Origin of the sequence: Actinomadura pelletieri DSM 43383, from assembly GCF_003634705.1 — a bacterium.
Classification (GTDB): domain Bacteria; phylum Actinomycetota; class Actinomycetes; order Streptosporangiales; family Streptosporangiaceae; genus Spirillospora; species Spirillospora pelletieri.
Genome location: NZ_RBWU01000004.1, coordinates 733589 through 791259, shown reverse-complemented (window position 1 = coordinate 791259; position 57671 = coordinate 733589). Strand labels below are relative to the sequence as shown.

51 protein-coding genes and 1 tRNA gene (1 of these 52 cut by a window edge) are annotated in these 57671 nt (G+C 71.7%); 29 read left to right on the top strand and 23 right to left on the bottom strand.

Going from position 1 to position 57671, the window contains the following annotated elements:
• Both BZB76_RS21690 and BZB76_RS21685 read left to right on the top strand, forming a co-directional pair.
• A protein-coding gene (locus BZB76_RS21690; protein WP_121436159.1) for a wax ester/triacylglycerol synthase domain-containing protein crosses the window boundary here: on the top strand, nt 1-159 show its 3' portion. 1266 nt of this gene lie to the left of the window's left edge; 159 of the gene's 1425 nt are visible here — the last part of the coding sequence; its start codon lies beyond the left edge, outside the window; the stop codon is at nt 157-159.
• Nucleotides 159-1049 carry a DMT family transporter gene (locus tag BZB76_RS21685; RefSeq protein ID WP_121436158.1) on the top strand — a complete coding sequence of 297 codons (891 nt, stop codon included), beginning with the start codon at nt 159-161 and terminating at the stop codon, nt 1047-1049. Before BZB76_RS21690 ends, BZB76_RS21685 begins: the two co-directional genes overlap by 1 nt.
• Here BZB76_RS21685 and BZB76_RS21680 read toward each other — a convergent pair.
• From BZB76_RS21680 to BZB76_RS21670, 3 genes are all read right to left on the bottom strand, one after another.
• Complete coding sequence (locus tag BZB76_RS21680; RefSeq protein ID WP_121436157.1) at nt 967-2289, bottom strand: acyltransferase family protein; 1323 nt, start codon at nt 2287-2289, stop codon at nt 967-969. The genes BZB76_RS21685 and BZB76_RS21680 overlap by 83 nt on opposite strands.
• 77 nt (nt 2290-2366) lie before the next feature.
• A complete protein-coding gene (locus tag BZB76_RS21675; RefSeq protein ID WP_121436293.1) occupies nt 2367-3002 on the bottom strand; it encodes a GNAT family N-acetyltransferase in 636 nt (211 codons plus the stop codon).
• Between the two features lie 764 nt (nt 3003-3766).
• Nucleotides 3767-4222 carry a hypothetical protein gene (locus BZB76_RS21670; protein ID WP_121436156.1) on the bottom strand — a complete coding sequence of 152 codons (456 nt, stop codon included), beginning with the start codon at nt 4220-4222 and terminating at the stop codon, nt 3767-3769.
• A 63-nt stretch (nt 4223-4285) separates the two neighbouring features.
• On the opposite strand from BZB76_RS21670, the gene BZB76_RS21665 reads away from it, so the two are divergent.
• The gene (locus BZB76_RS21665; protein WP_121436155.1) at nt 4286-5230 is read left to right on the top strand and encodes a phosphotransferase; all 945 of its coding nucleotides are present in this window, start codon (nt 4286-4288) and stop codon (nt 5228-5230) included.
• 16 nt (nt 5231-5246) lie between these two features.
• On the opposite strand, the gene BZB76_RS21660 is transcribed toward BZB76_RS21665, so the two are convergent.
• The 3 genes from BZB76_RS21660 to BZB76_RS21650 form a co-directional block, all read right to left on the bottom strand.
• Entirely contained in the window at nt 5247-6209 is a 963-nt protein-coding gene (locus BZB76_RS21660; RefSeq protein WP_246007098.1) for a sensor histidine kinase, read from the bottom strand.
• Between the two features lie 254 nt (nt 6210-6463).
• Nucleotides 6464-7552 carry a carboxylate-amine ligase gene (locus BZB76_RS21655; protein WP_121436154.1) on the bottom strand — a complete coding sequence of 363 codons (1089 nt, stop codon included), beginning with the start codon at nt 7550-7552 and terminating at the stop codon, nt 6464-6466.
• A gap of 69 nt (nt 7553-7621) precedes the next feature.
• On the bottom strand, nt 7622-7831 hold the full coding sequence (locus BZB76_RS21650; protein WP_121436153.1) for an HGxxPAAW family protein: 210 nt from the start codon (nt 7829-7831) through the stop codon (nt 7622-7624).
• 154 nt (nt 7832-7985) lie between these two features.
• On the opposite strand from BZB76_RS21650, the gene BZB76_RS21645 reads away from it, so the two are divergent.
• The 8 genes from BZB76_RS21645 to BZB76_RS21610 all read left to right on the top strand — a co-directional run bounded on the left by BZB76_RS21645 (nt 7986) and on the right by BZB76_RS21610 (nt 16542).
• Entirely contained in the window at nt 7986-9815 is a 1830-nt protein-coding gene (locus BZB76_RS21645) for a methylmalonyl-CoA mutase family protein (RefSeq protein WP_121436152.1), read from the top strand.
• A complete protein-coding gene (gene scpA, locus BZB76_RS21640) occupies nt 9812-12028 on the top strand; it encodes a methylmalonyl-CoA mutase (protein ID WP_121436151.1) in 2217 nt (738 codons plus the stop codon). The genes BZB76_RS21645 and scpA overlap by 4 nt, the downstream gene beginning before the upstream one ends.
• On the top strand, nt 12025-13008 hold the full coding sequence (gene meaB, locus BZB76_RS21635; RefSeq protein WP_121436150.1) for a methylmalonyl Co-A mutase-associated GTPase MeaB: 984 nt from the start codon (nt 12025-12027) through the stop codon (nt 13006-13008). Before scpA ends, meaB begins: the two co-directional genes overlap by 4 nt.
• A gap of 79 nt (nt 13009-13087) precedes the next feature.
• Entirely contained in the window at nt 13088-14068 is a 981-nt protein-coding gene (locus tag BZB76_RS21630; RefSeq protein ID WP_121436149.1) for a GNAT family N-acetyltransferase, read from the top strand.
• Between the two features lie 125 nt (nt 14069-14193).
• Nucleotides 14194-14264: transfer RNA gene (locus BZB76_RS21625), tRNA-Asn, on the top strand.
• A gap of 27 nt (nt 14265-14291) precedes the next feature.
• Complete coding sequence (locus tag BZB76_RS21620; protein ID WP_121436148.1) at nt 14292-14732, top strand: HNH endonuclease; 441 nt, start codon at nt 14292-14294, stop codon at nt 14730-14732.
• A 246-nt stretch (nt 14733-14978) separates the two neighbouring features.
• Nucleotides 14979-15941 carry a coiled-coil domain-containing protein gene (locus tag BZB76_RS21615; RefSeq protein ID WP_121436147.1) on the top strand — a complete coding sequence of 321 codons (963 nt, stop codon included), beginning with the start codon at nt 14979-14981 and terminating at the stop codon, nt 15939-15941.
• A 4-nt stretch (nt 15942-15945) separates the two neighbouring features.
• Nucleotides 15946-16542, top strand: a complete 597-nt coding sequence (locus BZB76_RS21610; protein ID WP_170180698.1) for an HD domain-containing protein — start codon at nt 15946-15948, stop codon at nt 16540-16542.
• Nucleotides 16543-16573: 31 nt separating this feature from the next.
• Here BZB76_RS21610 and BZB76_RS21605 read toward each other — a convergent pair whose 3' ends face one another.
• Both BZB76_RS21605 and BZB76_RS21600 read right to left on the bottom strand, forming a co-directional pair.
• Entirely contained in the window at nt 16574-17629 is a 1056-nt protein-coding gene (locus BZB76_RS21605; protein WP_121436146.1) for a Gfo/Idh/MocA family oxidoreductase, read from the bottom strand.
• A 58-nt stretch (nt 17630-17687) separates the two neighbouring features.
• Complete coding sequence (locus BZB76_RS21600; protein ID WP_121436145.1) at nt 17688-18482, bottom strand: class II aldolase/adducin family protein; 795 nt, start codon at nt 18480-18482, stop codon at nt 17688-17690.
• Between the two features lie 156 nt (nt 18483-18638).
• Here BZB76_RS21600 and BZB76_RS21595 point away from each other — a divergent pair, with 156 nt between their 5' ends.
• Nucleotides 18639-19517, top strand: a complete 879-nt coding sequence (locus tag BZB76_RS21595; RefSeq protein WP_211343110.1) for an LLM class flavin-dependent oxidoreductase — start codon at nt 18639-18641, stop codon at nt 19515-19517.
• Entirely contained in the window at nt 19517-19846 is a 330-nt protein-coding gene (locus BZB76_RS21590; protein ID WP_121436143.1) for a DMT family transporter, read from the top strand. The genes BZB76_RS21595 and BZB76_RS21590 overlap by 1 nt, the downstream gene beginning before the upstream one ends.
• Nucleotides 19847-19854: 8 nt before the next feature.
• Here BZB76_RS21590 and BZB76_RS21585 read toward each other — a convergent pair whose 3' ends face one another.
• Nucleotides 19855-20682 (bottom strand): helix-turn-helix domain-containing protein, encoded by an 828-nt coding sequence (locus BZB76_RS21585; RefSeq protein WP_121436142.1) that lies wholly within the window; start codon nt 20680-20682, stop codon nt 19855-19857.
• Between the two features lie 61 nt (nt 20683-20743).
• On the bottom strand, nt 20744-21025 hold the full coding sequence (locus BZB76_RS21580) for a hypothetical protein (protein WP_147449489.1): 282 nt from the start codon (nt 21023-21025) through the stop codon (nt 20744-20746).
• A 39-nt stretch (nt 21026-21064) separates the two neighbouring features.
• Between BZB76_RS21580 and BZB76_RS34880 the strand changes: the two genes are divergently transcribed.
• Complete coding sequence (locus BZB76_RS34880) at nt 21065-21223, top strand: hypothetical protein (RefSeq protein WP_170180697.1); 159 nt, start codon at nt 21065-21067, stop codon at nt 21221-21223.
• Nucleotides 21224-21685: 462 nt separating this feature from the next.
• Here BZB76_RS34880 and BZB76_RS21570 read toward each other — a convergent pair whose 3' ends face one another.
• Both BZB76_RS21570 and BZB76_RS21565 read right to left on the bottom strand, forming a co-directional pair.
• On the bottom strand, nt 21686-22273 hold the full coding sequence (locus BZB76_RS21570; protein WP_211343109.1) for a hypothetical protein: 588 nt from the start codon (nt 22271-22273) through the stop codon (nt 21686-21688).
• A gap of 92 nt (nt 22274-22365) precedes the next feature.
• Nucleotides 22366-24408 (bottom strand): DUF6077 domain-containing protein, encoded by a 2043-nt coding sequence (locus BZB76_RS21565; RefSeq protein WP_147449488.1) that lies wholly within the window; start codon nt 24406-24408, stop codon nt 22366-22368.
• A 224-nt stretch (nt 24409-24632) separates the two neighbouring features.
• On the opposite strand from BZB76_RS21565, the gene BZB76_RS21560 reads away from it, so the two are divergent.
• On the top strand, nt 24633-25103 hold the full coding sequence (locus tag BZB76_RS21560; protein WP_121436138.1) for a hypothetical protein: 471 nt from the start codon (nt 24633-24635) through the stop codon (nt 25101-25103).
• A 31-nt stretch (nt 25104-25134) separates the two neighbouring features.
• On the opposite strand, the gene BZB76_RS21555 is transcribed toward BZB76_RS21560, so the two are convergent.
• From BZB76_RS21555 to aceA, 5 genes are all read right to left on the bottom strand, one after another.
• Entirely contained in the window at nt 25135-26115 is a 981-nt protein-coding gene (locus BZB76_RS21555) for an ABC transporter ATP-binding protein (RefSeq protein ID WP_121436290.1), read from the bottom strand.
• Between the two features lie 11 nt (nt 26116-26126).
• On the bottom strand, nt 26127-26912 hold the full coding sequence (locus BZB76_RS21550) for an ABC transporter permease (protein ID WP_121436137.1): 786 nt from the start codon (nt 26910-26912) through the stop codon (nt 26127-26129).
• Nucleotides 26913-27007: 95 nt separating this feature from the next.
• Entirely contained in the window at nt 27008-27796 is a 789-nt protein-coding gene (locus BZB76_RS21540) for an ABC transporter permease (protein ID WP_121436136.1), read from the bottom strand.
• 115 nt (nt 27797-27911) lie between these two features.
• Nucleotides 27912-29435, bottom strand: a complete 1524-nt coding sequence (locus BZB76_RS21535; protein WP_121436135.1) for a M1 family metallopeptidase — start codon at nt 29433-29435, stop codon at nt 27912-27914.
• Between the two features lie 201 nt (nt 29436-29636).
• On the bottom strand, nt 29637-30935 hold the full coding sequence (gene aceA, locus BZB76_RS21530; protein WP_121436134.1) for an isocitrate lyase: 1299 nt from the start codon (nt 30933-30935) through the stop codon (nt 29637-29639).
• 149 nt (nt 30936-31084) lie between these two features.
• Between aceA and BZB76_RS21525 the strand changes: the two genes are divergently transcribed.
• From BZB76_RS21525 to BZB76_RS21515, 3 genes are all read left to right on the top strand, one after another.
• The gene (locus BZB76_RS21525; RefSeq protein WP_121436289.1) at nt 31085-32521 is read left to right on the top strand and encodes a helix-turn-helix domain-containing protein; all 1437 of its coding nucleotides are present in this window, start codon (nt 31085-31087) and stop codon (nt 32519-32521) included.
• A gap of 117 nt (nt 32522-32638) precedes the next feature.
• Entirely contained in the window at nt 32639-33622 is a 984-nt protein-coding gene (locus BZB76_RS21520; protein WP_211343108.1) for a glucosyl-3-phosphoglycerate synthase, read from the top strand.
• A gap of 52 nt (nt 33623-33674) precedes the next feature.
• Entirely contained in the window at nt 33675-34904 is a 1230-nt protein-coding gene (locus BZB76_RS21515) for an acyl-CoA dehydrogenase family protein (protein ID WP_121436132.1), read from the top strand.
• A gap of 177 nt (nt 34905-35081) precedes the next feature.
• On the opposite strand, the gene BZB76_RS21510 is transcribed toward BZB76_RS21515, so the two are convergent.
• Nucleotides 35082-38234, bottom strand: coding sequence for an AfsR/SARP family transcriptional regulator (locus BZB76_RS21510; RefSeq protein WP_170180696.1), 3153 nt, complete (start codon nt 38232-38234; stop codon nt 35082-35084).
• A gap of 291 nt (nt 38235-38525) precedes the next feature.
• Between BZB76_RS21510 and BZB76_RS21505 the strand changes: the two genes are divergently transcribed.
• From BZB76_RS21505 to BZB76_RS21480, 6 genes are all read left to right on the top strand, one after another.
• The gene (locus BZB76_RS21505) at nt 38526-39956 is read left to right on the top strand and encodes an FAD-binding protein (protein ID WP_121436130.1); all 1431 of its coding nucleotides are present in this window, start codon (nt 38526-38528) and stop codon (nt 39954-39956) included.
• Nucleotides 39953-40987, top strand: coding sequence for a Gfo/Idh/MocA family oxidoreductase (locus BZB76_RS21500; RefSeq protein ID WP_121436129.1), 1035 nt, complete (start codon nt 39953-39955; stop codon nt 40985-40987). The genes BZB76_RS21505 and BZB76_RS21500 overlap by 4 nt, the downstream gene beginning before the upstream one ends.
• 70 nt (nt 40988-41057) lie before the next feature.
• Nucleotides 41058-42251, top strand: a complete 1194-nt coding sequence (locus BZB76_RS21495; protein ID WP_121436128.1) for a hypothetical protein — start codon at nt 41058-41060, stop codon at nt 42249-42251.
• A 123-nt stretch (nt 42252-42374) separates the two neighbouring features.
• On the top strand, nt 42375-43739 hold the full coding sequence (locus BZB76_RS21490) for a UDP-glucose dehydrogenase family protein (protein ID WP_121436127.1): 1365 nt from the start codon (nt 42375-42377) through the stop codon (nt 43737-43739).
• A 22-nt stretch (nt 43740-43761) separates the two neighbouring features.
• Complete coding sequence (locus BZB76_RS21485) at nt 43762-44481, top strand: TetR family transcriptional regulator (protein ID WP_121436288.1); 720 nt, start codon at nt 43762-43764, stop codon at nt 44479-44481.
• 12 nt (nt 44482-44493) lie between these two features.
• Entirely contained in the window at nt 44494-44877 is a 384-nt protein-coding gene (locus BZB76_RS21480; protein WP_121436126.1) for a phosphomannose isomerase type II C-terminal cupin domain, read from the top strand.
• Between the two features lie 162 nt (nt 44878-45039).
• On the opposite strand, the gene BZB76_RS21475 is transcribed toward BZB76_RS21480, so the two are convergent.
• The 3 genes from BZB76_RS21475 to BZB76_RS21465 form a co-directional block, all read right to left on the bottom strand.
• A complete protein-coding gene (locus tag BZB76_RS21475; RefSeq protein ID WP_121436125.1) occupies nt 45040-47835 on the bottom strand; it encodes a family 20 glycosylhydrolase in 2796 nt (931 codons plus the stop codon).
• Between the two features lie 246 nt (nt 47836-48081).
• The gene (gene mctP / locus BZB76_RS21470) at nt 48082-49692 is read right to left on the bottom strand and encodes a monocarboxylate uptake permease MctP (RefSeq protein WP_121436124.1); all 1611 of its coding nucleotides are present in this window, start codon (nt 49690-49692) and stop codon (nt 48082-48084) included.
• 4 nt (nt 49693-49696) lie between these two features.
• A complete protein-coding gene (locus BZB76_RS21465) occupies nt 49697-49957 on the bottom strand; it encodes a DUF3311 domain-containing protein (RefSeq protein ID WP_121436287.1) in 261 nt (86 codons plus the stop codon).
• A 279-nt stretch (nt 49958-50236) separates the two neighbouring features.
• Between BZB76_RS21465 and BZB76_RS21460 the strand changes: the two genes are divergently transcribed.
• The 4 genes from BZB76_RS21460 (at nt 50237) to BZB76_RS21450 (ending at nt 54234) form a co-directional block, all read left to right on the top strand.
• Nucleotides 50237-52396, top strand: a complete 2160-nt coding sequence (locus tag BZB76_RS21460) for an anthranilate synthase component I (RefSeq protein ID WP_121436123.1) — start codon at nt 50237-50239, stop codon at nt 52394-52396.
• A gap of 236 nt (nt 52397-52632) precedes the next feature.
• The gene (locus BZB76_RS34875; RefSeq protein WP_170180695.1) at nt 52633-52779 is read left to right on the top strand and encodes a GPGG-motif small membrane protein; all 147 of its coding nucleotides are present in this window, start codon (nt 52633-52635) and stop codon (nt 52777-52779) included.
• Nucleotides 52780-52854: 75 nt separating this feature from the next.
• On the top strand, nt 52855-53772 hold the full coding sequence (locus tag BZB76_RS21455; protein ID WP_121436122.1) for an SDR family oxidoreductase: 918 nt from the start codon (nt 52855-52857) through the stop codon (nt 53770-53772).
• A 57-nt stretch (nt 53773-53829) separates the two neighbouring features.
• Nucleotides 53830-54234, top strand: a complete 405-nt coding sequence (locus BZB76_RS21450) for a ChaB family protein (protein WP_121436121.1) — start codon at nt 53830-53832, stop codon at nt 54232-54234.
• 40 nt (nt 54235-54274) lie between these two features.
• On the opposite strand, the gene BZB76_RS21445 is transcribed toward BZB76_RS21450, so the two are convergent.
• Nucleotides 54275-55246, bottom strand: a complete 972-nt coding sequence (locus BZB76_RS21445) for a helix-turn-helix transcriptional regulator (RefSeq protein WP_121436120.1) — start codon at nt 55244-55246, stop codon at nt 54275-54277.
• A gap of 108 nt (nt 55247-55354) precedes the next feature.
• Between BZB76_RS21445 and add the strand changes: the two genes are divergently transcribed.
• Nucleotides 55355-56380: an adenosine deaminase gene (add, locus tag BZB76_RS21440; protein WP_121436119.1), complete on the top strand. Its 1026-nt coding sequence runs from the start codon at nt 55355-55357 to the stop codon at nt 56378-56380.
• 38 nt (nt 56381-56418) lie between these two features.
• Here add and BZB76_RS21435 read toward each other — a convergent pair whose 3' ends face one another.
• On the bottom strand, nt 56419-57660 hold the full coding sequence (locus tag BZB76_RS21435) for a DUF1266 domain-containing protein (protein WP_121436118.1): 1242 nt from the start codon (nt 57658-57660) through the stop codon (nt 56419-56421).
• Nucleotides 57661-57671 lie beyond the last annotated feature (11 nt).

Sequence of the window (57671 nt, the reverse complement as noted above, 5' to 3'; positions counted from 1 at the left end):
GGCGCGCTGAGCTGGAACGGGGCGCTGCACATCTCCGTGACCGCCGAGCCCGCGCTGCTTCCCGAGGCGGACACGTTCACCGGCGGGATGGCGCGGGCGTTCGACGAACTGACCGCCGGTCTCGGCGCGGACGGCGACACCCGGGCCGGGACATCCTGATGGCCTGGTCCGCCGCGTTCGGCCTGCTCGCCGCGTTCCTGTTCGCCGGGGCGGCGGCGTTGCAGTACCGCGCGGCCCGGCGTGCCGTGCGCGGCGGACTGGACGCCACGGCGGCGCAGGGCCTGATCCGGCGGCTGGTCCGCGATCCGGTGTGGCTGACCGGATGGGCGGTGAACCTCGCCGGGTTCTTCACCCAGGCCGTCGCGTTGCACTTCGGGTCGACCGCGATCGTCCAGCCGCTCCTGGTCACCCAGCTCGTGTTCACCATCCTGCTCGGCACGGTCGGCACCGGACGGCGCCCCGCGCGGATGGACCTGCTCGGCGGGGTCGCCGTGTCGGCGGGTCTCGCCGTCCTGTTCACCGTGCCGGGCGCGATCCCGCCCGCGGGGGAGCCGTCCCGGCCGCGACTGCTGCTCGCCGGGCTGATCGCCCTGCCGCTGGTGATCGTGCTGTCCCGGGCGGCATGGCTGCGCCGGGGTCCGATCAGGGCGGCGCTCCTCGGCGTCTGCGCCGGCCTGTTCTTCGCCGCGACCGCCGTGCTGATCAAGCTCACCACCGCCGGCCTCCTCGACGACGGTGTGGCGGCCACCGCCGTCGACTGGCCCGGGTACGCCCTCGCCGGGAGCACGCTGCTCGGGCTCGTCCTGGAGCAGCGGGCGTTCGCCGCCGGGTCGCTGCCCGCCGCGATGACCGCGATGACCATGACGAACCCCATCGCGTCCTACCTGGTGGCGGTGCTCGCCTTCGAGACCCTTCCGCCGCGTACGGCGTCCGCGTTCGTCGCCGTGTCGGTCACCGCCGTGCTCCTCACCGCCGGGGTGGCGATGCTGTCGCGGTCCGCGGCCGCCACCCGGCGGCACGAAGAGACCCCCGACGGGGCCGCGCCGTGAGGCGACGTCCGGCGCGCTGCGCGGGAAGTTCCACATAGCGGTATGTAAAAGCCGCGCACCCGAGGACGACCGTGACCAGCAGCACGCCCCAGGCGAGCCGGACGAAACCGGGAAGTGTGCCGGGCTCGCGTCCGGCCGCGTGCCACACCACCTGGATCACCAGGGGATGCAGCAGATACAGCGAGTAGCTCACCAGCCCCGACCAGACCAGGGCCCGGGGCATCGGACGGTCGCGTAGCAGCAGGGCGGCGAGGAACGTCAGCCACGCGGCGCCCACGGCCACGGACCAGTCGACGCCGAGCGGGTTCGGATTGGCGTGCAGGGCCCACGAGGTCGGCGCGCGCAGCCCCGCGACCAGCGTGAACACGGCGACGACGGCGATGGTCGCGACGGCGGGCCGGACGCGCAGCCGCCCGTCGTGGACGCCGCGTATGGCGGTCCCGGCGAACATCGTGGCGATGACGCACAGGCTCTCGATGGCGCCGATGCGGCTGTTGAGAACGAGCAGGCCCAGCGCCAGCGCGGCCACGACCGCGACCCCCGAGCGGCGCACGCCCCGCCGCGGAGAGGCCATCGCCGCGAGCCCGCCGACGAGCGACAACGCGGCGACGAGGATCGTCCCGCCCGGCCACCGGGACGCCAGCAGCCCGGACGGCAGCGCCACGCCCAGGATCGCCGCGCCGACACCGAACCCCAGCGCCACCCGCGCGCCGGAACGATGCACACCGGCGACGAACATCGCCGTGACCAGCAGGTAGAACACCATCTCGTAGGACAGCGTCCAGTAGACGTTGAGCGCGTTCGGGACGCCCAGAAGGTCCTGCATCATCGTCAGGTGCGCGAGGGTCGACGCCCACGGACGCTCGCCGAGCGCGGCGGGCAGCCCGTATGACAGGCCCGCCATGCCGAGCAGCAGCGCGAGCACCGCCGACACCGCCCAGGCGGGATAGAGCCGGAAGGCGCGACCCACCCAGAATCGTTCGACGCTGCCGTGCCGTTCCAGCGAGGACGGTACGACGTACCCACTGACGAGGAAGAACACGAACACCCCGTACCGGCCGAAGTCGAACCACGGGCTCGCCGTCTCGCGGACCTCGGGCAGCAGCACGTCCAGGGTGTGCTCGAACACCACGACCAGCGCGGCGAGACCGCGCAGGGCGTCCAGCCAGTCCATGCGGGACGCCCTGTCCGGGCGGGTGCCGATCCGTGTTTCCGGGGGAGTCAGGGTGTTCGTCGGCATTCGGGCCACCTTAGGGGCCGCGATCCGGTGAGGGAGCCCCAACGCTGTGTGACGAGCCCCACACGTCCGTGAACGGATCAGCCGCCCTGGCCGGGATCCCGCCACATGAGCCAGATCGGCGGCGCGCCCTTACCCGACAGCGCCAGCTCCCGCGTCACCCGGAACCCGAACCGCTCGTAATACGGCACGTTGCGTTCCTTCGAACTCTCCAGATAGGCGGGGATCCCCTCGGCGTCGCAACGGTCGAGCCGCGACCGCAGCAGCGCAGTGCCCAGCCCGTCGCCCTGCGCCGGCGGATCGGTGCCGATGACCGCCAGGTACCAGTGCGGCTCCCGGGGATGGTGCTTCTCGACCTCGCCGAGCGTGCGCAGTGAGGCGGGCGTCCGCAAGCCGAAGGCGCGGATCAGCGGCACGGCCTGGGCCACCTGCACGCGGACGGGCACGCGCCAGCGGTCGGGCGGGGCCCACAGCGCCGCCGCCTCCGTCCGCGCGCCGCGCCCAACGGACTCGGTGCCACCGGTCGGGAGATGCACCCGGCGCAGCATCACCTCGAACAGCCCGGTCAGCCGCCGTACGCGGGTGGCGTCGTCCGGCACCAGCCAGCTCCAGAGCGGATCGTCATAGAAGGCGCGGCCGAGGACGGCCGCGATCGCCGCGGCGTCGCCCGCACCCGCCGACCGGACGACCAAAGACGTTCTGGGCTCGTCTGTCATGATGCGCGGCCTCCCGGGGGACGCGCTGATCTTCACCGTCACGCGCCCACACGTCAAGAGCACACGAAACCGACGTCCGGACAAGGGACCTCAAACGGGTGCTCGCCGCCGCCCGACCGCTTCCTATAGCACGGGTGGGCTGGATGAGTTGGTGTTTGCCATGGGTCACGCGGTGCACCCGACGACCGGCGGTTGGTCCGCGCGATCGTCGCGTTCGGCCTGGTCGAGCCGCTACGGCGAACGGACGCGGCCGTGCTTCGGACGGGTGCTCGTCGCCGTCCGACCGCCTCTACGGCCTAGGTGGGCTGGATGAGTTGGTGTTTGCCAAGTGTCACGAGGTGCACCCGACGTCCGGCGGTTGGTCCGCGCGATCGTCGCGTTCGGCCTGGTCGAGCCGCTACGGCGAACGGACGCGGCCGTGCTTCGGACGGGTGCTCGCCGCCGTCCGACCGCCTCTACGGCCTAGGTGGGCTGGATGAGTTGGTGTTTGCCAAGTGTCACGAGGTGCACCCGACGTCCGGCGGTTGGTCCGCGCGATCGTCGCGTTCGGCCTGGTCGAGCCGCTACGGCGAACGAGCGCGGCCGTGCTTCGGACGGGTGCTCGCCGCTGCGCGACCGCCTCTTTGGCCTGGGTGGGCTGGATGAGTTGGCGTTCTCCAGGGGTCACGTGGTGGGCGCCGACGTCCGGCGGTTGGTCCGCGCGATCGTCGCGTTCGCTTCAATCGAGTTGCTACGGCGAACGGAATGCGGCCGTGTCCGGGTGCTCAGGACCTTGGACGACGCCGGGGGCGGCGGTCGGCGCGGGCCCGGCTAAGTTCCTCTAGGACGAGGGTGGAGCCGATGCCGAGCAGCCAGGAGTCCTTGGCCAGCGGGACGCCCTGGGCGGTGGGCCGCACACCGCCGGGCTCCCGCATGCCGGGCAGCCGCAGGTACAGGCCCGCCAGTCCGCCCGCGAACGCGGTGAGCGCCGCGCCCGCGACCAGCGACGGGACCAGCGGGAGCAGCAGCGTGGCGCCGAGCGTGACCTCGGCCGTGCCGAGCCTGCGGGTGAACTCGCGAGGGTCCTGCGACGCCAGGAACGGATAGGCGGTCTTGGCCATGCCGTGGGTCTGCTCGGCCTGCTCGTCTCCGCCCTTGAGCTTCGACAGCCCCGAGTTCAAGACGAACGCCCCGACGATGAGCCGGGCGGGCATCTGGTGAGTGCGAGCTAGAAGACGCATCGTCGGTTCATTCCCGGCGTCCGTGCTCTACACCTGCCGCCAGGTCAAGTACCGTTGACGGACGTGACGGCTCGACCGGACGGACCACCGCCCGCACCCGAATGGGCCCCCGAACGCGAGGTCACCCCGGAACTCGCCGCCGCGCTGGTCGGACGGAGCTTCCCCGGACTGCGCGGCGCCTCCGTGGAACGGCTCGCCACAGGCTGGGACAACACCGTCCTCCTCGTCGGCGGGCGATGGGCGTTCCGGTTTCCACGCCGCCGGATCGCCGTCGCCGGGGTCGAGCGCGAGATCGCGACACTGCCCGTCCTGGCGTCGCGGCTTCCATTGCCGGTGCCGGTGCCGCGCTTCGTCGGTGAGCCGTCCGGCGACTTCCCGTGGCCGTTCTGGGGCGCGCGGATGATTCCGGGCCGCGAGTTCGCCGAGGCCCGCCCGCCGATGGGGCGGCGGACCGCCCTCGCCGCCGAGACCGGCGCCTTCCTGAGGGCCCTGCACGATCCGGCGCTCGCCCGCGAGGCCGGTGCCGGGCTGCCCGTCGACCCGCTCGGGCGGGCCGACCCGGCGCGGCGTGCGGAACAGACGGTGGACCGGCTCGACGCCCTCGCCGACCTCGGCGTGTGGGAGCGTGACCGGGCCGTGGACGACTTCGTCTCCGCCGCCCTCGACCTGGAGCCGCCCGGTGGCGAGCCGGTGCTCGTGCATGGGGACCTGCACGTCCGGCATCTGCTGCTCACCCCGGACGGGCGGGCCGCCGGAGTGATCGACTGGGGTGACGTGTGCCTGGCGGACCCGGCCCTCGACCTGTCCCTCGCCTACGCGGGGTTCGACGGGCCCGCCCGCGCCGCGTTCCTGGACGCGTACGGGGCGGTGCCCCCGGATCGGGAGGTCGCGGCGAGGACGTTGGCGGTGAATCTCAGCGCGGCGCTCGCCCAGTACGCCGCCGCCACCGGGCGCGCGGCGTTGCTCGCGGAGGCGCTCGCCGGGATCGGCCGCGCGGTCGCCGAGTGACGCGTGGGCGTGGAGGTCAGTGACGCATGTAGACGCGGACGACGGTGCCGTCCGGGCCGGTGTGCATCCGGACGAGGTCGGCGAGATGGTTGACCATCAGGATGCCGCGCCCGCCGTCGGGGCTCATGTGGACGGGCCGCCGCCCGGCGAGCGGGTCGGTGATCGTCCCGGCGTCGCGGATCTCGCAGACGACCTGGCCGTCCTCCGACCACAGCCGCGCGGTGCCCGCTCCGCCGCCGTGCAGGCACGAGTTCGCGGCCAGCTCGTTCGCGGCCAGCTCCAGGTCGCCCACCGCCCGTGGTCCGAGGCCGAGCCGCGTCGCCCAGCGGGTGACGAAGTCGCGGACGAGGGGCAGCGCGTCGAGGTCGAAGCGCATCGTCACCGCGCCGGTCGGCTCCGGCAGCGGCCTGTTGTAGGCGCGGATCACGCGGTCGGGCGCGTAGTCGGCGCTCACCTTCTCGCCGTCCCCGTCGATGAGGACCGGGTGGGTGGCGCGGGCGTCGGCGATCGCGACGTCGTCCAGACCGGACGTGTCGTAGGGGCACAGGATCGACACGCCGCGTCCCTCGAACGCCAGGTTGATCAGCGCCTCGTGCTGGGCGCAGGCCGGATACTCGGTGGCCGACCGGCCGGGCCATATCGGCTCGCCGATGATCCGCACCCGTCCGGTAGTGTGCCGGTCGGCGAAGTCGCGCAGGACGCCCGGAATGATCCGGCCGGGGTTGCGTCCCGCCTCGGACATGTCCAGCCAGGACACCTCGGCGGCCAGGTCGCCCACGGCGTTCCGCAGCACGGTCAGCCGGTCGCCCGGCACCGCGACGGCGACCGGCTCGCCGGCCGCACGGCCGTTCCTGATGAACGGGACGGTTCCCGCGAGGTATTCCTCGTCGCCCCGGTAGAACAGGGCGGGGTGGTAGAAGGCAGCAGGGACGACTGGACCGCGCGGCAGCGTCCCCGGCCCCCCGGGACCGGGACTCACGCGGTCGCTCCATTCAAGGCGAAGGTCATCTGCACGTGCATCGGGTCGAGCGTACGCGCCGGAGAACGCTGAGGCGAGGCGACCCGTGGACCGTGTCCCCCGCGCCGGGCGTCACTCCGACTGAACAATGGTCACGGCGACGATTACCCGCCGATGACCGATAAAAACGGGCGAAGACCACAAAATTATAGACGCGGCCGCTGACGTGCGGCCATGGGCCCCCGAAACCGTTCCGCCGGGTGCCGCCGGGGGGCTCAGCGGTCGCGCAGAAGCGCGGCGTCGACCACGTCGGTCAGCCGTCCGCGCCTCCGGTAGGCGTCGCGTTGGCGCTCCGCGCCGGTCCCGCCCGCCAGGAGGCGCCGGACGCCGTGCGAGACCGCGCCGAGATCCCCGGAGTCGCGCAGCGCGGGCAGCACATGCGCCAGCAGGTCGGCGGTCAGCTCCCGGAACCCGGCGGGACGTCCCGTGCGCAGGTCCAGGCCCGTCCCGGCCAGGCCGTCCCGCGCGGCCAGCCAGTACGCCGCGCGCAACAGTTCCTGCGGCGGGTCGGGCGCCTGTTCTCCGGCCTCCACCGCCGTGGACGAGACCTGCACCAGCGCCCGGATCAACGCGGCGAACACGGCGGCGTCCGCGGCGGTCGGGGCGACGTCGCCGAGCCGGATCTCCACGGTCGGCAGCCGTGCCGACGGTCGCACGTCCCAGAAGATCGTGCCGGTGTCCATCAGCGCGCCGCAGCGCAGCAACGTCGCGACCAGGTCCTCGTAGTGGGCGGTCGACGTGAAGAACGGCGGTGGTCCCGCGACCGGCCACCGCGCCCATGTCATCGCCCGCCAGCAGGCGTGGCCGGTGTCGCGGCCGGCCCAGTACGGCGAGTTCGCCGCCAACGCCAGCAGCGTCGGCAGCCAGGGACGCAGGTGGTTGCTGACCTGCACGGCCCGCTCACGGTCGGGCATCTCGACGTGGACGTGGCACGAGCAGATGCTCTGTTCGTCGTCCAGACCCCGGTAGGTCGCGCGGCTCTCCGCGTAGCGGGCCCCGGCGCCGATCGGCGCGGGGATCAGCTCTCCCAGCACCGGCGTTCCGGTCGCGGCGAGCCGGACGCCCTCGGCCGCCGCGCACGCCGCCATCGCGGCCCGCATCGCGCGGACCTGCTCCTCCAGCTTGCCGAGATCGTCGCACGGCGGCGTCTTGGCCTCGGCGAGGAAGTCGACCAGCTCGGTGGAGGCGCGCTCGCCCAGTGCCGCGGTGGCCCGCCGCACGACGGCGGCGGCCCGGGGGACCACCTCCCGGGACACGGGATCGACGACGAAGTACTCTTCCTCGATGCCGAATCGCGGGGCCATCCCACCACCTCGGAGTTGGGAGCGACGCAGGCGGCCTTCTTCGAAGGTACGTCGCCGTGGCTCCGAGGGCTACTGCCGGGGCTCGTCCACGACGACGTCGGTCATGATGTCGACGGCGAGCGCGACGATCCCGCCGAGGACGGCCAGCGCGGCGCCCGCCCCGAAGATCGCCCAGTTCGGGCCCAGGGTGATACCGACCCCGCCGATGATGAATCCGACGAAGATGATGGTCACCGCGACCCAGGACTTGGGGCGCCCGGCGTGGCTGCCAGTCGACATGCGTTCGTCTTCCCTCTACGAGGTTCCGGTGGGGGCTACGACGCCGAACTCTAGCAACGCGACCCCGCGCGGTGATCGGCGGTCCCCTACTTGACGACGGATCGTCGGGCCCCGCTTTAGAGTCGCATTCGGTCCCTCGCCTACGATCCGGGACATGACGGTGCCGCCTGAGCGACTCGAACTGGCCGCCGCCTTCCCCCCGGCCGAACGTGACCGGTGGCGGGAGATGGTCAAAGGGGTGCTGCGCAAGTCCGGCGCGGCGACGGAGGACACGCCGCTCGACGAGATCGAGGGCCTGCTGACCCGCGACTCCTACGACGGGGTTCCGATCGCCCCGCTCTACACCCGGGAGGACGCGCCGCCGGGCCGTCCCGGGCTGGATCCATACGTCCGGGAGGTCCGCCCGGACGGGGAAGGGATCGCCGGATGGGACGTCCGGCAGCTCCACGCCCACCCCGACCCCGCCGTCACCCGGGACGCGATCCTCGCCGACCTGGAGAACGGCGCCACGTCGGTCTGGCTGCGGCTCGGCGGCGCCGCGGGCGGGCTGCCCGTCACCGCCCTGCCGGAGGCGCTGCGCGGCGTCCGGCTCGACCTCGCGCCCGTCGTGCTGGACGCGGGCGCGCGGACGACCGAGGCCGCGGACGCGTTCCTCGCCCTCGCCGCCGAGCGCGGGAACGCGGCGGACGTGTCCGGCAACCTCGGCGCCGACCCGCTCGGCCTGGCCGCCCGCACCGGAACGCCCGGGTCCCTCGACGAGGCCGCCGCGCTGGCCGCGCGGTGCGTCCGGGAGTTCCCGCGGCTGCGCGCGGTCGTCGCCGACGGAACCCCGTACCACGACGCGGGTGGCGCCGACGCCGAGGAACTCGGCGCGGCGGTCGCCGCCGGAGTCGCCTACCTGCGCGCCCTCACCGGCGCCGGGCTGGGCGTGGACGAGGCGTTCGCCCAGATCGAGTTCCGTCTCGCCGTGCACGCCGACCAGTTCGCCTCGATCGCCAAGCTCCGCGCCGCCCGGCGGCTGTGGGCGCGGGTCGCCGAGGTCAGCGGCGCCGCCGCCGGGACGTCGGCGCGGATCCACGCCGTGACGTCGTCGGCGATGATGACGCGCCGCGACCCGTGGGTGAACATGCTGCGCACCACCCTCGCCGCGTTCGCCGCCGGGGTCGGGGGAGCGGACGCCGTCACCGTGCAGCCGTTCGACGCCCGCCTCGGCCTGCCGGACGACTTCGCCCGCCGCATCGCCCGCAACACCCAGACCCTGCTGCTGGAGGAGTCCAGCCTCGCCCGCGTCGTCGACCCGGCGGGCGGGTCCTGGTACGTCGAGAGCCTCACCGAGGGACTCGCGAAGGCCGCCTGGGCATGGTTCACCGAGATCGAGAAGGCCGGTGGACTCGCCGCCGCACTCGCCTCCGGCCTGGTAGCTGACCGGCTCGCCGCGACCTGGGCGCGGCGCCGCGCCGACATCGCGCGGCGCAAAGCCCCGCTCACCGGCGTCAGCGAGTATCCCCATCTCGCCGAGACGCTCCCCGAACGCGTCCCGGCGCCGCCGGCGCCCGGCGGCGGACTGCCCGTCGTCGCCTACGCGCAGGACTTCGAGGCCCTCCGCGACCGGTCCGACGCCCACACCGAGGCGTCCGGCACCCGGCCCAGGGTCTTCCTCGCGACGCTCGGACCCATCGCCGTCCACACGGCACGCGCGTCGTTCGCGGCGAACCTGTTCCAGGCGGGCGGCGTGGAGACGGTCACCGGCGCCCCCGAGGAGTTCGGCGCGTCCGGGACGACCGTCGCCTGCATCTGTTCCAGCGACGGACTGTACGAGGAACGGGCCGCGGAGACGGCGCGGGTCCTGCGGGAAGCGGGCGCGGTGAAGGTCTGGCTCGCGGGTAAGGGAACCTACGAGGGGGTCGACCGCACGTTGCACGCGGGCTGCGACGCGATCGACGTGCTGGAGACCACCCTCCGTGACCTGGGAGTGAACGAATGATCCCCGACTTCAGCGAGATCGACCTCGGGGCGCCTCCCCCCGCCGACGAGGTCGCCGGACGGTGGCGCGCCGCGGCGGCCGGCGGCGCCTCCTCGACGCGGGACGCCGTCGAGGACTGGGACACGCCCGAGGGCATCGCCGTCAAACCGCTTTACACCGGGGACGACCTGGCCGAACTCGACTTCCTCGACACCTACCCGGGCATCGCGCCGTTCCTGCGCGGCCCGTACCCGGCGATGTACGCGACCCAGCCGTGGACGATCCGGCAGTACGCCGGGTTCTCCACCGCCGAGGAGTCCAACGCCTTCTACCGGCGCAACCTCGCCGCCGGGCAGAAGGGCCTGTCGGTCGCGTTCGACCTGGCCACCCACCGCGGCTACGACTCCGACCATCCGCGCGTCTCCGGCGACGTCGGCATGGCGGGCGTCGCGATCGACTCCATCTACGACATGCGGCAGCTCTTCGACGGCATCCCGCTGGACCGGATGAGCGTGTCGATGACCATGAACGGCGCCGTCCTGCCCGTGCTCGCGCTCTACATCGCCGCGGCCGAGGAACAGGGGGTGGCTCCCGAGGCGCTCGCGGGGACGATCCAGAACGACATCCTCAAGGAGTTCATGGTCCGCAACACCTACATCTACCCGCCGCGGCCGTCCATGCGGATCATCTCCGACATCTTCGCGTTCACGTCGCGGCGGATGCCGAAGTACAACTCCATCTCCATCTCCGGCTACCACATCCAGGAGGCCGGGGCGACCGCCGACCTGGAGCTGGCCTACACCCTCGCCGACGGCGTCGAGTACATCCGCGCCGGGCGCGAGGCGGGCCTGGACATCGACGCGTTCGCGCCCCGACTGTCGTTCTTCTGGGCGATCGGGATGAACTTCTTCATGGAGGTCGCCAAGCTCCGTGCCGCGCGGCTGCTGTGGGCGAAGCTCGTGAAGACGTTCGAACCGAGCAACCCCAAGTCGCTGTCGCTGCGGACGCACTGTCAGACGTCCGGCTGGTCGCTGACCGCGCAGGACGCCTACAACAACGTCGCCCGCACCTGTATCGAGGCGATGGCCGCCACGCAGGGCCACACCCAGTCGCTGCACACCAACGCCCTGGACGAGGCCCTCGCGCTGCCGACCGACTTCTCCGCCCGGATCGCCCGGAACACACAGCTCGTCCTGCAACAGGAGTCGGGGACGACCCGCACCATCGACCCGTGGGGCGGCAGCGCCTACGTCGAACGGCTCACCTACGACCTCGCCCGCCGCGCCTGGGGCCACATCACCGAGGTCGAGGACGCCGGGGGCATGGCGCGGGCCATCGACGAGGGCCTGCCCAAGCTGCGCATCGAGGAGGCCGCCGCCCGCACCCAGGCCCGGATCGACTCCGGTCGCCAGCCCGTCGTCGGCGTCAACAAGTACCGTCCGGACACCGAGCAGCCGATCGACGTCCTCAAGGTCGACAACGCCGCCGTCCGCGCCCGGCAGATCGAGAAGCTGCGGCGGCTGCGGGAGGAACGCGACGAGACCGCGACCCGGGCCGCGCTGGACGCGCTGACCCGCGCCGCCGCCGCGGCCGAGGACGGCGCCCGCCCGCCCGGCCTGGAGCACAACCTGCTGGCCCTCGCGATCGACGCGGCCCGCGCCAAGGCCACCGTCGGGGAGATCTCCGGCGCGCTGGAGAAGGCGTACGGGCGGCACGCCGCGCAGATCCGTACGATCTCCGGTGTGTACCGGGAGGAGGCGGGGCGGGTGACCGCCATCGAGAAGGCCCGCGCGGCGACCGGCGCGTTCGAGGACGCCGAGGGCCGCCGCCCCCGCATCCTCGTCGCGAAGATGGGGCAGGACGGCCACGACCGCGGCCAGAAGGTCATCGCGACCGGGTTCGCCGACCTCGGCTTCGACGTCGACGTCGGCCCGCTGTTCCAGACCCCCGCCGAGGTCGCCCGGCAGGCCGTCGAGGCCGATGTGCACATCGTCGGCGTCAACTCCCTCGCCGCCGGGCACCTGACGCTGGTGCCCGCGCTGCGCGAGGAGCTCGCCGCCCTCGGCCGTCCCGACATCATGATCGTCGTCGGCGGCGTCATCCCGCCGGGGGACTTCGCCGAGCTGCGCGCCGCGGGCGCCGCCGCGATCTTCCCGCCGGGCACCGTGCTGGCGGACGCCGCGCTCGGACTGCTGGACGAGCTGACCGCCCGGCTGGGGCACTCGGCGCGGTGAAGCCCGCTCTGGACGACTACGCCGCGGGCGTGCGGGACGGCTCACGGGCCTGGATCGCGCGGGCGATCACGCTCGTGGAGTCGACGCGTCCCGACCACCGGGAGCTGGCACAGAAGCTGCTGGTCGAGCTGACCCCGTACGCCGGGGACGCCCGCCGCGTCGGTATCACCGGCGTGCCCGGGGTCGGGAAGTCCACGTTCATCGACGCGCTCGGCACCCGCCTCACCGGCGCGGGGCACCGGGTCGCCGTCCTCGCCGTGGACCCGTCCTCCACCCGGACGGGCGGCAGCATCCTCGGCGACAAGACCAGGATGCAGCGCCTCGCCGCCGACCCGAACGCGTTCATCCGCCCTTCGCCCACCGCCGGGACGCTGGGCGGCGTCGCCAGGGCCACCCGCGAGGCGATGGTCGTCATGGAGGCCGCCGGGTACGACGTCGTCCTCGTCGAGACGGTCGGCGTCGGCCAGTCCGAGACGACCGTCGCCGAGATGGTCGACTCGTTCCTGTTCCTCACCCTCGCCCGCACCGGCGACCAGCTCCAGGGCATCAAGAAGGGCGTCCTGGAACTGGCCGACGTCATCGCCGTCAACAAGGCCGACGGCGAGCACCAGCTGGAGGCCAAACGCGCCGCCCGCGAACTGTCGGGGGCGCTGCGGCTGCTGCGCAGCGACGAACGCGTCCGGGACACGCCCGTCCTGACGTGCAGCGCCAAGGAGGGCACCGGCCTGGACGCGGTGTGGGCCCGGCTCGTCGAGCACCAGGACGGGCTCCGCGAGTCCGGGGAGCTGGCGGAGCGGCGCCGCCGCCAGCAGGTCGGCTGGACCTGGGCGATGGTCCGCGAACGGCTGCTCGGCGACCTGTACTCGCACCCCGAGGTCCGCAGGGTGACACCGGGGCTGGAGCGCGACGTCGCCGACGGCGTCCTCACTCCCGCGCTCGCCGCCGAACGGATCCTGAAGGCGTTCTCGCGGGACCGCTGACCCGTGTTCCCGGACGACCGAAACAGCGGGTTGCCGGGGGGCCGGGTCACGGCGGACGGCGATCAGGTACAACAGTCGGATGGACGTCATCGCGATCGATGATCCGACGGACGCGCAGCTCCGGGAGTGGCACGACGTGCTCACCGTCGCCCACGCCGCGGGCCCCGCCGTGGACCCGGCCCCCGATCCCGGGCTCACCGCGCGGCACCTGCTAGGCGGCGAGGACGGATCGCGGCGGCGGCTGTGGGCGGTGGTCGACGGCGACCGCCTCGCCGGGGTGGCCGCGGTCCGGCTGCCCGGCGAGCCCGGCGCGGGGCGTCCGGGCGAGGTCGACATCCAGGTCAGGCCCGCGCTGCGCCGCCGCGGTCTCGGCGGGCGGCTGCTGGCCGCCGCCGCGGAGGGGCTGCGCGCCGACGGCCGCACCAGCGTGATCTCCCAGGTCCTCGCGGGCACCCCGGCCGTCCCGTTCCTGGAGTCGCACGGCTTCGAATGCGTCCTGACCCTGCGCGGCATGGTGCTGCGGATGGACGACGTCCCGGCGGAACGGCTGGCGCGGCTGCTCGCCGACGGGCCCGCCGGGTACCGGCTCGTCCGCTGGCGCGGCGTGGTGCCCGACGAACACGCCGTGGCCCTCGCCCGTGCCAAGCACGCCATGGCCGACTTCGCCGAGTACGAGGGCAAACCCTGGGACGCCCACCTCGTCCGCGAGACCGAGGAGGTCGTCGCCGAACGCGGCGACGACCTGTACACCGTCGCCGCGCTGTGCGGGGACGTCGTCGCCGGGTTCACCGAGGTCGTCGTGCCGTACGGCGCCGCCGGACGCGCCGCCCAGTACGACACCGCCGTCGTGCCCGAGCACCGCGGCCGGCGCATCGGGATCTGGGTGAAGGCGGCCATGCTGCGGTGGCTGGCCGACGCCCGACCCGAGATCCGCGAGATCGAGACGGACAACTCTGGCGACAACGCCCATATGCTCGCCGTCAACGAGGAGCTCGGCTTCCGCGTCGAGCGCGAGTCCCGCGAATACCTGGCGGACGTCGCCGCTCTCCCCACCTGCTGACCGCACCGCCCCGCGCCGCGGGCCCCGCGTGGGGGGCCGAAAATGCGTTGCCCCGAACCCGGCCGTATCGGCACTCTTATGGAGGTTTCCGGGAAATGCCCGGAAGTCGATAATTGCCGAAGCATTTCCTCGTGGTTCAACGGAAGAACGCCGCACCGTTAATGCGGATGTCCAGGTTCGAATCCTGGTGGGGAAGCGGCACGCGGGCTAGGGAGGTGACCCGGTGAACGTGCTCGTCCTGAACGCGTCGTACGAGCCACTGCAGAAGGTGGACCTGCGGCACGCCATTCGCATGCTGGTGCGCGAGGTGGCGGTCGTGGAGGAGGCGGAGGAAGGCCGTACCTTCGGCCGTTTCCCCGTTCCCCGCGTCCTGCGGCTCGTCCGGTACGTCGCGATGCGGTGGCGGCACGGTCGCCGCCCGCCCTGGAGCAAACGTGGCGTGTACCTGCGCGACCAGGGCCGCTGCTGCTACTGCGGCGGACGCGGCAACACGATCGACCACGTCCACCCGCAGTCGCGCGGTGGTGGCGACACGTGGGAGAACACCGTCCTGGCCTGCGGGAAGTGCAACAACCGCAAGGGCGACCGCACGGTCGCCGAGGCGGGGCTGCGGCTGCTGCGCGAGCCGCGGATCCCGCGCTGGGACGAACTCGTCGGATCCTGACCGGGGGCCCGGATCCGGGGGCCGGGATCGGGGGTCGGACCGCCACGCGGCGGCCCGGCCCCCGACTTCGCGACCCCCGAACCTTCCGTAGTATTAGTATCGCTCTGTGTGATTTCGTGAAGCTTGTGAGGCTTAATTGGTGATTGTGGTAGCGTGCGGCCAATCTTGAGCATTGTTGGCTAGGAGTGATCTTTGGCGGCCCTCGACCCCCGCGCCGGCACGCCCAACCCCCCGCACGGACGAACGGTGGCACGACGCCTCGCGGCGCTCGTCCTCGCGGTCGGAGTGGCCGCCGCGCTTCCACCTGCGTCCGGCAGCGCGGCGTACCTTCCGCAGGAACCGAAGGACTCGAAGAAGAAGTACGCCGAACTCCAGAAGCGCGCCGAGAAGCTGTCGAAGGAGTACCGGGGCGAACTCGTGCTTCTGGAGGAGACGAAGAAGGCCGCCGAGCGCGCCGCCGCGGACGCCGCCTGGGCCGAACGGGAGTACGACACCGCCCGCGCCACCGTCGCCCGCCTCGCGTCCAGCGCCTACATGACCGGCCGGTTGGACGTCGTCCCCCTCATCACCTCGGCGGAGCCGGGCAGCGCCGTCCACGACGCCGCGGTCGTCGAGCACATCAGCCGCAACAACGGTCGCCGCCTGGAGGGCCTGCAGGCCCTCAAGACCCGGGCCACCCGGGCGCAGGACGAGGCGACGAAGAAGATGGACGCCGTCAAAAAGGAGATCGAGGACCTGGAGAGCCAGCGCGCCCGTGTGAAGAAGCTGCTCGCCAAGTACAAGCCCGAGGCCACCCGGACCCGGGCGCCGAGCGGCCGCCCCGACGGGGTGAGCGGCTCCAAGTCGACGATCATCGGGAACTCGATGACCGCGCGGATGCGCACGGTCTTGATGGAGGTCGACGGGAAGTTCGGGCCCTTCCCGGCCATCGGCTGCGCGCGCCCCGGCGACCCCCAGGACCACGGCTCGGGCCGTGCCTGCGACTTCATGGAGAGCACCGGCGGCAAGATGCCGAGCGCGACCGCCCAGGCCCACGGCGACCAAGTCGCCCAGTACGTGATCGCCAACGCGTCCCGCCTCGGCATCAAGTACGTCATCTGGAAGCAGCGCATCTACGACATGCGCAGCAGCGGCGGCTGGCGCACGATGGAGAACCGCGGCAGCGTCACCCAGAACCACTACGACCACGTCCACATCTCCGTCCTCTGATCCGGTGACGTCGTCCGCCGCACTGGCCCACGCCCTGGACGACCCCGCCGATCCGCCGCTGCGCCCGCTGCCCGACCGGGTCGTCGACCTGCTGAGGTCGCTGGACTGCCCGCCCCGGCTGGCCGCCCACCTGCGGCTCGTCCACGACGTGGCCTGGCGGATCACCGACTGGATCGAGCGGCGCCACCCCGGTCTGCGCGTCGACCGGCGGGCCGTGCTGTTCGGCGCCGCGACCCACGACATCGGCAAGTCCGTGCACGTGGCCGAACTGTCCGGGCCCGGCTCGGCCCACGAACCGGCCGGCCGGGACCTGCTGCTGCGCCACGGGTTCGACGACGGCCTCGCCCGCTTCGCCGCCACGCACGCGTCCTGGACGCACCCCGGCGTCACCCTCGACGACCTGCTGGTGAGCCTCGCCGACAAGGCGTGGAAGAACAGGCGCGTCCCCGACCTCGAAGACCTCGTCGTGGCGCACGTGACCCGGGAGACGGGCGGTCCGGCATGGGCGGAGTACGCGGCCCTCGACGACCTCCTCACCGACATCGGCGACGCCGCCGACCGGCGGCTGGCCTTCCAGTCCGCCCATCCGATCCACGGGTGAGGCCCGCCGCGGGTGCGCGCCGCGGGTCGTCCTAGCGGTCGGCCAGGTCGATCACGGTGCCTTCGGCGGCGGAGCGGACCGCGGCCTCGACGACCTCCAGGCCCGTGATCGCGTCGGCGAGCGTGACCGGAGGGGGCGCGTCGCCCGTGAGGGAGCGGGCGACGGCCGCGTAGAAGTCGTGGTAGGCGCCCGGCAGGGTCGGTTCGGGACGCTCGTCGCCCGGCGTGCCGAACACCCCGAACGACCCGGCCGGGACGGCGCCGTAGCCGGCGTCCGTCGGGGTCAGGCCGCCACGCAGCTGCTGCTCCTGCGCGTCCATCTCGGTCACCGTGTAGGCGGCGCGGCTGCCCAGCACCCGCAGCCGCGGGCCGGGTCGCGCGGCCGTCGCGCCCGCCCACAGATGGGAGCGGACACCGCCGTGGTGCGTCAGGGCGACGAACACGTCGTCGGGCGCGGTCCCGGCGGCGCGGCGCCTGTCGATCTCGGCGTACACCGAGGCGGGACGGCCGAACAGCGCGACCGCCTGGTCGATCAGATGGGTGCCGAGGTCGAACAGGACACCGCCCGCGTCGCGCGGGTCGGTGCTCTCCTTCCAGTTCGCCGTGACCTCGGGACGCCAGCGTTCGAAGCGCGACTCGTAACGCCGAACGTCGCCCAGGGCCCCCGAGGTGATCAGCTGCTGCGCGGTCCGGTGGTCGCCGTCCCAGCGGCGGTTGTGGAACGGGAACACGGGCAGGCCCCGGACGGCGCTCAGCGCGGCCAGCGACCGCGCGTCCGCCGTCGACGCCGCCACCGGCTTGTCCACGACGACGGGAAGGCCGGAGGTCAGCGCTGTCCGGGCCATTGGAACGTGCCATCGGTTGGGTGCGGCGACCACGACCAGGTCGTAGGCGCGCGCCGCGCCCCACAACCGGTCGGGACCGTCGACGACATCGGTGTCCGGGTACCGCTCCCGGACGGCCCGCTGCCGCTCCGGGTCGCCGGTGACGACCGCGGCGAGCCGCATCCCGGGCACCGACGAGATCAGCGGAGCGTGGAACACCGAGCCCCCGGTGCCGTATCCGATCAGCGCAACACGCAGGTCCATCCCCGCATCATGACCGATGGCGTGGCGACGGCGGGGGACCGGGCGGCCCGGAGCGGCGTCAGTCGAACAGGTCGGGCTGCTCGCGGACGATCTGGTCGTGGAGGGGCTGGTAGTTGATCCAGCCGACGAGGTCGTTGCCGATCTGGTCGTGGGTGAGCACGGCGTTGTCGTGCTCGATCGGGACGACCGGCCCGGCGGCCTTGGCGAGGAGCTGCACCTGGCAGGAGCGTTCCATCGTGATGAACCACCAGGCGGCGGCATCGACGGTGTCGCCGACCGTGAGCAGGCCGTGGTTGCGGAGGACGACCGCCTTGGTCGAGCCGAGGGCCGCGGCGATGCGCTTTCCCTCCTCCAGATCGGTGACGACGCCGGTGTAGTCGTCGAACAGCCCGTGGTCCTGGTAGAAGGCGCACACGTCCTGCGTGATCGGCTCCAGCCGCTGCCCGAGCGCGGAGAGGGCGCGCCCATAGGTGGAGTGGCTGTGCGCGGCGGCGACCACGTCCGGCCGCGCCTGGTGGATCTGCGAGTGGATCGCGAACGCCGCCTCGTTGACGGGGTACCGGCCCTCGACGACCTTGCCCGCGTGGTTCACCAGGATCAGGTCGCTGACCCGGACGTGCCTGAACGAGACGCCGAACGGGTTGACCCAGAAATGGTCGGCGCGTTCGGGGTCACGGGCCGTGATGTGCCCGGCGACGCCCTCCTCGAAGCCGAACTTTCCGAAGATGCGCAGCGCGGCCGCGAGACGTTCCTTGCGGTGGCGGCGCTCGTCCTCGACGTCGTCGAACGTCGGCGGCAGCCGGAAGATCAGGTCGGTGGGCAGCTTCTCCAGGAACTCGTCCTCGTCGGACATCGCGTACTCCTCCGCTCGGCTACGTCCACCGAACATCATTCTTCGGCGTCCGGCCAGGGCCGCGCCCGAATCGGTGGCTCGCGCGTGCGAAGTCGTGATCTATTTGAGGACATGTCCCGGGTCGGGGACGTACCGGGACGAAGGACGGAGGGACCGGTGACCGCACCGAGGATCGGCACCGTGATGTGGCCCGTGCGGTCATGGCCGGAGACGGGGAAGCTGTGGCGGCGCGCCGAGGACCTCGGGTTCCGGCACGCCTGGGTGTACGACCATCTCGCGTGGCGGGGCACCACCCCCTGGTACGACGCCTACACGACGCTGGCCGCGGCCGCCGCGGTCACCGCGCGGCTCCGGATCGGCACCCTGGTCACCTCGGCGAACTTCCGGCATCCCGTCCCCACCGCGCACGCGATCAGGACGATCGACCATGTCGGCGGCGGGCGGCTGACGATCGGGATCGGGGCGGGCGGCACCCACCGCGACTCCGACGCCGGGGTCCTCGGCGGGGACGACTGGACGCCGGGCGAGCGCGCCTCCCGCTTCGCCGAATGGGTGGAACTCCTCGACCTGCTGCTGCGGCGGCCGGAGACCACCTTCGAGGGGACGTACTACACGGCGCGCGACGTCCTCCAGGGGCCGGGCTGCGTGCAGCGTCCCCGCGTGCCCCTGGTCATCGCCGGTGACGGCCCGCGCGGGATGCGGCTCGCCGCCCGGTACGCGGACGGCTGGGTCACCAGCCCCAACGCCGGTGAAGGGGAGCCGTGGGACGTGGTGCGCTCCCGGCTGGACGCCCTCGACGCCGCGTGCGAGGCGGCCGGCCGCAAGATCGAGGACCGGATCCTGCTGACCGGCTTCAGCGGCGAGCCGTGGCTGGAGTCGCCCGGCTCGTTCGCCGACCTCGCGGGCCGCTACGCCGAACTCGGCATCACCGAGATCGTGCTGCACTGGCCGCGTCCCGGATCCGCGTTCGACGCCGACCTCAAGGTCTTCGAGACGATCGCGACGAACCACGCCGAGCGAAGGGAGCGTCGCTGATGCCGTTCGTACTGCTGGCCTTCGCGATCGCGTTCGAGGTCACCGCGACGCTGTCGATGCGCGCCTCCGAGGGGTTCACGAAGCTGTGGCCGTCGCTGGTGGTGGTGGCCGGGTACGTGATCTCTTTCGTGTTCATGGCGAAGGCGCTGACGTCGCTGAACGTCGGCCCCGTCTACGCGATCTGGTCCGCGCTCGGCACGATCGGCGCGTTCGCGGGCGGTGTGCTGCTGTTCGACGAACCGGTCAGACCGCTCACCATCGTCGGCGCGGTGATCGTCGTGGTGGGCGTGATCGTGATCAACCTGGGTGGGGGAGTGCACCAGGGCTGACCGGCCCCTCACCCGGGCTGCAGCTCCAACTGCCCGCCGAGCAGCTCGGTCGGGGTGCAGCCCGACAGGGCGCGGAACTCGCGGTTGAGATGCGCCTGGTCGTAGTAGCCGCAGACGGACGCGGCGTCGGCGAGCCCGACGCCACCGGTCAGCAGCTCCACGGCGTGCCGGAAGCGGAACACGCGGCCCATCACCTTGGGCGGCAGCCCGGCCTGCTCCCGGAACCGGTGGGTGAGATGCCTGCGGCTCCAGCCCACGTCGGCGGCGATGTCGGCGACCGGGACGGCGGGATCGGCGTTCAGCAGCCGCCACGCCCTGACCACCTCCCGGTCGGGCACGGGACCGCTCTCCAGCCGCCGCAGCAGGAACCGGTCGAGGACGTCGAACCGCTCAACCCATGACGCGGTGTTCCCGAGCCGCTCCACCAGCGCGTCCGCGCCGTGCCCGAGCAACTCGGACAGCTCCACGGCGAGATTGGTGAGCCGGGACATCGGAACGCCGAAGAGGGTGTAGGCGCCGAGCGGGGTCACGTCGAGCTGGATGCCGCGCTGCCCGCCGGGGCTGACGTACATGCCGTGGCCATCGTGCATCCCGGCGATGAAAGAGCCGTACTCCCGGCCGCCGGCGCCGCCGGGGACCTCCAGGTAGAGCGGTGGCCCCAGGTTGATGAGAACGACGGTGGCGCGGGTCGGCAGCGTCCGCATCCGGGTCGGGACGACTTCGGGCTCCCAGTAACCGTCATAGGAGCGCAGGAACGGGCGCAGCGCCGGATGTGGCCGACCCCTCGCCAGCCACCATCCGCCCTGGTCATCGAACTCGACCGGCCTGTCGCCCATGGGTCAGTCTTACCACCCGGCCCGGACGGTCCGGCGCCTCGACCGCCGGGCCGGGTGCATGTCAGGCGTCGATGACCCGGTTCAGCAGGTCCCGATAGTCGCGCAGCGTCTGGCGGAGCCGCTCGGTGTCGGTGCCGTTGCGCTGCTCCAGTCCCTCGGCGAGCGTCCGGCGGTGCACGCTGAGCACGCGCCCGAGCGCGTCGACGGCCTCGGCGGCCAACTCGTCCGCCTGCCGCACCGAGGCGGCCGGGTCGTCGACGAACGCCGCCTGAACCTCGTGCCACCGCTCCCGAAACCGCCCCGTCTCGTCGGGCCCGAGCAGCTTCTCCCGCTGCCCCACCACACCGGACCGCTCCACCGCGGCGCCCCCGACACCCGGAGCGTGCTGTTCACCCGCGATGTGCCCTCCACCCGCGGTGTGCCGCCCAGCCGAGGTGCGCCCTTCGCCCGGCGTGAGTTGCTCACCTGGGGCGTGCTCCTTGCCCAGGGTGCGCTGCTCGCCCGGGGCGTGTTCTTTGTCGAGGGTGTGCTGTTCCCCTGAGGTGCGCTCAATGCCCGGGGTGCGTCCTTCGCCCGGGGTGTGCTGTCCGCCCGGGGCGTGCGCTCCGCCTGGGGCGTGTTCTTTGCCCAGGGTGTGCTGTTCACCCCGGGTGTGCCCTTCTCGCGGGGTGCGCTGCTCGCCCGGGGCGTGCCCTACGCCCGGCGGGTGTTGTTCGGCAGAGGCGCGTCCCTCTACGGGGGTGCGCTGTTCGCCCGAGATGGGTCCTACGCCCGGGTTGTGTCGTCCGCCTGGGCTTCGCTCTTCACCCGAGGCGCGCTGTTCAGCCGGGGTGAGCCCTTCTCTTGGGGTGCGTTGTTCTGTCGTGGTGGGGGGTAGGGGAGTGGGGCCCGGGGCGTCAAACGCCGGGGGCTTCGGTGCCGGACCCGCGACGTGCGTGTCGGCGCCGCCGGGTTCGCCCGTTTCCGCGGCGCGGATGTCGGGTCGTCTGTGCTCCATCGGGGGTCAGCTCCTCGTGGTCCGGCCGTCGGCGTGGCTCGCCCGCTCGGTGGGTCCGCCGGTGGGGGTGGCCAGCAGTTCCTCGAAGAGGGCGCGGTAGTGCACCATGGCCTGCCGCAGGTCCTCGGTGGACGCCTCCCCGGCCTTGGCCCGGCCGCTGATGGTGTGGGCGCGCCGGTAGTGGTCCATCGTGCGGCCGTGCTCCACCGACAGGTGGGCGACCTTCTCCTCGAAGCCGTGCGTCGGGTAGCCGCGCTCGCCCATCACCACGGTGAGGAGGCCGTCGGCCTGCTCGACCGCCGCCCCGGGGTTGTCGACGAAGCGTTCCTGGACGCCGACCCACTGCTCGCGGTACCGCTCCCGCCGCTGCGGGTCCAGTTCGCGCAGGTCGAGTTCCTCGTGGCGCTCCTCACGGGAGCGCAGCTCCCGCTCGGCGGCGGCGCGACCGCCGTGCTTCTCCACGGCCCGGTCGTACTCGGGACCGAAGCGCTGCTTGAGTTGCCGCGTCCGTGCCCCGGACCGGGCGAGATACGCCGCCGCGACGATGGCGGCGACGACGATGACGATGATGACGACCAATATCGCGGTCGACATGGTGTTCCCTCCAACATGCGTCGGATCGACTGGAACGCCGATGCCCAAATAGCGACCCCCAAAACAAAGCACCAAGAATTGGTCAGGGGAGGTCAGCTTCGTGGAGGGAGGAGGCAACGGAGATTGCCGACGCGCCGTTCCTCGTCGTATCCGGCCTTCTCCAACAGGGCGAGGCCGCGTTCGTCACCGGGGTACGCGCACGCCACGTCCACCCCTGCGCGTGACAGCGCCGCCGCGACCTCGGACGCCTCCGGTTTGCGACCGGACGACCGGCGCACCGCCGCGGACAGCACCTGCCGGTCACGGATGACCCGCGGATCCACCGGCAACAACTTCAGGTAATGGCTGTTCGGATTGACGGCTTGGGTGCGGACGGTCAGCAGTGGAACCACCCGCATGACCCCGGTCGGCATCAGCACCAGACCGCCCGGCCCGGCGATCTCGACCACGTCCCGCGCCGTGCCGACGGAGCCCGGCGGGACCTTCCACGCCGGACGCGACGCCACCCTGGAGCCGTTCGACTCGGACCACACCGGAGTCCCGCCCACGACCAGCGCCACGACCAGCAGGGCGGCCGGGACGCCCGCCGCGCCGACGCGCACCGGCCCCGGCCATCGTCCGGCGGGAAGTCGCACCGAGGCCAGCAGACCGATCAGTGCCGGGGCGGGGACGACCCACATCGTCCGCCAGAGCACCTGTCCCGCGCCCGACAGATCCGCGGCCGTCTCCAGGACGCCGGGGACGACCAGTACCGTCAGGACCGCCGCCACCCCGGCGGCCAGCAGCGCGGGGACGCCGCGCCGGGCCGTCCACGGCGACAGCCACACCGCGCACCCGCCGATCACGCCGAGCGCGCCGTGCAACAGGACCCACCGATAGCTTCCCGGGGCGTCGTGCACGGTCCCGGGCACGGTCGTGTCGCCGTAGAACAGCTTCACGGCGAGGCCCGACCCGATCGGGTAGACCGCCGCGACGCACGCGGCGAGCCCGGTCCGGACGCGACCGGCGGCGACCAACGCCACGGCGGCGGCCCCGACGACCAGCGGCACGACGAACGCGGCGGACGAGGTCAGCCCGGTCGCCGCGATCCCGGTGGCGCCGAGGAGCGCGAGGTCGCCCCGGGACCGCCGTTCCGCCCACCGCGTCAGGTACACCAGGAGCAGCGGCACCAGCACCGACACCAGCACCGCCTTTCCCTGCCACATGCGCAGCAGATGGAACGAGCCGAGCGATGCCCGGCTCGTCCCGCTCCACAGCAGGTAGACCGCCCCGACCGCGAAGCACAGGACGGCGTGACGCGGCGCCCAGGACCGGACGAGCCGCCAGAGCGCCCAGACCGCGAGGAACGTCACCGCGGGCAGCAGCGCGTACCAGACGAAGGACGCCCCGTGGACGCCGAGCACCCGTGCGACGGCCCCGGCGAGGACCTCGATCGACGCCACCGGCGGCTCACCGGAGATCTCGTCCGCCGTCCCCGGGGTGAAGATGACGTCCTTGTGCGGGATCTCGCCGGTCGCGGCGGTCGCCACCGAACGCGAGACGAAGTACGCGTCGTCTCCGTCGGTGTTCACGATGAACAGCGACGCGACGGCGAACCCGGCGCCGGTGAGGAGCGCGACCGGCGTTCCCCACCGAGTCTCCTCGTCTCGACCGTCCGGGTGGTTCTCGACCGGAGGAGGACCGCCCTCGATGCCGGTGCCCGTGCGGCGGACGAGCAGGGCGGCGGCTGACGCGGCGACGCTGACGATCCCCGGAACCCACGCGCACCACCAGGGAACGCCGGACGGGTGCAGGCCCGCGCACGTTCCCGCCACGACGCCCGCCCCGACGGCCACGACCACCAGCGCACGCGGCACCGCCCCCGGCACCGCCGCGTCGGAGGGCTTCCGCCACACCAGCCCGGCCCACCAGCCGCGCCGGGCCGCGTACACCAGGGCGATCGCGACCGCGCCGACGAGCCACACCAGGAGCAACACGGACGTGGACGGGTGGAACAGCAGTCCGAGATGGAAGACGACCGTCCACGTCGCGAACAACAGCACCACCTGGTCGGTGAACGCGTCCACGAGCCGTGTCACCCGCGTCGGCGTCGTCCGCTCGCCCGTCGCGGCGGTGCGGTCCAGAAACTGGATCACCTGGTTCCCCCCGTGCGCGTTCCGGGCCCTCGCCGAGGCGGTCGAGAGCACGGTGCCCTGGATCGATTTCGTTATGTGCGACGTCCGCGCCCATGCTCCCAGTAGGTCCATGGTCACCGTGCGCAACCAGTTCTTCGAGTCCGTTATTGGGCGGTTTTACTGCGCTATGCCCGATGCACATGTTGCAATTGGGGCGGCCTCGGAACGAATGGAAGTGATGCGCGGTGCGTCATGCGTTCGGCTTCTTCCTCGGCGTCCTGCTGACGCCCGGGCTGGTGTACGGCGCGGCCTGGGGATACGTGCAGGCCGGACAGTCCTTCGACGGCACCGGCCAGGAGATCACCGACCGCACCCGCATCTACGGAGCGTTCGCCCTGCTCGCCGCCGTGGGCCTGGTGATGGGCGTGGTCATCGTCGCGCGCTGGGCGTCGCCGCTGGTCTCGCTGGTGCCCGCGCTGGCGCTGCTCGGCTTCTCCGGCTGGTTCCTCGTCGACCCGGACGGCGTCCTCGACCTGCCCGGCAGGGTGCCGCCCGCCGGGGACATGGACTTCGGCCTGCGGATGCTGCTCGGCTCCGGCGTGTACGCGATGATGGGCCTGGCGCTGCTGATGCCCGCGTGGGCGCCGCGCCGCTGGAGTTCCCACGACGACGAGGACGCCGCCGACATGGACTTCTACGCCCGCGCCCAACGCTGACCCGACGACACCCCACTCCCGGGACGGCTCGTCACGGCGCCACGGGACGTCCCGGACGCCGGTACGCGCGGTCGCCCCGGTAGAGGGCGGCGAGCACGTCCTCGATCCCCGCCTCCCGTAGCGAGATGTCACGGACCTGGTGGACGCGGGTCAGCTCGGCCACCACCGTCGCCGCGTTCGCCGAGCGCGGCAGCCGCAGCCACTGTCGCGGCCCCTCCACCCGCTCCGCCTGGATGCCGTCCAACACGATCGGCGGACCCGGCCGCTCCAGTTCGACGACCAGCAGCCGGTCGGCGTCCACGGTCCGGCGCAACTCGTCCAGGGCGCCGTCATAGGCGAGCCGTCCATGGTCGATGATCAGGACGCGGCGGCACAGCCGCTCGATGTCGCCGAGGTCGTGCGTGGTCAGGAGGATCGTGGTGCCGCGCTCGGCGTTGATACGTTCCAGGAACTCGCGGACGGTCGCCTTGCTCACCACGTCCAAGCCGATCGTCGGCTCGTCCAGGACGAGCAGCTCCGGGTCGTGCAGCAGCGCGGCGGCGAGGTCACCGCGCATCCGCTGCCCCAGGCTGAGCTGCCGGACCGGCGTGTCCAGGAACGGCTCCAGCTCCAGCAGCGCCGTCAGCTCGGCGAACCGCTCCCGGTGCGCGGCGGCCTCGACGCGGTACAGCCGCCGGACGAGCGTGAGGCTGTCGCGCAGCGGCAGGTCCCACCACAGCGTCGTCCGCTGCCCGAACACCACCCCGATCCGGCGGGCCAGCGACGTGCGCCGCCGCGACGGGTCGAGCCCGCACACCCGCAGCCTGCCCGACGACGCCGTCAGGATCCCCGTCAGCATCTTGATCGTCGTGGACTTCCCGGCGCCGTTCGGACCGAGATACCCCACGAACTCGCCCTTGGCGACCGTGAACGACACCCCGTCCACCGCGACCAGCGGCATCCGCGTCCGCCGCAGGAAACCCGACCTGGACCGGACGGTGAACGACTTCACGATGTTCTCGGCTTCGATCATCGTCACCGGCCTCAGCTCCCTGTCGATCGGTAATGCCGTAGCCCCGCCCGCCACGCCAGCGCCGCCGCCCCGCACAGCGCCGCGGCGACCAGCGGGGACGCGAACCGCGTCGCGCCCGGCAACCCCAACGGGTCGGGACGGTCCAGGACGTACAGCGCGGGCTGCCAGTTCACGAACGCCAACGGCACGACGAACGTCACACCGCGGACGAAGTCGCGGGCGAACATGGTCATCGGGTACTGGGTGAGGAACCCGCCCCCGTAGGTCAGCGACTTGCTCGCGCCGTGGATGTCGACGATCACGAACTGCACCGCCGCCGTCAGCACCCACAGCGCCCCGAAGATCGCCGCCCCGGACAGCACCATGACCGGGATCATCGCGACCCGGCCCGGCGTCCACGCCACCTCCACCCGGGACAGCGCGAACACCAGTGCGGCCGCCGCCGGGACGAGCTTGCCGAAGCGCCGCGGCGAGAACTCCTCCGTCGCGATCTGGATCAGCGGGCTCACCGGACGCACCAGCATCGCGTCGAGCGTCCCATGCCGCACATGGTGCCCGAGCCGCTCGGTGGTGCCGAACAGGATGTCGGAGATGCCGAACGACAGCGCGGAAGTCCCGTACAGGAACAGCACCTCCGACGAGCCGAACCCCGCGATGCGCGGTGCCTGCGAGAACAGCAGCACGATCGCGGCGACGTCCAGCCCGGTCACGACGGCCGTGGCGAGAGCCAGCAGCACCATCGACACCGGATACTGCGCCGCCGCCCGGACCCACGTCCAGACGAGCAGCCCGTACATCCGCCCCGCGTCAATCACCGTCGACCACCGTGCCGTCGACCACCGTGCCGTCGACCACCGTGCCGTCGACCACCGTGCCGTCGACCACCGTGCCGTCAACCACCGTGGACCACCAGCTTCCGGCGGGCCGCCCGCGTCGCCAGCGCGCCCAACCCGAGCAGCAGGGCGGCCCAGCCCGTCTGGAAGGCCAGCGCGCCGACCAGCTCCGCGCCCTCGTACCGGCCGAGGAACACGTCCGCCGGCACCTGGATCATGGCCGCCCACGGCAGCGTCCGCGCGACGGTGCCGAGCGCCCCGGGGAACACGACCAGCGGCAGGATCATCCCGGAGAAGAACAGCGACATCACGAGCGTGACGGCGTTCAGCCCGCGGTCGTCGCGCAGCCAGAACATCCCCATAGCCACCAGGTAACGCAGCGCGAAGCTCACGGTCACGGCGAGGAGCAGGGCCACCGCGAACGCGGCGACGTTCTCCGGGGCCGGGCCGCGGAACGGGAACACCAGCGCCCCGGCCAGCAGCGGCGGCCCGGCGCGCAGCAACAGCGACCCCGCCGCGCGGCCGAGGTCGTCGGCCAGCCACCAGCCCTGCAACCCGGCGGGACGATGCAGGTCGATCGCGATGTCGCCGTTGCGGATGCGTTCGGCCAGGTCCATCCCGCCGAAGATCTGGACGGGCCCGATCAGCGCCTGCGTGAGGAAACAGAAGGTGACGGCGTCGGTCGCGTCGTACCCACCGAGGGACGGCCGCACCTGCCACAGCGCCGTCAAAACATAGGCGCGCATGAAGCCGAAGACGGTGTTGGTCAAAGCCTCGGTGGCGGACCCGAGCGGATACGCCGTATGCCGGCGCAGGCCGTACCACCACACCCACGGAAGAACACCCACTTGCCGAGAGCCTAAAGAGGCGAGCCGGTCCTCACCACGTAATTTCCCACAGAAAGGACGACACGGAAACGGGCCCCGGGGGGAGTCCCCGGGGCCCGGCGTGATCCGAGCGGTGTTACGGCAGGTCGGGCTTGATCGGCGAGTAGAGCCAGTCCTTGAAGAACGCGTCCAGGTCCTGGCCGGAGATCTTTTCGGCCAGGTCGGTGAACTGCTTGGTCTCGGCGTTGCCGTACCTGTGCTGCTTGAGCCAGGTCCGCAGGAGGGTCAGGAAGTGCTCGTCCCCGATCTTCTCGCGGAGGAACTGGACCATCAGGGCGCCGCCGTTGTACACGCGGTCGTTGAACATCGTGTCCCGCTTGGGGTCGCCGAGGACGACCGACCAGAACGGACGGCCCTCACGGTCCGGGAACGGCCGGGCGTCGTAGGTCGCACGCGCCTGCTCGGCGGCGGACCTGCCACCGTTCTTCTCGTTCCAGTACCAGGTGACCCACGTCGCGAAGCTCTCGTTCAACCAGATGTCGTCCCACTGCTTCGGCGACACCGAGTCGCCGAACCACTGGTGCGCCAGCTCGTGCACGATCGTGCCGGTGCTGCGGACGGCCGAGTACACCGGCTTGCTCTGGGTCTCCAGCGAGAAGCCGAGCGGCTGCCCGTTGAAGCGGGCGTCGTCGGCGATCGCGCCGGTGCTGCTGAACGGGTAGGGCCCGAACATCTTCGCCAGGCCGTCGGTGACCTCGCTGGTGGTGTTGTAGAAGAAGTCCACCGCGTCCGGCTGGGTCTCCAGGAGAACCGGGTCGACGGCGGTGTAGTTCGGCACGCCGCCGGGCGTCCTGCCGTTCTTGACCTGCCACTTGCCGATGTCGATGGTGGTGAGATAGCTCGCCATCGGGCTGTCCTCGCGCCACTTGAACACCTCGGAGCGGGTGCGGCCGGGACGGCGGCTGAACGAGGTGACGGCGCCGTAGTGCGACGTGAGCCGCCCGTTGGCGACGGCCGTGAGGCCCGCCGGGACCGTCAGGGTGTAGTCGTAGGTCGCCTTGTCGATCGGGTGGTCGTTGACGGGGAACCAGGTGCGCGGTCCGTTCGGCTCGCCGCCGACGAAAGCGCCGTCGGGCGTGTGCAGGAATCCGTACGGGGACCCGAACACGATCGGCGATCCGACGATGGTCTGCGGCACGCCGCCGTACGTGACGGTCGTCTTGAACCGCGACCCTTCCTTCAGGCCCTTGCGCGGCGTGATGATCAGCTCCTGGCCGCGGCGCTTGTAGTCGGCCTTGCGCCCGTCGACCTTGACCCGCTCGACGTCCATTCCGGACAGGTCCAGGTTGAAGCTCGACAGGTTCTGCGTGGCCCGCGCGGTGAGCGTCACCGTCCCGTCGAGCTGGTCGTAGTCGGGGTCGTAGCTCAGGTCGAGCGAGTAGTGGAGAGCGTCGTAGCCGCCGTTGCCCTCAAGCGGGAAATAGGGGTCGCCGACACCGTCGGCACCGGGGGTGAACCGCCCTTGGTGGCCGTGTCCCCGTCCCTGGTCGGTGGCGGACGCGGCGGGCGCGAGCGCCACGACGCTCACGGCGGCGACGGCGATCGGAAGCATCCGCCCGGGGGTCGCCCGGCGTGGAACGTTCCGGGAGTGACGCGCCATCAGAGATCCTCTCCCTAGAAAGATCATCTAGCGCGCCAACCATGCGCCTGATTCCGGCTGATGTCGAGGACATTGCCGGATGTGGCCGAAACTAATGATCTTCAGGACACGGGAGGTCGGGATCTGATCATGGGACGCGAAAGGCCCCCGCGGATGTGGACGCGGGGGCCTTCGCAGGGAGAGGAGCGGCAGGGCCGACGGTCAGTGGAACTGGCCCTCTTCGGTGGAGCCCTTCAGCGCCGTGGTGGACGAGTCCGGGTTGATCGCGGTGCTGACCAGGTCGAAGTAGCCGGTGCCGGCCTCGCGCTGGTGCTTGACGGCGGTGAAGCCCTTCTCCGCCGCGGCGAACTCGCGCTCCTGCAGGTCGACGTAGGCGGTCATGCCCTCCCGGGCGTAACCGTGGGCCAGGTCGAACATGCTGTGGTTGAGCGCGTGGAACCCGGCGAGGGTGATGAACTGGAACGTGTAACCCATGTGACCCAGCTCCCGCTGGAACTTGGCGATGGTCGCGTCGTCCAGGTGCGCCTTCCAGTTGAAGGACGGCGAACAGTTGTAGGCGAGCATCTGGTCGGGGTACTCGGCCTTGACCGCCTCCGCGAACCGGCGGGCCAGCTCCAGGTCGGGGGTGCCGGTCTCCATCCAGATCAGGTCGGAGTACGGCGCGTACGCCTTGGCACGGGCGATGCACGGCTCGAGCCCGTTCCGGACCCGGTAGAAGCCCTCGGCGGTGCGGTCGCCGGTGATGAAGGCGCGGTCGCGCTCGTCCACGTCCGTCGTGATCAGGGTCGCGGCCTCCGCGTCGGTCCGCGCGATGATCACTGACGGCACGCCGGACACGTCGGCGGCGAGCCGGGCGGTGTTGAGGGTCTTGACGTGCTGGGAGGTCGGGATGAGGACCTTGCCGCCGAGATGGCCGCACTTCTTCTCGGAGGCCAGCTGGTCCTCCCAGTGCACGCCCGCGGCACCGGCGGCGATCATGCTCTTCATCAGTTCGAAGGCGTTCAGCACGCCGCCGAAGCCCGCCTCGGCGTCGGCCACGATCGGCGCGAGGAAGTCGATGTGGTCATCGCCCCCGCGCCCGTCCGACTCGGCCCACTGGACCTGGTCGGCGCGCAGCAGCGCGTTGTTGATCCGGCGCACGACGGCCGGGACCGAGTTCGCCGGGTAGATGCTCTGGTCGGGGTAGGTCTGGCCGGCGAGGTTGGCGTCCGCGGCGACCTGCCAGCCGGACAGGTAGATGGCCTTCAGACCCGCCTTCACCTGCTGGACGGCCTGGAGACCGGTCAGCGCGCCGAGCGCGTTGACGTAGTCCTCCTCGTGCAGCAGGTTCCAGAGCCGCTCGGCGCCGCGACGCGCGAGGGTGTGCTCCTCCTGGACCGAGCCGCGGATCCGGACGACGTCCGCGGCCGTGTAGGTCCGCTCGACGCCCTTCCACCGCGGGTCGGTCCGCCACTGGTGTTCCAACTCGTCCGCCGTGCCCTTGAGGCGACTGTCAGTCATCGCGTGCCCTTCCGTGTCGTCCCCTGGGTGCTTGTGGACGACTATGCCCCCGCCGAAACCTTCCGACTAACCGGTCGGTAGCAGAAGAACTGCGATATTTCCGCTATGATGAATCTGTGACGACCTTGCGGCCAGAAGAACCCCTCAACTTGACGAGAGACGTGGATCTCGTCACGTTCGGCCAGCGGCTCCGGCATCTGCGCCGCGCCCGCGGGATGACGCTGTCGGAGCTCGGCGCCCGTGTCGGGCGCGCCCCGTCCCAGCTCTCCCTGCTGGAGAACGGCAGGCGCGAGCCGAAGCTGTCGCTGCTGCAGTCCCTCGCCACCGCGCTGGAATGCCCGGTGGAGGAGCTGCTGCGGCGCCAGCCGCCGAGCCGTCGCGCACAGCTGGAGATCGAGCTGGAGGAGGCGCAGCGCGATCCGCTGTACCGGACGCTCGGGCTGTCACACCTCAAGGCGGGCAAACGCCTGCCGAACGAGGCGATCGAGCACATTCTGGCACTCTACGGTGAACTACGTCGCAGCCGGACGAAGCCGACCGCGAGCCCCGAGGAGGCCCGCAAGGCCAACGCCGAGCTGCGCCGCCAGATGCACGAGCGCGGAAACCACTTCCCGGAGATCGAGCGGATCGCGTCCCAGACCCTCGACTCCGTCGGCTACCGGCGCGGCGCGGTGTCCCAGGGGCTGCTGATGACGCTGGTCGGCCACTTCGGCTTCAGCCTCCAGTACGTCCAGGACCTGCCGCGCTCCGTCCGGTCCGTCACCGACCTGCGCAACCGGCGCATCTACCTCGAGCGCGAACAACTCGGCATGCACACCCCCCGAACGATCCTGCTGCAGACGCTGGGGCACATCGCGCTCGACCACGACCAGCCTCGCGACTTCGCCGACTTCCTCCGCCAGCGCGTCGAGGCCAACTACTTCGGCGCCGCGATCCTGATGCCCGAACGCAGCGTCGTTCCGTTCCTGGAGGAGGCCAAGGCCGCGCGGGAACTGTCCGTGGAGGACCTGGCCGACGTCTTCTCCGTCTCCTACGAGATGGCCGCGCACCGCTTCACCAACGTCGCGACCCATCATCTCGACCTTCAACTGCACTTCACCAAGAACGACGAGAACGGCACCATCTACAAGGCCTACGCCAACGACGGTCTCGCCTTCCCGCAGGACGAGGACGGCGCGATCGAGGGCCAGCGGATGTGCCGCGAGTGGGCCGGACGGCACGTGTTCGGCGCCGCCGACCGGTTCTCCGTCTACTACCAGTACACCGACACCCCGAACGGGACGTACTGGTGCCTGTCGCACATCGACCCCAGCCACGAACGCGACTTCGCGATCACTCTGGGCGTCCGGTTCGAGGACTCGCGCTGGTTCCGCGGCCGCGAGTCGACCCGCCGGCGCCGCTCGTCCTGCCCGGACGGCGACTGCTGCCAGCGGCCCCCCAAGGAGCTGTCCGACCGGTGGGAGGGCATGGCCTGGCCGTCCGCCCGCGCCCACTCCCACGTGCTGTCCGTCCTGCCGCCCGGCGCCTTCCCCGGCGTGGACGAGGCGGACGTGTACGAGTTCCTGGACCGGCACGCGGCCGAATGACCGCCCGGTGCGACGACCAGGGTGAATGTTCTGGGATCATCTGGCGTTCCTTCCCCTAGAGGGGGACGTCCGGTTATGGACGTCCGAATCGGGACGATCCGTACGGGAGGAGAGCGCGTGCTGCCCGAGGTCGCGTCGTGGTCGGCCCGCCGCACGAGTACGGCGGCGGACTGGCCGCCGCACCTGCTGCTCGCCGCCAAGGGCGACACCAGGATCAGCGTCGTGCTGCCCGCCCGCGACGAGGAGGCGACGGTCGGCGCGATCGTCACGGCCGTCCGGACCGACCTCGTCGAGCGGACCCCGCTGGTGGACGAGATCGTCGTGGTCGACTCCCGCTCCGCCGACCGGACCGCCGCCGTGGCCGCCGCCGCGGGCGCCGTCGTCGTCGCGCAGGACGACGTCCTGCCGGAGCACGGCCGCATGTCCGGCAAGGGCGAGGCGCTCTGGAAGTCCCTCGCCGTCACCTCCGGCGACCTGATCGTTTTTGTGGACGCCGACCTGCGCGAGTTCACCTCCTCGTACGTGACGGGTCTGCTCGGGCCGCTGCTGACCGACCCGTCCGTCGGCTACGTCAAGGGCTGCTACGACCGTCCGCTGATCGACGGGGACCGGCGGGTCGAGGACGGCGGCGGCCGCGTCACCGAACTGGTCGCCCGGCCGCTGATCAACCTGCACTGGCCGCTGCTGGCCGGGGTGATGCAGCCGCTCGGCGGCGAGTACGCCGGACGCCGCGACCTGCTGGAACGGCTCCCGTTCGTCACGGGGTACGGCGTGGAACTCGGCCTGCTCCTGGACGTCTTCCAGGACTCCGGCCTGGACGCCATCGCCCAGGTCGACCTCGGCCGCCGCGTCCACGCGCACCAGTCGACCGAGGCGCTCGGCGCGATGTCCGGCCAGATCATGCTGACCGCCTGGTCGCGGCTGGAACGGTACGGCCGGATGATCCCCCTGGAGGCCCCGGCCACGGCGCTCACCCGCTTCCGCCGCGGCCCGGACGGCCACGACGCCCGCACCGTGGACGTCGCCGTCGGCGAACGGCCCCCGATGGTCGAGATCCCCGGCTACACGGCCGCGCGCTCGTACTCGTCCGGCCGTGGATGACCGTGGTGCTACCGTTGGTAACAGTGTCGTTGGAAAAAGGGGTCGACGAGCCATGACGGGTGCCGAGCCGACGCCGTTCTCGCTGGAACCGAGCGAGGACGTCCGCGAGGTCGGGGACTGGGTCCACGAGTTCGCCAGGGACGTCATCCGTCCCGCCGCGCAGGAGTGGGACGAACGCGAGGAGACCCCTTGGCCGCTGATCCAGGAGGCCTCCAAGATCGGCCTCTACTCCCTCGACTTCTTCGCCGCCCAGTGGCTGGAGCCGACCGGTCTCGGCATCCCGGTGACGTTCGAGGAACTGTTCTGGGGCGACGCCGGAATCGGCCTGTCCATCGTCGGCACCTGCCTCGCCGCCGCGTCCGTCGCCGCGACCGGCACACCGGAACAGGTCGCCGAGTGGGCCCCGGAGATGTTCGGCACCCCCGACGACGTCCGCCTCGGCGCGTTCTGCGCCTCCGAACCCGACGCCGGAAGCGACATCGGCGCCATCCGCACCCGCGCCGTGTACGACGAGGCGAAGGACGAGTGGGTGCTGAACGGCGCCAAGACCTGGGTGACCAACGGCGGCATCGCCGACGTCCATATCGTCGTCGCCTCCGTCCACCCCGAACTCGGCAGCCGCGGCCAGGCGAGCTTCATCGTCCCGCCCAACACCCCGGGCCTGCGGCAGGGCCAGAAGTTCCGGAAGCACGGCATCCGCGCCTCCCACACCGCCGAGGTCGTCCTGGACGACGTCCGCCTCCCCGGCCGCCACATCATCGGCGGCAGGGAAGCGTTCGACGAGCGCGTCGCGCGCACCCGCGAGGGCCGAAGCGCCAAAGGCCAGGCCGCCCTGAAGACGTTCGAGACGACCCGCCCGGCCGTCGGCGCGATGGCCCTCGGCGTCGGCCGCGCCGCCTACGACTACGCCCTCCAGTACGCCCGCGAACGCGAACAGTTCGGCCGCAAGATCGGCGACTTCCAGGCCGTCGCCTTCAAACTGGCCGACATGAAATGCCGCCTGGACGCCGCCCGCCTCATGGTGTGGCGCGCGGCGTGGATGGCCCGCACCGGCAAGGACTTCGAGAACGCCGAGGGCTCGATGGCCAAACTCATGGCGAGCGAGATGGCCGTGAACGTCACCGAGGAGGCCGTCCAGATCCTCGGCGGCAACGGCTACACCCGCGACTACCCGGTCGAACGCATGCACCGCGACGCCAAGATCTTCACCATCTTCGAGGGCACCTCGGAAATCCAACGCCTGGTCATCGCCCGCACGGTCACGGGCCTCCCCGTCCGCTAGCGGGACCGAGGTCGTCGATCGGCTGAACGCCGTTGGAGTGATCAGCCGCTACTCCGACCAGCCCGCGCGGAGGGGGCCGGGAGAGTAGCGGCTCAGGGCCTGTGCGAGGGGGCCTCCTGGTTGCGGTGGACAACCGGGTCGTCCAGGAGGCCCTGGTGCGGGGAACTTCAGGGGCCGTCACCGGCCTCCGTGTCCGCTGACGCTGCCGAGGCCGTCCAGGAGGGCGCGGACGTCGTCGGCGTCGGGGACGCCGAGGTCGGTGTAGGCGGTCAGGGCCTGCCGCCAGTTCTCGGCGGCCTCGCGGTCGTGGCCGAGGTCGTGGTGGACGTGGGCGATGCCGTCGAGGGCGCGTGCCAGCTCGTAGCCGGTTCCGATCTCGGTGGCGAGGACGAAGGCCTCGCGGTGGTGGGTGAGGGCGCGGCGAGGGTCGCCCGCGCGGCGGGCGGTCTCGCCCAGCCCGTTGAGGACCTCGTTCTCCAGCGGACGGTTCGTCGTCGAACGGGCGAGGTCGAGGGCCCGGTGGAGATGGCCGATCGCCTCGTCGTGGAGCCCGAGCCGCATGTAGACGGCGCCGAGCCCGCAGAGCGCGGACGCCCGGAGCATGCCGTTCGACGTCGTGTGGGCGAGGTCGAGTGCCTGGTCGAGGTGGGCGATCGCCTCGTGATGGTGTCCGATCCGTCCGTGCAGGGCGCCGAGTTCGTAGAGCGCGAAACCCTCGAAGAGACGGCTGGCGGTGGAGCAGGCGGAGTCGAGGCCCCGCTGAAGGTGGTCGATCGCCTCGTCGTGGCGTCCGATCCGCCCGTAGACGCCGCCGATCTCGGCCAGGACGAACGGGTCGCGCCTGAAGTTGCCGGTCTCGCGGGCGAGCGCGAGGGCCTGCTTGTAGTGACCGAGGGCCTGCTCGTAGCGTCCCTGGCCGCGGCGGATGGAACCGAGCCCCTCCGACACCCGGCACTGGAGGGTGAGGTCGCCGGTCTCCAGCGCCGCCGCCAGCGCCCGCCGGTAGTGCGTGATCGCCTCGTCACCGCGTCCCAGATGCCACAGCGTCGGACCGAGGTTGCCGAGGATGCGGCCCTGCAGGACGCGGTTGCCGGTCTCGCGCGCCAGGGCGAGGGCGGCCTCGTAGTGGGCGAGGGACCTGTCGTTGCGCCCGTGGTGCCGGTGGAAGAGCCCGAGATAGTGCAGGGCCTGGCCCTCGAGGTCGCGGTCGCCGATGCCGCGCGCGGTGGTGAGCGCCCGCGTGTACAGGTCGAGGGTCTCGTCGTGGCTGCCGCGATGCTCGAAGAAGCACCACAGGGTGTTGGACAGGTCGGTGACGTGGGTGGGCCAGCCGTGCTCGGCGGCGTGCGCCACGAGGGCGGGCAGGTTGGGGCGTTCGGTCTCCAGCCAGGCGATGGCCTGCTCGGAGTCGGCGAACGCCGGGGCGGGCGTGGTGGAGGCGGGGACGCAGGGCAGGTACGCCTTGTCGTAGCAGACGACCGCGTTCATGGCGAGGGCGGCGGTGTGGCGGTAGTGGTCCAGCACCCGGCCCAGGGCGTCGTGCCGGTCGTCCTCGCCGACCTCGCGGCCCGCGAGGTGGACGGCGTGCAACCGGAGCAGGTCGTGGAAACGGTACCGGCCCGCGGTGGGCTGCTCCAGGAGGTGGAAGTCGACGAGCTGCTCCACCAGCCGGTCGGCGTCGTCCAACGCCATGTCCGCGAGGGCGGCGGCCGTGTGGAGGTCGAAGTCGGCGCCCGGGTACAGGCCGAGGAGCCGGAACACGCGCCGCTGGTCGGCGGTGAGATGCCGGTACGACAGGGCGAACGCGGCGGCGACGCCGCGGTCCCCGACGGTGAGCTCGGTCAGCCGCCGCTCCTCCCGCAGCCGCTCGATGAGGTGCGTGACGCTCCAGACGGGACGGGTCCGCAGGCGCGCGGCGGCGATGCGGACCGCGAGGGGCAGGTACCCGCACACCCGCACCACCTCCTGGACGGCCGCGAGGTCGGCCCGGGCGTGCGCCTCGCCCGCGACCCGCGTGAACAGCTCGGTCGCGTCCCGCGGCGGCAGGACGCCGAGCGACAGCGTCCGCGCGCCCTCCAGGTCGGGGAGCCGCCGCCGGCTGGTGACCAGCACCAGGCAGCCGGGCGTGCCCGGCAGCAGCGGCCGCACCTGGGCGGAGCCGGCGGCGTTGTCCAGCACCACCAGGACCCGGCGACCGGCGAGCCGGGAACGCCACAGCGCGGCCCGCTCCTCCGCCCGCTCGGGGACCTTGTCCCCGGGGACCCCCACCGCCCGCAGCAGCGCGTCCAGCGCCGCCGCCGTGCCGAGGGGCTCCTGGTCGGCGGTGTGGGCGTGCAGATCGATGTAGATCTGGGCGTCCGGGTAGCGGTCGGTCAGGTCGTGGGCGACATGGACGGCCAGGGCCGTCTTCCCGACCCCCGCCATGCCGTCGATCGCGATGACCGCCACGGCGCTCGCCCGGTCGTCGCCGGCGGGCAGCGCCGACCGGACGCGCTCCAGCTCGGCCGCGCGGCCGGTGAAGTCACAGATGTCGCGCGGCAGGAAATGCTGGGGGCAGGTGGTCGCAATTCGCGGTGCGGTGAGTTCCTCGTCGCCGGTGAGGATCCGCTGATGCAGCCGCTGCAGCTCGGCACCGGGTTCGATACCGAGCTGGTCGATCAGCACGCGCCGGGCGTCCTGAAACACCTGAAGCGCCTCGGCCTGCCGTCCGGCGCGATACAGGGCCAGCATGTAAAAGCCGACGAGTCGCTCTCGTAGTGGATATTCCGCCACCCATTGGGCGAGTTCGGCGGACAGTTCGTGGTGCCGGCCGACGGTGAGTTCAAGATCGGCGAACTCCTCCAGCACGGTCAGGCGCTTCTCCTCCAGTACGGCGCGCTGCGGCTCCAGGGCGGGGCTCTCCAGACCGGCGAAGGCCGGGCCGCGCCACAGCGACAGGGCCTCGCGGAACTCGGTGACGGCCTCGATGAGCTGCTGGTCGGCGGCATATCGGCGGCCCCGCGCGACCCTGTCGTCGAACACGGACACGTCGAGGGCGTCGGCGGCGACGTGCAGGCGGTAACCGTCCTGCCCGACCGGCGCCAGCCCGGCCTCGCCGACCCCGTTCAGTGCCCGCCGCAAATCCGAGACGATGTTGCGGACCTGTTTCCGCGCGGTCACGGGCGGATTCTCGCCCCAGGCCGCGTCGATCAGCCGGGGCAGCGGCACCACGCGGTCGGCGGACAGCAACAAAGCGGTCAGGACTTTCTGGTGGCGCGCCGGCCCGGGATCGACCGAATTTCCCTTGTCCCGGATTTCCAGTGGGCCGAGGATCTTGAAATTCAAGGTCATTCCTCCATGGGGTCTTGATATTTCCCCATCCCACACCTGTGCCATCGGCGCAGCAAGCGGAACAGATTTCCTGGCCGTTTGCTGCCAGCGGTCATCCAGCGGCGTCCGCCGGGCGAATACCTCCCGTACGGTGCCCGTGCGACGGCCGGGAACAGCGAAGCGTGTGTGCGCGGACACCGACCGTGCGGACGTGTGCCGCGTCGCGCCCGTTCCGGCGCCGTCCTTCCGGAGCGGGACGCGGCGAGGACGGGACAGGGACCGGACGAGGACCGCACGCCCCACGCTTCCCCCATGACACATCAGCGCACATCGGACAGGTGGCAGGTGCTCGTCGTCGGGGCGGGGAACGCGGGCCTCTGCGCGGGCATCGCGGCGTCGCAGGCGGGGGCGCGCGGAGTCGCGGTCGTCGACTCCGCGCCGCGGCGGCTCCGTGGCGGGAACAGCGCGCTGACGAAGAGCATGCGTTTCGCGTGGGACGACAGAGCGTTCGTCGGCACGCTGCTGCGAGATCAGGACAGACACAGGCTCGACCAGATCCTGGCCGGATGGTCGGGCTACGGCGAGGAGCAGTACCTCCACGACTGGTTGGGCGTGTCCGGCGAGCGGGTCGACCGTCCCCTGATCGAGTCGATCATTCGCCGCTCGAACGGCGCCACCGCGTGGATGCGGGACCACGGGCAGCGGTGGGCGCCGAGACCGAACCCGCTGCCCGGCGACGTGCCCGTGGTCTTCGAGGGCGGCGGACAGGGCATGCAGGCCCGCAACTTCGCCGAGTTCGAGCGGCTCGGCGGGACCGTCCACCACGACACCACCGTCACCCACATCGAGCGGGACGCCCATGGCGGCTATCTCGTCCAGGGGGCGGGGGAGGCGCTTCCCCTCCACTGTGACGCGCTGGTGCTGGCCTCCGGCGGCTTCGAGGGGAACCCGCGCAAGCGCGAACGTCACCTGGGCGATCGGTGGCGGGACGTGAAGCTGCGGGGCGTGCCGTTCAACGACGGCGCACCGCTGGAGGCGGCGCTCGCGCTCGGCGCGGACACCGCGGGGAACTGGACGAAGTGCCATGCCACCCCGCAGGGCATCGGGTTGCCCGACCATGTGCTCCCCGGGGAGATGCACCGGTCGCACGGGCTGGCGCGTTACGCCCACACCCTCGGCATCGTCGTCAACCGGGACGGGCGCCGGTTCTTCGACGAGGCGGCCGGTCTCAGCAACCTCACCTATGTCTCGCTGGGACAGAAGATCATGGACCAGCCGGGGAAGATCGCCTTTCAGATCTTCGACCGGCGGGTGCTCGACACCGGCTCGCTGCCCGCGGGCTACCTCAGCGACCCGGCCGCGGTCACCGTCGGTTCGCTCGACGAGGGCGCCCGGCGGTTCGGCATCGACGCCGAGCGGCTCACCGCCGAGGTCGACCGGCTGAACGCCGCGCCGAACGGAGCCGCGCGCACGCACGGACGCCTGGACTCGCCCCCGTACCTGTTCGTTCCGGTGGTCAGCGGTCTGACGTTCACCTACGGCGGGCTCTCGGTGACGCCGAACGCCGAGGTCCGCGGCGGGGGAGAGCCGATCGAGGGCCTGTACGCCGCCGGGGTGATCGTGGGCGGGCTCTACGACGAGGGCTACCCGGCCGGGACGGGCCTGATGGCGGGCGCCGTCCTCGGCCGGGCGGCCGGCAGCACGGCCGCCGCCCACGCGCTCCGGGCCGGGAGGTCGGCATGAGGGTCGTGGTCGTCGGGAACGGGACGATCGGGTCGCGGCACGCGGCCTACCTCAGGGAGGCGGGCCACGAGGTCGTCACGGTCGACCCCGCGGGCGGCGCGGACCACAACCGGACGTCACGGGTGCCCGACCCCGCGCGCGTCAACGCCTGGATCATCGCCACGCCGACCGCCGCCCACCTTCCGGTGCTCGGCGAGATCCTGGAGCGCCGGCCGGACGCGCGGGTCCTGCTGGAGAAACCGGCCTGCTACCCGACGGAGATCGCCGATCTGGTGCGACTCGTCCGCCGGCATCCGAGGGCCCGGACCGTGGTCAACGACATCTACGGCCACAGCGGCGCCGTGCGGCGCTTCGCGGATTCGGTGCGGCTGCACAGCGGAGCCGACCCCATCAAGAAGGTGACCGTCGAGTTCACCAAGAACCGGGAACTCGACGTCGTCAACGGCAGGTTCGTCGACACCCAGTACGGCGAGGCGGGCTACGAGTACTTCCACATGCTCAGCCTGATCCGTTCGATCCTTCCCGCCGACCTCTACGGGAAGTACCTGCGGACGGTTCCCGCTTCGGTCACCCCGGAGATGCGGGTCAGAACCGCGGCGGAGAACCTTCCGGAAATCGAGCTGTACGCGTCCTCGACCGGTGTCATCGGCCATCCCGGTCTCGCCGGCTTCGCTTTCTCCGCCCCCGCCGCGAAACGCCAGATCACCCGTTCGCTCATTCCCTACGGGGAGAACCTCAGATACCGGTTCGCGGACGTGGAACTAGTTTCGGGAAAACATGTGACGCTCGTCTTCGAGGTGCACTACGGCACGGACGCCGAATACAAGAACAAGCATGCCGTCCATATCAGGGACGCCAGATCATGGCGGCACTTTCTGATCTCGGGAAACCACTTCAAGGAGGCGCTTCTGCTGCAACTCGACCTGCTCGACCGAGCGGCGGAGGGCACGGCCCTGCTGCGCCTGCCCGAGCACCGTTTCCTCGCCGGACTCGGCTGGGCCACGTCCACCGTTCTCTGCCATGCCCTCTGACGCCGCCGGCACCGCGGCGCCCGAGCGAAAAACGAAAACCGATCAGAATCCAGACGATGGGAAACACGAAATGACGCAGATGACCCAGAACTGCGCCGAACTGCTGCGGCTCACCCCCGGAACGCTGGGCGAGGTCACCGACGAACAGACCGCCCGGACCCGGCTCGCGGGCCGCATCGGAACCGACGAGTCCGCCTACGAGGAGTTCCGCCGGGCGTGCCGGTTCGAGAGCCCCTACGCGGCGAGCTGGGTCCACGGCCCCGGCGAGAAGTGCCCGTACCTGTCGCTGGAACTGGCCGCGGCGGAGCTGGACGACGACCGCTACCGCGCCACGCTGGCCGACATCGTGCTGTCCACCTCGACGGCCATCCCGTACGACTACCGGGCCCTCGCCGCGGACGAGCTGCTGCGCTTCGGCCCCGGCCCGTTCACCGGAGACCTCGAGGAGGCGGTGGACGCCTACGAGCCGCTGGGGCACCGCACCACCGAGACGAAACTCGTGGTCACCACCGACGGCATCGACCACCTCTTCGAGGTCCCGGACACCGTCGCCGGCCGGATCGACGTCCTCACCGCCGCCAGCCGGGCGAAGACCCTGGAGAGCCGCCACCTCCTCGCGCGGCGGATCCTCGGCCGCGCGCCCCGGGCGCAGGCGCCCGCGTCGGAGGCGGAACGTCTCATCGTCGACGACGCCGGGACCGACATGATCTCGCCCTCGGACTATCTCGTCCCCTGGGACCAGGAATTCCCCGGCGCGGACGGCGCCGCCGCGCTCACGCTCGCGGAACTGATGCGCATCGTCCTGCTGTGCCCGGAGTTCAAACTCCCCGACGTCAGGGTGCGGCCCGTCCTGGTGGACTTCTACCGGTCGGTCCTGCGGATCAGCGGCCGCTCGATCATCGGCCTTTCCGCCGGGGTCTTCCATGTGGAGCACGGGACGCTCACCACGCCGTCCTACTACTACCAGGGACGCGACGCAATTCTCGGCAAGGGACTGGTGATCGACTGCGTCGGCGGCGCCATCCTACAGAGCGGCTCCTTTCTCGGCGGCGGGTTCATGCCCATTCTCATCCACACGCACAAGCACATCCGCAAGAGCGGTGAGGCCGGCGCGTCGGAGCGCAAGCGCATCCTTCCCTGCATTTTCGTCGCCGAAGAGGGTGCCCGGTTCCCGATGGACGCGATCGGCCTCTTCGAGACGGTGGACTACCTCGGAAAGGACACCCCGTACGAGGGAATCCGGGCACTTCCGATCGACGAGTAGCCGCATCCGGCGCCGGACGAACCACCCGACTCCCGCCACCCGCGACCGAGCCCCCTCCCGAGCCCTCACCGGGTCTCGCGATCGGACCTTCCCTCGGTCGCGGGACGGCGGAACAACGAAGGGATGACTGAATTGTTCGAGTCCAATGTCGCCGTGGTCGGCGCGGGCTATGTCGGCCTGACGACGGCGGCGTGCCTGGCGTCACTGGGACACCGGGTCGTGTGCGCCGACGTGGACGTCGCGAAGATCGACGGACTCGCCCGCGGCCAGACCGGCATCCGCGAACCGGGCCTGAGCGAACTCGTCGCGGACGGTCTCACGACCAGCCGGCTGAAGTTCGTGCTCGGCGCGGCCGCCGCGGCCCCCACCGCCGACGTCCTCTTCCTCTGCGTGCCGACACCGATGGGGACCGACGGCTCCGCGGACCTCACCGCGGTGGAGGCCGCCGTGACGGAGGTGCGTCGCCTGCTGCCGTCCGGGTGCGTCGTCGTGAACAAGTCGACGGTCCCCGTGGGCACGGCGGCCCGCACCGCCGAACTGCTCGACCGGACGGACGTGGCCGTGGCCTCCAACCCCGAGTTCCTCCGCGAGGGGTCGGCGGTCGAGGACTTCCTGAACCCCGACAGGATCGTGATCGGGGCGCAGGACCCCGCCGCCGCCGACCGCGTCGCCGCCCTGTACGACGGGCTCGGCGCGCCCGTCCTGCGCACCGGCTGGGCCAGCGCGGAGATCACCAAGTACGCGTCCAACGCCTACCTCGCGACCCGGCTGTCCTTCGTGAACAGCGTCGCGGAGCTGTGCGAGCGCGCGGGCGCCGACATCGGCGACGTGACCCTGGGCATGGGGCACGACCGGCGGATCGGCACGTCCTTCCTACGGCCCGGCCCGGGGTGGGGCGGGTCGTGCCTGCCGAAGGACACCCACGCCCTGCTGCGGTCCGCGGAGGCGCTCGGCGGTGAGTTCCCGCTGCTGCGCGCCGCGATCGACACCAACGCCAGGCAGCGGGACCTGGTGGTCGACCGGGTCCGCGCGGCGGTGGGCGGCCGGTTCGCCGGGATCCGGGTCGGGCTGCTCGGGCTGACGTTCAAGGCCGGCACCGACGACCTGCGCGACTCGCCCGCCCTCGCCGTCGCCGCGCGGCTGGCCGCCGAGGGCGCGGAACTCGTCGCGCACGACCCCGCCGTCCTCGGCCCCCTGCCCGGCGGCCTGCCCAATGTCGGGGACCGGATCCGGGTCGTGGAGACCGCCTACGACGCGGCGGACGGCGCGGCGGCACTGGTGGTGCTGACCGAGTGGCCCGAGTTCCGCGACCTGGACTGGAAGCGGATCGCCGGGCTGCTGCTCGGCGAGTCCGTCATCGACACGCGGAACCTGCTGGACGCGTCCGTCCTGGACGAGGCGGGCCTGTCCTGCAGGGGCGTGGGACGTCCGGCGCCGCGCGACCCCGACCTGGCGGCGTGCAGGCCAGGCGGTGTTGTTGCGGGGTAACACCGCCGATACCGTGCTGTCCATGACGAGAGCGGGGGGCGGGCGGAGCCCGGGGTCGCGGCGCGATCCCGGACGCCGCCGCGCCCTGCTCGAGGCCGCCGACCGGGTCATCCAGCGGGAGGGCCCGGAGGCGTCCATGGCCGCGATCGCCGCCGAGGCGGGGATCAGCAAGCCGATCCTCTACCGCCATTTCGGCGACAAGAGCGGCCTGTACCAGGCGCTGGCCGAGCGGCACACCCGCAAGCTGATCGACGGGATCCGGGAGGAGTTCTCCCGCGACGAGCCGATCCGGGCGCGGACCCGCTCCACCATCGACACCTATCTGGCGACGATCTCCAAGAACCTCAACCTCTACCGCTTCCTGATGCACCGGGCCAGCGCGGAGGACACGGCCACGCACAGCGCGATGAGCACCATGATCCGCGACGCGGGCCGGGAACTGGCCGAGGTGATGATCGCCGAGGGCGCGATCACGGACCGGACCCGCGCCTCCGTGTGGGGCCACGCGATCGTCGGCATGGTGCAGACGGCCGGCGACTGGTGGCTCGACCACGACGAGGTGCCGCGGGAGTCCGTCGTGGACGGTCTCGTCGACCTCGTCCTCGGCGGGCTGCCCGCGGCCGCCTCCGGCGCCCGCGGCTCCCGGCCGGCCGACCGGCCGGCCGACCCGCCGTCCGACCCGCCGTCCGAATCGCCGACCGATCCGCCGTCCGACCCGTCGTCCGGACAGCCGTCCGACTGACCACGACCCGAGGTGACTGTGCAGAGCGACGCGCCCACCCACGTACGCCCCGAACCCGCCGTGGAGACCGAGACGCGGCCCTGGGGGAGCTTCGAGCGCTTCACGCTCAACGAGGCGTCCACCGTGAAGATCATTCACGTGGCGCCGGGGCAGCGGCTCAGCCTGCAACGGCACCGCGACCGCGACGAGCTGTGGGTGGCGCTCGATCCCGGCGCCGTGTTCGAGGTGGCCGGGCGCCGCATCCTGCCGGAGGTGGGGGAGCGCGTCTTCGTCCGGGCCGGTGACACGCACCGGCTCGCCTCCGCCGGCCCCGCGGTGCGCGTCATGGAGATCGCCTTCGGCCGTTTCGACGAGGACGACATCGAGCGGCTCGAAGACGAGTACGGGCGCGCCTGAGCCGCGCCGGCCCGCCGTGCCCGGCACCACGCCGTGCCGGGCGTCACGCCGTGCCCGGCGCCACGCGGGGGCGCACAGACGTCGGCCCGGCCGTCCGGGGGAGCGGACGACCGGGCCGACTCGCGCGCTGCCCGATGGAGCGCGGTCTACCGGCGCGCCGGTCTACTGGAGCAGCGTCCAGTGACCGCCGGAGCGGCCGGGCTCATGGCCGCTGCCGCCGCGCGACGCGCGGTACAGCTCGCCCTGGTGCAGCACCAGAGCGCCGGACTTGTAGGACGTGCCGTTCTGCCACGCGGGGATTCCGACGTGCGAGATGCGGCTGGTGCGACCGTCCGCGGCGCGGGTGCGGGTCAACGCGTACGCGCCGACCTTCACCGGCCCGTCGTACTGCCGCCAGCGCCAGCCCTCCGTGGAGTACTCGATGGTCAGACCCGGGTTACGGACGTTCGCCGACAGCGTCCCGTCGGTGATCTTCGCTCCGGGCGGCGGGACGCGGTAGTTCACGCCCGCGCCGCTCAGCCCCACCGGCTCGTAGAACGACAGCAGCGGGTAGGTCTTCTGCCCGAGCGTGTTGGAGAAGACCTTCCACGCCTCCTCCATCTTGTCCGGAGCCGGGGTGTTGCGGTTCCAGGCCCGCTCGGCCGCGCCGAGGAGCTTGGGGAACGCCTGGTACTCGCGGATCTCGGCGGACTTGCCGTTCTCGCCCCACAGCTGCGCCTCCAGGCCGAGGATGTTCTTGCGGCCCTCGGGGGTCAGCTTCGTCCAGGACGGGTTCGGTTCGATCTTGTTGCCCCAGCGGTCCTCGGTCGCGTTCGCGTACACGTTGAACGGCTGGTAGGTGAACGTGCTCTTCTCGTTGACGTAGGCGGCCCAGTAGTAGCCGGGCTCGTCCGGGTCCTTGTTGAACGCGAGGTCCATGTACAGGTTCGTCGCGTGGGCGAGGATCACGGGCGTGCCCTGGTTGGCGTACCGGTACGCCCAGTCCTCACGTCCCCAGCCCCACACGTTCTGCCACGGCAGAGGCGCGAAGTTCTTGAGGCGGAAGTCGTGGGTCGGGTCGGTGATGTCCTCCCACCCGGCCGTGCTGCCCGCGTACTTGAGCGCGATGGTGTTCCAGGCCGTGAAGAACAGCTGCTTGAGTTGCTCACCGGACTTGCCCGCGGTGTCCGAGTTGTTCTTGCACGCGGGCGATCCGGACCACCAGCCCTCCGGCGGACCGGGCGGTTCGTCCCCGCCGAGGTTCAGCCGGTTGAACGGGACCTTGGCCCGCTCGTACATCTTCGCGACCTCGGACGTGACCTTGTTCAGGAACACGTAGGTGCTGCCGAGGCACGGGTTGACGAGGTTGTCGGTGTAGTACTGGACGCTGGTGTGCTGGCTCTTGTCCTCGGGGTCGAGCAGCCGGTACGTGGCGTCCTTGGTCTTCTGGTAGCGGCGCTCCATCGACTGGACGGCGGCACGGGCGTGCGCGGGGAAGTTGAGCTCGGGGATGACCTCGACGTGCCGTTCGGCCGCGTACCGCAGGATCTCCTCGAAGTCCTTCACCGAGTAGAAGCCGCTGCCCTTGCCGACGAAGTTCAGGGTGTTCTGCTCGAAGCCCTGGTAGGCGGGGGCGCGACCCAGGTTGGCGTCGGTCTCGTTGCGCGCCTTGCCGGACACGCCGTCGCCGCCGCCGAGGTCGTTGACCGACCCCATGCCCTGGTGCAGCGCGCCGGTCTCCTTCAGGTCGAGCGCCCGCTTGGAGCCGAACTCCGTCAGCTCGGGCAGGCCCGGGATCTCCAGGCGCCAGCCCTCGTCGTTGGTCAGGCCAAGGTGCAGCTTGTTGAGCTTGGTGAAGCTCATCAGGTCGAGGAACTTCAGGACGGTCTGCTTGGACTCGAAGTGACGGCCCACGTCGAGTTGCAGACCCCGGTACCCGAACAGCGGCGCGTCGGCGATCTTGGCGCGCGGGACGGCGATGGTCGAGGACCTGTGGCCCTTCGCCGCGGCCCGGTAGCCGTCGGTCGGGATGAGCTGCCGCAGCGTCTGGATGCCGTGCAGGACCCCGGCCCGGTCGGTGCCGACGATCTCGACGCCGTCCTCGGCCGTGGTGAGCGTGTAGCCCTCGGCGTCGGCCTTTCCGTCGTTGTCGACGTCCAGCCGCGAGTTGACCCGCAGCGTGATCGAGGCCGCCCTGCCGCGTGCGACGTCGCGCAGCGCGGAGCGCAGGTAGTCCGCCTCACCCCGGAGTTCGGCCGGCGCCGACACGGGGGACCCGCCGCCGATCGAGACCGAGCCCCCGGTCGCGGTCGCCGACAGCGGCTGCGGGACGAGGCTCTGCTGGAGCGTGAGGTCGAGCTTCGGCGTGGTGTTCTCGGCGTACCGGGTGGCCGCCGTCTGCACGGGACGGTTGTCGCCGGAGAAGGCCTTGGTCTGCTTGGGGTCGGCCGGGTCGAGCAGGGCCTTGGAGGGCACCCACTTCGGTGTCCCGCCGTTGTAGGCGATGGTCCATCCGGCCGGCGCGTCGGACTTGTGGACCGCCCACACCTCGAAGTAGATGTCGATCGAACGGCGTTCGCCCGGACCGATGGGTTTGAACCCGCTCTGCGGTTTCAGGGTGTAGAAGTCGCCGCTCTGCGCGGCGTCCGCGCGGGTCACGGCGACGTTCTGGTCGGCGAGGTGCTTGCGGCCGATGTCGCCGACCTCTCCGGCGAGGACGGCGGTGGGCTGCCGTACGGCGTTGAAGTAGAACGCCCATCCACCCTCGCCGAGGGTGCACCTTCTGTCGTTGTTGTCGATGGTCAGCCGCGCGAGGTGGTACTTCGCGTCGGCGACGGTGTGGTCGACCGGCTGGTGGGTGACCATGAGATCGCGTGCGTCTGGGTTACAGGCCGCAGACGCCGCGCCCGCGGGGACCGCCGTCAGGAGTGCGGCGGTGAGCGCGGCGGCCGTCAACGCGGCCGCTTGTCTATTCGGCATAAATAGGAAACTATCCTAATAATTTGCCAAGATCCCGACGCCTGATCAGGCCAATCATGAACCCGCAGGGCAATCCCGGTGGCCGCCTCCGGTCATGCTGAGGATCTTGACGGGGACGATCTCCGGAATGATCAAAGCGCGGCGTGCCGCGAGCCGGGTCGTCGCCCATTGATTGGATCGTGACAAAACGCCGGGACGCCCGGAAACGGAATCCGGGCGTCCCGGCGGCGCCGGGGCGAGACGCGGTCAGGTGCTGCCCGCCAGATCCAGTTCCTTGATCTTCGGATCGCCCTCGTCGGCGGTGTAGTCGGCCCCGCGGGTCGCGTCCGCGCCGTCCGCGAGCCCGGCCGCCCTGCACGCCACCGTCCCGGCGACCGCGACGACGACGTTGACGGCGAGCGCCAGCATCCCGACGTACATCGTCGACGAGGTGTCCAGGCCGAGGTCGCTCAGCGGGTAGGCGGAACCGCCGAAGTGGTCCTTGCCCTTCGCGGGATTCGGGATCCGGTACAGCATCCACAGCCCCGCCGCCAGGCCGCAGGCCCAGCCGGCGATGAGCGCGCCGCGGTGGAACCAGCGCGTCATGAGGCCCAGCCCCACCGACGGAAGCGTCTGCAGGATGATGACGCCGCCGATGAGCTGCAGGTGGATGGAGAACTCGGGGTCGAGCGCCAGGATGCACGCCACCGCGCCCGCCTTGACGACCAGCGAGACCAGCTTGCTGACCGTGGCCTCCTGCTTCTCGGTCGCGTCCCGGCGGAGATACTCCTTGTAGATGTTGCGGGTGAACAGGTTGGCCGCCGCGATCGACATGATCGCCGCCGGGACGAGCGCGCCGATCCCGATGGCGGCGAACGCGACCCCGGCGAACCAGTCCGGGAACACCTGGTCGAACAGCACCGGGACGACGGTGTTGGTGTCCGTCTTCCCGTCGGTGGTGATCGGCACGACCTCCGCGGCGATCGCCATGTAGCCGAGCAACGCGATCAGACCGAGGACGAGGCTGTAGGCGGGCAGCGCCGCCATGTTCCGCTTGACGCAGTCGCGGTTCCGGGCGGCGAGCACTCCGGTCACGCTGTGCGGGTACAGGAACAGCGCCATCGCCGAGCCGAGCGCCAGCATCGCGTAGTTCAGCTGACCGGCGGAGCCGAGCACGATCCCGTCGTCCGGCTTGGGCGTCGCCTCGAACTTGTCCTTCGCCGCGCCGAAGACGTCGCCCCAGCCGCCGAGCTTCGCCGGGATGTACAGCACCGCCACGATGATCACGAGGTAGATCAGCACGTCCTTGACGAACGCGATCAGCGCGGGCGCCCGCAGCCCCGACTGGTAGGTGTAGGCCGCCAGGATCACGAACGCGATGACGATCGGCCAGTGGCCGTGCACGCCCATCGCCTTCAGCACCGCCTCGATGCCGACCAGTTGCAGCGCGATGTACGGCATCGTGGCGACGATGCCGGTGACCGCGACGGCGAGCGCCAGCGTCGGCGACCCGAACCTGGCCCGGACGAAGTCGGCCGGGGTGACGAACCCGTGGACGTGCGACACCGACCAGAGCCGGATCAGGAACAGGAACACCAGCGGGTACACGACGATCGTGTACGGGACGGCGAAGAAGCCCGCCGCGCCCGCCCCGAACACCAGCGCCGGGACGGCGACGAACGTGTACGCGGTATAGAGGTCCCCGCCGATCAGGAACCAGGTGATCCAGCTGCCGAAGCTGCGGCCGCCGAGCCCCCACTCGTCCAGGTTGTCCATGGTCGCGGCGCGGCGCCATCGGGCCGCGACGAAGCCCATCCCGCTGACCAGCAGGAAGAGCGCGGCGAAGACGGCGATCTCGGTGACATGGTCGCTCGCCATCGGATCACCCCCGCTTCCTGGTCATCCGGTACACGACGAGCGTGCAGGTGACGCCGAGCGGGATGAAGGCCAGCTGGATCCAGTAGAAGGCGGGGAAGCCCGCCAGGCGGGGCGTCTCGCCGTTGTACAGGAACGTCAGCAGCGGCACCACGATCGGGACGATCAGCAGAAGGTTCCAGACGCTCCGGTCGGAGCGGTCCACGGGTGGCGGTTGCGGGCGGGGGTCGTTCGGGTCGTCGGGAGCCAACGAGTTCCTCCTCGTCATGGGCACGACCGTGTGAACGGTCGTGTGCACGGCGTCATCTTCATGGCCGGGCGAGAGTACCCACGGGCGCGTCACGGAGTGATCTCGGCCACGGCACGAGTACGCGGATCGATCCACAGGTGGTAGCCTCACCGCATGCGGACCGTGGCCTCCTCCCAGTGGTGGTGGCGTCGCTGAGGCGGCGCCGGTTCGTGCACGACCAGATCCAGGCGACCGCCCTCACCGGCGGTCTTTTTCGTGTTTCCGCCTGGTGAGGGCCCGACATGAGGGGCCACCGCGGTGGACACCGTCTCACAGCAGCAGTTGACCAGCGAGTTCGTCACCGCCGGGGGCGTACGGGTGACCCGTACCGCCACACCGGTCGATCCCGAGCGCAAGTCCGACATGCTGAACGCCCTCGTCGAGGCCGTGGGAGAGCGGCGCGGCGGCGTGCTCAGCTCCGGCATGGAGTATCCGGGCCGCTACAGCCGCTGGCACATGGGGTACGTCGACCCGTGTCTGGAGGTCGTCGCCCGTGGCCGGACCGTCACGGTACGGGCCCTCAACGGGCGGGGGCGCGTCCTGCTGCCCGCCGTCGCCGCCGTCCTGCGCGACACCGGGGAGATCCGGGCGGACGAGCCGGGCGTCGTCGAGGTGTTCGTCCCGCCCACGCGGGAGTTCTTCCCCGAGGAGGAGCGCAGCCGCCAGCCGACCGTGTTCACCGCCCTGCGCGCCGTGGTCGGCCTGTTCGCCTGCGACGACCCGCACCTCGGCCTGTACGGGGCGTTCGGGTACGACCTGTCGCTCCAGTTCGAGCCGTTGCGGACGAGGCTGGAAAGGCCGTCCGACCAGCGTGACCTCGTCCTGCACCTGCCCGACGAACTGGTCGTCGTGGACCGCAAGCGCGAGACCTCGCACCGCATGTCCTACGACTTCGAGGTCGGGGACCGGAGCACCGCGGGCCTGTCGCGTGCCACCGAGCCGACACCGGTCGTGGAACCCGCGGAGATTCCCGCGCAGCCGGTGCCCGGCGTGTACGCCCAGATGGTGCGGGAGGCGAAGGAGAAGTTCGTCCGCGGCGACCTGTTCGAGGTGACCCCTGGGCACGCCATGTACGGGCGGTGCGACGCGCCCGCCGCGTTCTTCGAGCGGCTGCGCGAGACGAACCCCGCGCCCTACGAGTTCCTGTTCAACCTCGGCGACGGCGAGTATCTGGTCGGCGCGTCGCCCGAGATGTTCGTGCGGGTCACCGGCGACCGCGTCGAGACCTGCCCGATCGCCGGGACGATCAAGCGGGGTGGCGACGCGCTGGAGGACGCCGAGCAGATCCGCGCGATCCTGTCGTCCACCAAGGACGAGTCCGAGCTGACCATGTGCACCGACGTGGACCGCAACGACAAGTCGCGGATCTGCGTGCCCGGCAGCGTCCGGGTCCTCGGCCGCCGGCAGATCGAGATGTACTCGCGGCTGATCCATACCGTCGACCACATCGAGGGGCGGCTGCGCCCCGGCTTCGACGCGCTCGACGCGTTCCTCACGCACATGTGGGCCGTGACCGTGACCGGCGCGCCGAAGGCGTGGGCGATGCAGTTCATCGAGGACCACGAGGACTCGCCGCGCCGCTGGTACGGCGGCGCCGTCGGCTGCATCGGGTTCGACGGGTCCATGAACACGGGGCTGACCCTGCGGACGGCGCAGATCCGTGACGGCGTCGCGACCGTCCGGGCCGGGGCGACGTTGCTGTACGACTCCGATCCCGACGAGGAGGAGCGCGAGACCCACCTCAAGGCGAGCGCGCTGCTCGGCGCGCTCGCCGAGTCGCAGGGGGGCGGCGCGGCGGCCGCGGCCCGGGAGTCGGCATCGCCCGAGCGGCCGGGGGACGGCGTGAAGGTGCTGCTCGTCGACTACGAGGACTCGTTCGTCAACACCCTCGCCGACTACTTCCGCCAGCAGGGCGCCGACGTCGTCACGCTCCGGCACGGCTTCCCGACGGGGATGCTGGACGAGCACGCCCCCGACCTCGTCGTGCTGTCGCCCGGTCCGGGACGTCCCGAGGACTTCTCGACCGGCCCGCTCCTGGACGCGCTGGACGAGCGGACCCTCCCGGTCTTCGGCGTCTGCCTCGGCCTGCAGGCCATGGTGGAGCACGGCGGCGGCGCGCTGGCGTTGCTGCCCGAGCCGTCCCACGGCAAGCCCGGCCAGGTCAAGGTGCTCGGCGGCGGGCTCTTCGAGGGACTTCCCGACGAGTTCACCGCGGCCCGGTACCACTCGTTGCACACCACGCCCGACCGGGTGAAGGGCTTCCAGGTGACCGCGCTGACGGGCGACGTGGTGATGGCGGTCGAGGACCCGGCGCGGCGGCGTTGGGGCGTGCAGTTCCACCCGGAGTCGATCCTCACCGCGGCGGGCGGGGCGGGGCACCGGATCGTGGCCAACGTCCTCAGGCTGAGCCGGTCCTAGTCCCTTGGCAGGAGATCGTGCGGGCCTAAATGGTACCGAGGGTGCTGGTGGCGGCCGGGGCGCGACGGAAGACTGGGGGACCGGCCACGGCGCCGCCCTCGCGCGGCGTGGTGATCGCCGTTATCCCGGCGGAGAGGGGAGCGATCCCCTCTCCGCACGACGGGACAAAACTGTGATTTCGGACATCCGAAACGAGATATCGGTTTCCGGGCACCTGACGTGGGGATCCCGGTCGCATGATGACACTTCTGTGGCTACTCGCCGTGGTCCTGGTGATCGCCGGAATCTATGTGATCCTCGCCCGCCGTGAGCTGATCTGGGGCATCGTCCTCATCGTGGTCGGACTCCTCGTCGGCCCGGGAGGGGTGAGCATCTTCACCTGACGCGCGTCCGGATCTCCCGGTCTCGGGGCGGAACGCTGACGCGGGCTGACAGGTTTCGGTGCCAGCATCCCTCCCATGAACCGTGAACTGACAGGCAGGGTCGCGCTGGTGGCGGGGGGGACGCGCGGAGCGGGCCGCGGCATCGCCGTCGAGCTCGGCGCCGCCGGCGCGACCGTGTACGTGACGGGACGCACCACCCGGGCACGCCGCTCGGAGATGGGCCGTCCCGAGACCATCGAGGAGACCGCGGAGCTGGTGACGACCGCGGGCGGCGAGGGCATCGCCGTCCCGGTCGACCATCTCGACCCGGAGCAGGTCGCCGCGCTGGTCGCGCGCATCGACGCCGAACGCGGCAGGCTCGACGTCCTCGTCAACGACGTGTGGGGCGCCGACCACCTCTTCGGGTTCGACAAGCCACTGTGGGAGCAGTCCCTGGACGACGGGCTGCGGATGCTGCGCCTCGGCATCGAGACCCACGCCATCACCAGCCACCGCGCGCTGCCCCTGCTGATCCGCGAGCCCGGCGGCCTCGTGATCGAGATGACCGACGGGACCGCCGAGTACAACGCGAACTACCGCAAGGACGTCGGATTCTTCTACGACCTCGTCAAGAGCTCCGTGATCCGGATGGCGCTCGCCCAGTCCGTGGAGATCGCGCCGTACGGGGCGACGGCCCTGGCGCTGACGCCCGGCTGGCTGCGCTCGGAGGCGATGCTCGACTACTACGGTGTCACGGAGGAGACCTGGCGCGACGCCACGAAGACGGTCCCGCACTTCGCGATCTCCGAGTCCCCGACCTTCGTCGGACGCGCCGTCGCCGCGCTCGCCGCCGACCCCGACCGGGCACGCTGGAACGGCGCGTCGCTGTCCAGCGGCGGGCTCGCCAAGGAGTACGGGTTCACCGACGCCGACGGCAGCCGCCCGGACGCCTGGCGCTACATCGTCGAGGTGGAGCAGCCGGGGCTTCCCGCGGACGTCACCGGATACCGGTAGCGGTTTGAGGTGGTCTTGGGCGGTTATTCGCATTGGAGACGTGACGAAGGAGGAGTCATGCCGAAGACGACGAAGAGCGGCAAGCCGAAGAAGGACGAGCTTCCCGACACGCTCAAGCGTTCCCCCAAGGAGGCTCAGGAGACCTTCGCCAAGGCCCATGACTCCGCGGTGGAGACCTACGGTGAGGGGCAGCGGGCGCACCGGACCGCCTACTCGGCGCTCAAGCACAGGTTCGAGAAGCTCGGCGACCGGTGGGTTCCGAAGAAGCGCAAGGGCCCGTCCGACCCGCGGGCGAAGAACCCGCAGGCCCGCCGCGGCCACGGCAAGAGCTACGGCGGCGTGGACGTCGAGGGCAACACGAAGAAGGAGCTGTACGAGCGCGCCGCCGACCTGGACGTCAAGGGACGCTCGAAGATGACCAAGGAGCAGTTGGCCGAGGCGATCGCCCGAAAGCAGGACTAGCGCGCGGCTCGTCGGGGGCCGCCCGGCACCGGTCCGTCCCTCAGCCCGGGGTGTACAGGTCCGCGAGCCGGGCGGCGGCCTCGGCCACGCGCGCACGCAGTTCCGGCGGCTCCAGGATCTCCACCTCGGGCCCGAGCCGCATCAACTCGGCCGCCGCGACCCGCGTCGACTCGACGGGAAGCGTGGTCACCACCCAGCCCTTGCCGTCGGGCTCCCCGGCGTCCTCGACCGCCCGCCGTGCCGCGTACGGCTCGACGGCGTACCGCAGGATCCGCATCCCGGCGGGGGACAGCCGGACGGTGATCCGCTCGCGCAGGATCGAGCGGACGAACGCCTCGGCCTGCTCCCGCCAGTGCGCGGCGAGGTCGAAGTCGTCGTCCCGGTCGAACATCACGCCGGTCGGCCGGACGGCGGTGACCCGGTCCACGCGGTAGGTGCGCATACCGTCGCCGACGCGCGCGACCAGGTACCAGGTGCCGTTCTTCAACACGAGCCCGTACGGTTCGGCCGTCCGCGCGATCTCGGTGTCCCCGCGGCGGTAGCGCAGTTCGACGGACTCGTCCTCCCAGACGGCCCGCGCGAGTTCGCGCAGCAGCGGCGGCGGCCCGGACTCGCCGAACCAGCCCGGCGCGTCGAGGTGGAACCGCTGGCCCGCCCGCGCGGGCGCGTCCCGCAGTGACGGCGGCAGCGCGGCGAGGACCTTCAGCTCCGCCGCGGCGACCGCGTCGCCGCGGCCCATGTCGTCGGCGGGACCGGGCAGCCCGGACAGGAACAGCGCCTCCGCCTCCTCGCGGGTCAGCCCGGTCAGCCGCGTCCGGTAGCCGCCGACGAGCCGGTAGCCGCCGCGACGGCCCTGCTCGGCGTAGACCGGGACGCCCGCCGCCGACAGCGCCTCCATGTCCCGGTAGACGGTGCGCTCGGAGACCTCCAGCTCCCGCGCCAGCTCGCCCGCCGTCATCGTCTCCCGCGACTGCAGGAGCAACACCATCGAGATCAACCGAGCCGCCCGCACGGACCCTGTCTACCAGGGTGGACGGCGACGGGTCATTCCTCACGAGATCGTGTCAGGTTCGCCGGAAATCCCTGTCACGACGGACGGATGGGCTGTTAGCGTCGCGGAATGTCGAACCCCTCCACCTCCCTCGATGCGTTCATCGACGCCCTGCCGAAGGTCGAACTCCATGTCCATCTCGTCGGCTCCGCGTCCGTGCCGACCGTGCTGGAACTCGCCCGCCGTCACCCCGAGGGGCCCGTCCCGGTGGACGAGGACGCGTTGCGAGCCTTCTACGCGTTCCGCGACTTCCCGCACTTCGCCGAGGTGTACGAGGCGGTGTCCGGCCTGGTCAGGACGCCGGAGGACGTCGGCACCCTCGTGACCGGCGTCGCCCGCGACCTCGCGGTCCAGAACGTCCGGTACGTGGAGCTGACCGTCACCCCGTACACGCACCGGCGGGCCGGGATGCCGATGCCCGCGATCACCGAGGCCCTGGACATCGCCGCCCGCGAGGCCCGCGACCGGCTCGGCGTCCATGTCGCCTACATCTTCGACATCCCCGGCGAGTTCGGCGCCGACGCGGCGCGCGGCACCCTCGACCACGCGCTCGGGCACCCGCCGGAGGAACTCGTCGGTTTCGGTCTCGGCGGCATCGAGCAGGTGCGCCCGCCGTACCGGGACGCCTTCCGGGACGCGTTCGCCGCCGCCCGCGCCGCCGGGCTCCGCAGCCTGCCGCACGCCGGGGAGATGACCGGTCCCGAGACGATCTGGGAGGCCCTGGACGGGCTCGGCGCCGAGCGGATCGGCCACGGCACCTCCTGCCTGGACGACCCGAGGCTCGTCGCGCGCCTACGCGAGGCGCGGATACCACTGGAGGTGTGCCCGACGTCCAACGTGTGCACGGGTCAGGTCGCCGCGCTCGCCTCGCACCCGCTGCCACGCATGCTGGACGAGGGCCTGTTCGTCACGTTGAACAGCGACGACCCGCCGATGTTCGACACGACCCTCACCGGCGAGTACCGCGTCGCCGCCGAGGCGTTCGGGCTCGACCGCGACGCCCTGGCGTCCCTGGCCCGTAACGCCGCGATCGCCTCGTCCATGGACGAGGCGTCCCGCGAGGCCGTCATCGCCGACATCGACGCCCTCGTCTGAACCCTGTCGTCCTTCGACCCCTGTCGTCTTCGGGGGCGTCAGCCCCAGGCCATGCGGCGCCAGGGGCTCTCCGGGTCCTCGGCGAGGACGCGATGGCCGGTCAGCGACCGTTCGTACCATTCGCCGAACTCGCCCTCGTCGAACCGCAGCATCCGGCCGAGGACGTAGCCGGCGGAGAACGACCGCCACGACGTGTAGACCTGGTTGGCGCGCTGCCCGGCGGTGAGGACGCACTTCTCGGCCTCCTCGGCGTCGCAGTACCCGGCGCCGAGGCCCCAGCGGGCCATGTTCACCGCGCGGCCGAAGTCGTAGCCGTACACGCTCTCGACCACGCCGTCCGGCGGGAGGATCCCGTCGGCCCGGAACCGCGACTCGTACTTCAGGATCAGCTCGGACATCTCAACGATCTCGCGGACGGTCCCGTCCGGGATGTCACGTTCCCGGCACCACTCGACGATCGCCTCCTGCCAGGCCCGCTTGTCCCTTCGGCGGCCCCGCTGGTCGAGGACCATCTGGATGGCGGGGTCGCTGTTGCGGGCGTCCAGCAGCGCGTCGATCTGCTCGCGCCAGCCGTCGTGGTCGGTGACGCCCCAGTCGCGTTCCAGCAGGACCCGATCGCCGGCCGCGTCGTCGGGGTCGGTGAGAACGTTCCACGCGACCCCGTTGCCGACGGCCAGGTGCGCGCCGACGGCGAGCGCCGCCGCGAGTCGTCCCCAGGCGGCGCTGTCGGGGTCGGTGACCAGGATGTCGTGGTCGCGGTCGGGGCGCCGTTCGGCGTCGGCGAGCAGCGCGGTGACCTGCCGGTGCCCGTCACCGCCCGGCGGCATCTGCGCCAGCAGTTCCCGCAGGGGGAGCAGCGCGCCGCGCGGCCCCGCGTCCTTGACGATGAGGCGTGCCGCGTGGACCCCGGCCGCGTCGGCGCGCCTGGTGTCGTGCAGCGACCAGAACCCGCTCATCGCCGACCAGGCGCGCCGGGCCGCCTCACCGGTGCGGCCCGCGGCCGCCATGATGTGCGCGGCCTGCGCGTCGAGCCCCGCGCGGACCTCGACGGGCATGGACGCGGCGATGCGGTCGATCGTGTCGAGCATGCGCTGCGCCTCGCCGGTGCGGCCCGCGGCGGCGAGCGCGCGTGCGCACCGCGCCCGGGTCGCGACGGCGGACGTCCCGTCGCCGCGCGCCTCCATGGCCTCGGCGGCGTCGGCGAAGGCGGCGGCGGCCTCCCCGAACCTGCCCTGCCGTTCGAACTTCCTGGCCCGGTCCAGCATGGCCTGATACGTCATGGTCCCCTCCG

Bases quoted from the DNA above. Each gene is read 5' to 3' on its own strand.
- BZB76_RS21685 (WP_121436158.1), top strand. From the start codon at position 159: ATGGCCTGGTCCGCCGCGTTCGGCCTGCTCGCCGCGTTCCTGTTCGCC.
- BZB76_RS21680 (WP_121436157.1), bottom strand. From the start codon at position 2,289: ATGCCGACGAACACCCTGACTCCCCCGGAAACACGGATCGGCACCCGC.
- BZB76_RS21675 (WP_121436293.1), bottom strand. From the start codon at position 3,002: ATGACAGACGAGCCCAGAACGTCTTTGGTCGTCCGGTCGGCGGGTGCG.
- BZB76_RS21670 (WP_121436156.1), bottom strand. From the start codon at position 4,222: ATGCGTCTTCTAGCTCGCACTCACCAGATGCCCGCCCGGCTCATCGTC.
- BZB76_RS21655 (WP_121436154.1), bottom strand. From the start codon at position 7,552: ATGGCCCCGCGATTCGGCATCGAGGAAGAGTACTTCGTCGTCGATCCC.
- BZB76_RS21650 (WP_121436153.1), bottom strand. From the start codon at position 7,831: ATGTCGACTGGCAGCCACGCCGGGCGCCCCAAGTCCTGGGTCGCGGTG.
- BZB76_RS21645 (WP_121436152.1), top strand. From the start codon at position 7,986: ATGACGGTGCCGCCTGAGCGACTCGAACTGGCCGCCGCCTTCCCCCCG.
- scpA (WP_121436151.1), top strand. From the start codon at position 9,812: ATGATCCCCGACTTCAGCGAGATCGACCTCGGGGCGCCTCCCCCCGCC.
- BZB76_RS21630 (WP_121436149.1), top strand. From the start codon at position 13,088: ATGGACGTCATCGCGATCGATGATCCGACGGACGCGCAGCTCCGGGAG.
- BZB76_RS21605 (WP_121436146.1), bottom strand. From the start codon at position 17,629: ATGGACCTGCGTGTTGCGCTGATCGGATACGGCACCGGGGGCTCGGTG.
- BZB76_RS21600 (WP_121436145.1), bottom strand. From the start codon at position 18,482: ATGTCCGACGAGGACGAGTTCCTGGAGAAGCTGCCCACCGACCTGATC.
- BZB76_RS21590 (WP_121436143.1), top strand. From the start codon at position 19,517: ATGCCGTTCGTACTGCTGGCCTTCGCGATCGCGTTCGAGGTCACCGCG.
- BZB76_RS21585 (WP_121436142.1), bottom strand. From the start codon at position 20,682: ATGGGCGACAGGCCGGTCGAGTTCGATGACCAGGGCGGATGGTGGCTG.
- BZB76_RS21570 (WP_211343109.1), bottom strand. From the start codon at position 22,273: ATGTCGACCGCGATATTGGTCGTCATCATCGTCATCGTCGTCGCCGCC.
- BZB76_RS21555 (WP_121436290.1), bottom strand. From the start codon at position 26,115: ATGATCGAAGCCGAGAACATCGTGAAGTCGTTCACCGTCCGGTCCAGG.
- BZB76_RS21550 (WP_121436137.1), bottom strand. From the start codon at position 26,912: ATGTACGGGCTGCTCGTCTGGACGTGGGTCCGGGCGGCGGCGCAGTAT.
- BZB76_RS21535 (WP_121436135.1), bottom strand. From the start codon at position 29,435: ATGGCGCGTCACTCCCGGAACGTTCCACGCCGGGCGACCCCCGGGCGG.
- aceA (WP_121436134.1), bottom strand. From the start codon at position 30,935: ATGACTGACAGTCGCCTCAAGGGCACGGCGGACGAGTTGGAACACCAG.
- BZB76_RS21515 (WP_121436132.1), top strand. From the start codon at position 33,675: ATGACGGGTGCCGAGCCGACGCCGTTCTCGCTGGAACCGAGCGAGGAC.
- BZB76_RS21510 (WP_170180696.1), bottom strand. From the start codon at position 38,234: ATGACCTTGAATTTCAAGATCCTCGGCCCACTGGAAATCCGGGACAAG.
- BZB76_RS21505 (WP_121436130.1), top strand. From the start codon at position 38,526: ATGACACATCAGCGCACATCGGACAGGTGGCAGGTGCTCGTCGTCGGG.
- BZB76_RS21500 (WP_121436129.1), top strand. From the start codon at position 39,953: ATGAGGGTCGTGGTCGTCGGGAACGGGACGATCGGGTCGCGGCACGCG.
- BZB76_RS21495 (WP_121436128.1), top strand. From the start codon at position 41,058: ATGACGCAGATGACCCAGAACTGCGCCGAACTGCTGCGGCTCACCCCC.
- BZB76_RS21490 (WP_121436127.1), top strand. From the start codon at position 42,375: ATGACTGAATTGTTCGAGTCCAATGTCGCCGTGGTCGGCGCGGGCTAT.
- BZB76_RS21485 (WP_121436288.1), top strand. From the start codon at position 43,762: ATGACGAGAGCGGGGGGCGGGCGGAGCCCGGGGTCGCGGCGCGATCCC.
- BZB76_RS21475 (WP_121436125.1), bottom strand. From the start codon at position 47,835: ATGCCGAATAGACAAGCGGCCGCGTTGACGGCCGCCGCGCTCACCGCC.
- mctP (WP_121436124.1), bottom strand. From the start codon at position 49,692: ATGGCGAGCGACCATGTCACCGAGATCGCCGTCTTCGCCGCGCTCTTC.
- BZB76_RS21465 (WP_121436287.1), bottom strand. From the start codon at position 49,957: ATGACGAGGAGGAACTCGTTGGCTCCCGACGACCCGAACGACCCCCGC.
- BZB76_RS34875 (WP_170180695.1), top strand. From the start codon at position 52,633: ATGATGACACTTCTGTGGCTACTCGCCGTGGTCCTGGTGATCGCCGGA.
- BZB76_RS21455 (WP_121436122.1), top strand. From the start codon at position 52,855: ATGAACCGTGAACTGACAGGCAGGGTCGCGCTGGTGGCGGGGGGGACG.
- BZB76_RS21450 (WP_121436121.1), top strand. From the start codon at position 53,830: ATGCCGAAGACGACGAAGAGCGGCAAGCCGAAGAAGGACGAGCTTCCC.
- add (WP_121436119.1), top strand. From the start codon at position 55,355: ATGTCGAACCCCTCCACCTCCCTCGATGCGTTCATCGACGCCCTGCCG.
- BZB76_RS21435 (WP_121436118.1), bottom strand. From the start codon at position 57,660: ATGACGTATCAGGCCATGCTGGACCGGGCCAGGAAGTTCGAACGGCAG.